This window comes from Duganella alba (genome assembly GCF_009674495.1).
Lineage (GTDB): Bacteria > Pseudomonadota > Gammaproteobacteria > Burkholderiales > Burkholderiaceae_D > Rugamonas > Rugamonas alba.
Window position 1 is genome coordinate 1 of record NZ_WKJN01000013.1, and the last position, 57671, is coordinate 57671.

47 protein-coding genes (1 of these 47 running past the window's edge) are annotated in these 57671 nt (G+C 63.7%); 32 read left to right on the forward strand and 15 right to left on the reverse strand.

Annotated features, from left to right (window positions below):
• Positions 1-83: 83 nt before the first annotated feature.
• A complete protein-coding gene (locus GJ695_RS14580) occupies positions 84-899 on the reverse strand; it encodes an outer membrane protein assembly factor BamD (RefSeq protein ID WP_154365897.1) in 816 nt (271 codons plus the stop codon).
• A 129-nt stretch (positions 900-1028) separates the two neighbouring features.
• Here GJ695_RS14580 and GJ695_RS14585 point away from each other — a divergent pair, with 129 nt between their 5' ends.
• Together GJ695_RS14585 and pgeF are read left to right on the forward strand one after the other, a co-directional pair.
• Positions 1029-2009, forward strand: coding sequence for an RluA family pseudouridine synthase (locus GJ695_RS14585; protein WP_154366095.1), 981 nt, complete (start codon positions 1029-1031; stop codon positions 2007-2009).
• Positions 2009-2797 carry a peptidoglycan editing factor PgeF gene (gene pgeF, locus GJ695_RS14590; RefSeq protein ID WP_154365899.1) on the forward strand — a complete coding sequence of 263 codons (789 nt, stop codon included), beginning with the start codon at positions 2009-2011 and terminating at the stop codon, positions 2795-2797. Before GJ695_RS14585 ends, pgeF begins: the two co-directional genes overlap by 1 nt.
• A gap of 2 nt (positions 2798-2799) precedes the next feature.
• Here the strand turns inward: pgeF and GJ695_RS14595 are convergent, their stop codons facing one another.
• Complete coding sequence (locus GJ695_RS14595; protein WP_154365900.1) at positions 2800-3018, reverse strand: hypothetical protein; 219 nt, start codon at positions 3016-3018, stop codon at positions 2800-2802.
• A 29-nt stretch (positions 3019-3047) separates the two neighbouring features.
• Between GJ695_RS14595 and phaC the strand changes: the two genes are divergently transcribed.
• The 8 genes from phaC to GJ695_RS14635 all read left to right on the forward strand — a co-directional run bounded on the left by phaC (position 3048) and on the right by GJ695_RS14635 (position 13787).
• Complete coding sequence (gene phaC / locus GJ695_RS14600) at positions 3048-4694, forward strand: class I poly(R)-hydroxyalkanoic acid synthase (protein ID WP_154365902.1); 1647 nt, start codon at positions 3048-3050, stop codon at positions 4692-4694.
• Positions 4695-4932: 238 nt separating this feature from the next.
• Entirely contained in the window at positions 4933-5487 is a 555-nt protein-coding gene (gene phaR, locus GJ695_RS14605; RefSeq protein WP_154356883.1) for a polyhydroxyalkanoate synthesis repressor PhaR, read from the forward strand.
• 180 nt (positions 5488-5667) lie between these two features.
• Entirely contained in the window at positions 5668-7032 is a 1365-nt protein-coding gene (locus GJ695_RS14610; protein ID WP_371866530.1) for a GH1 family beta-glucosidase, read from the forward strand.
• Positions 7033-7087: 55 nt separating this feature from the next.
• Positions 7088-8326 carry an ABC transporter substrate-binding protein gene (locus GJ695_RS14615; RefSeq protein WP_154365906.1) on the forward strand — a complete coding sequence of 413 codons (1239 nt, stop codon included), beginning with the start codon at positions 7088-7090 and terminating at the stop codon, positions 8324-8326.
• Between the two features lie 3 nt (positions 8327-8329).
• Positions 8330-9214, forward strand: a complete 885-nt coding sequence (locus GJ695_RS14620; RefSeq protein WP_154365908.1) for a carbohydrate ABC transporter permease — start codon at positions 8330-8332, stop codon at positions 9212-9214.
• Positions 9215-9297: 83 nt separating this feature from the next.
• The gene (locus GJ695_RS14625) at positions 9298-10176 is read left to right on the forward strand and encodes a carbohydrate ABC transporter permease (protein ID WP_154366097.1); all 879 of its coding nucleotides are present in this window, start codon (positions 9298-9300) and stop codon (positions 10174-10176) included.
• Between the two features lie 5 nt (positions 10177-10181).
• Complete coding sequence (locus tag GJ695_RS14630; RefSeq protein ID WP_154365910.1) at positions 10182-11267, forward strand: ABC transporter ATP-binding protein; 1086 nt, start codon at positions 10182-10184, stop codon at positions 11265-11267.
• 105 nt (positions 11268-11372) lie between these two features.
• Complete coding sequence (locus GJ695_RS14635; RefSeq protein ID WP_166455227.1) at positions 11373-13787, forward strand: TonB-dependent receptor; 2415 nt, start codon at positions 11373-11375, stop codon at positions 13785-13787.
• A 115-nt stretch (positions 13788-13902) separates the two neighbouring features.
• Here GJ695_RS14635 and GJ695_RS14640 read toward each other — a convergent pair whose 3' ends face one another.
• The gene (locus GJ695_RS14640) at positions 13903-14934 is read right to left on the reverse strand and encodes a LacI family DNA-binding transcriptional regulator (protein ID WP_166455228.1); all 1032 of its coding nucleotides are present in this window, start codon (positions 14932-14934) and stop codon (positions 13903-13905) included.
• A gap of 92 nt (positions 14935-15026) precedes the next feature.
• On the opposite strand from GJ695_RS14640, the gene rimO reads away from it, so the two are divergent.
• From rimO to GJ695_RS14675, 7 genes are all read left to right on the forward strand, one after another.
• Positions 15027-16418 carry a 30S ribosomal protein S12 methylthiotransferase RimO gene (gene rimO, locus GJ695_RS14645; protein ID WP_154356877.1) on the forward strand — a complete coding sequence of 464 codons (1392 nt, stop codon included), beginning with the start codon at positions 15027-15029 and terminating at the stop codon, positions 16416-16418.
• Positions 16419-16497: 79 nt separating this feature from the next.
• A complete protein-coding gene (locus tag GJ695_RS14650; RefSeq protein ID WP_154365914.1) occupies positions 16498-17346 on the forward strand; it encodes a creatininase family protein in 849 nt (282 codons plus the stop codon).
• Complete coding sequence (locus GJ695_RS14655; protein ID WP_154365917.1) at positions 17343-18578, forward strand: YncE family protein; 1236 nt, start codon at positions 17343-17345, stop codon at positions 18576-18578. Before GJ695_RS14650 ends, GJ695_RS14655 begins: the two co-directional genes overlap by 4 nt.
• A 2-nt stretch (positions 18579-18580) precedes the next feature.
• Positions 18581-19753: a cystathionine beta-lyase gene (locus GJ695_RS14660; RefSeq protein WP_154365919.1), complete on the forward strand. Its 1173-nt coding sequence runs from the start codon at positions 18581-18583 to the stop codon at positions 19751-19753.
• Positions 19746-20804: a histidinol-phosphate transaminase gene (gene hisC / locus GJ695_RS14665; protein ID WP_154365921.1), complete on the forward strand. Its 1059-nt coding sequence runs from the start codon at positions 19746-19748 to the stop codon at positions 20802-20804. The genes GJ695_RS14660 and hisC overlap by 8 nt, the downstream gene beginning before the upstream one ends.
• Positions 20805-20851: 47 nt before the next feature.
• Complete coding sequence (locus GJ695_RS14670; RefSeq protein WP_154365923.1) at positions 20852-22084, forward strand: putative DNA modification/repair radical SAM protein; 1233 nt, start codon at positions 20852-20854, stop codon at positions 22082-22084.
• Positions 22081-23508, forward strand: coding sequence for a UdgX family uracil-DNA binding protein (locus tag GJ695_RS14675; RefSeq protein ID WP_154366101.1), 1428 nt, complete (start codon positions 22081-22083; stop codon positions 23506-23508). Before GJ695_RS14670 ends, GJ695_RS14675 begins: the two co-directional genes overlap by 4 nt.
• Here GJ695_RS14675 and GJ695_RS14680 read toward each other — a convergent pair.
• Together GJ695_RS14680 and GJ695_RS14685 are read right to left on the reverse strand one after the other, a co-directional pair.
• Positions 23505-23867, reverse strand: a complete 363-nt coding sequence (locus GJ695_RS14680) for a DUF4870 family protein (protein ID WP_154365925.1) — start codon at positions 23865-23867, stop codon at positions 23505-23507. The genes GJ695_RS14675 and GJ695_RS14680 overlap by 4 nt on opposite strands.
• 92 nt (positions 23868-23959) lie before the next feature.
• Positions 23960-24838 (reverse strand): alpha/beta hydrolase family protein, encoded by an 879-nt coding sequence (locus tag GJ695_RS14685; protein WP_154365927.1) that lies wholly within the window; start codon positions 24836-24838, stop codon positions 23960-23962.
• Between the two features lie 64 nt (positions 24839-24902).
• On the opposite strand from GJ695_RS14685, the gene GJ695_RS14690 reads away from it, so the two are divergent.
• The 4 genes from GJ695_RS14690 to GJ695_RS14705 all read left to right on the forward strand — a co-directional run bounded on the left by GJ695_RS14690 (position 24903) and on the right by GJ695_RS14705 (position 27381).
• Entirely contained in the window at positions 24903-25400 is a 498-nt protein-coding gene (locus tag GJ695_RS14690) for a YfbM family protein (RefSeq protein WP_166455229.1), read from the forward strand.
• Positions 25401-25409: 9 nt separating this feature from the next.
• The gene (locus GJ695_RS14695) at positions 25410-25886 is read left to right on the forward strand and encodes a low molecular weight protein-tyrosine-phosphatase (RefSeq protein WP_154365931.1); all 477 of its coding nucleotides are present in this window, start codon (positions 25410-25412) and stop codon (positions 25884-25886) included.
• A gap of 148 nt (positions 25887-26034) precedes the next feature.
• Complete coding sequence (locus tag GJ695_RS14700; RefSeq protein WP_154365933.1) at positions 26035-26334, forward strand: hypothetical protein; 300 nt, start codon at positions 26035-26037, stop codon at positions 26332-26334.
• An 81-nt stretch (positions 26335-26415) separates the two neighbouring features.
• The gene (locus tag GJ695_RS14705) at positions 26416-27381 is read left to right on the forward strand and encodes a sensor domain-containing diguanylate cyclase (RefSeq protein WP_154365935.1); all 966 of its coding nucleotides are present in this window, start codon (positions 26416-26418) and stop codon (positions 27379-27381) included.
• A 4-nt stretch (positions 27382-27385) separates the two neighbouring features.
• Here GJ695_RS14705 and serB read toward each other — a convergent pair whose 3' ends face one another.
• The 3 genes from serB to GJ695_RS14720 all read right to left on the reverse strand — a co-directional run bounded on the left by serB (position 27386) and on the right by GJ695_RS14720 (position 32726).
• Positions 27386-28228, reverse strand: coding sequence for a phosphoserine phosphatase SerB (gene serB / locus GJ695_RS14710; RefSeq protein ID WP_154366103.1), 843 nt, complete (start codon positions 28226-28228; stop codon positions 27386-27388).
• Between the two features lie 57 nt (positions 28229-28285).
• Positions 28286-31738 (reverse strand): transcription-repair coupling factor, encoded by a 3453-nt coding sequence (gene mfd / locus GJ695_RS14715; protein ID WP_154365937.1) that lies wholly within the window; start codon positions 31736-31738, stop codon positions 28286-28288.
• 61 nt (positions 31739-31799) lie between these two features.
• Positions 31800-32726, reverse strand: a complete 927-nt coding sequence (locus GJ695_RS14720; RefSeq protein WP_154365939.1) for a 5'-nucleotidase — start codon at positions 32724-32726, stop codon at positions 31800-31802.
• 160 nt (positions 32727-32886) lie between these two features.
• On the opposite strand from GJ695_RS14720, the gene GJ695_RS14725 reads away from it, so the two are divergent.
• The 3 genes from GJ695_RS14725 to GJ695_RS14735 all read left to right on the forward strand — a co-directional run bounded on the left by GJ695_RS14725 (position 32887) and on the right by GJ695_RS14735 (position 36629).
• Positions 32887-33999: a GGDEF domain-containing protein gene (locus tag GJ695_RS14725; protein ID WP_154365941.1), complete on the forward strand. Its 1113-nt coding sequence runs from the start codon at positions 32887-32889 to the stop codon at positions 33997-33999.
• A gap of 126 nt (positions 34000-34125) precedes the next feature.
• Positions 34126-35892 (forward strand): methyl-accepting chemotaxis protein, encoded by a 1767-nt coding sequence (locus tag GJ695_RS14730; RefSeq protein ID WP_154365943.1) that lies wholly within the window; start codon positions 34126-34128, stop codon positions 35890-35892.
• Between the two features lie 146 nt (positions 35893-36038).
• Positions 36039-36629 (forward strand): hypothetical protein, encoded by a 591-nt coding sequence (locus tag GJ695_RS14735; RefSeq protein ID WP_154365945.1) that lies wholly within the window; start codon positions 36039-36041, stop codon positions 36627-36629.
• Here GJ695_RS14735 and GJ695_RS14740 read toward each other — a convergent pair whose 3' ends face one another.
• Positions 36630-37526 (reverse strand): lipase secretion chaperone, encoded by an 897-nt coding sequence (locus tag GJ695_RS14740; RefSeq protein ID WP_229260534.1) that lies wholly within the window; start codon positions 37524-37526, stop codon positions 36630-36632.
• Positions 37527-37534: 8 nt separating this feature from the next.
• A complete protein-coding gene (locus tag GJ695_RS14745) occupies positions 37535-38449 on the reverse strand; it encodes a lipase family alpha/beta hydrolase (protein ID WP_154365949.1) in 915 nt (304 codons plus the stop codon).
• A gap of 180 nt (positions 38450-38629) precedes the next feature.
• Here GJ695_RS14745 and GJ695_RS14750 point away from each other — a divergent pair, with 180 nt between their 5' ends.
• Positions 38630-39307 carry a TetR/AcrR family transcriptional regulator gene (locus GJ695_RS14750; protein WP_229260535.1) on the forward strand — a complete coding sequence of 226 codons (678 nt, stop codon included), beginning with the start codon at positions 38630-38632 and terminating at the stop codon, positions 39305-39307.
• 127 nt (positions 39308-39434) lie between these two features.
• Here the strand turns inward: GJ695_RS14750 and GJ695_RS14755 are convergent, their stop codons facing one another.
• Entirely contained in the window at positions 39435-41840 is a 2406-nt protein-coding gene (locus GJ695_RS14755; RefSeq protein ID WP_229260536.1) for a penicillin-binding protein 1A, read from the reverse strand.
• 105 nt (positions 41841-41945) lie between these two features.
• Between GJ695_RS14755 and glpD the strand changes: the two genes are divergently transcribed.
• On the forward strand, positions 41946-43478 hold the full coding sequence (glpD, locus tag GJ695_RS14760; protein ID WP_154365951.1) for a glycerol-3-phosphate dehydrogenase: 1533 nt from the start codon (positions 41946-41948) through the stop codon (positions 43476-43478).
• Between the two features lie 31 nt (positions 43479-43509).
• Here glpD and GJ695_RS14765 read toward each other — a convergent pair whose 3' ends face one another.
• On the reverse strand, positions 43510-45009 hold the full coding sequence (locus tag GJ695_RS14765; RefSeq protein ID WP_154365953.1) for a peptide MFS transporter: 1500 nt from the start codon (positions 45007-45009) through the stop codon (positions 43510-43512).
• Between the two features lie 234 nt (positions 45010-45243).
• Between GJ695_RS14765 and ppnN the strand changes: the two genes are divergently transcribed.
• From ppnN to GJ695_RS14780, 3 genes are all read left to right on the forward strand, one after another.
• Positions 45244-46614, forward strand: coding sequence for a nucleotide 5'-monophosphate nucleosidase PpnN (gene ppnN, locus GJ695_RS14770; protein WP_154365955.1), 1371 nt, complete (start codon positions 45244-45246; stop codon positions 46612-46614).
• A 140-nt stretch (positions 46615-46754) separates the two neighbouring features.
• A complete protein-coding gene (locus tag GJ695_RS30650) occupies positions 46755-49361 on the forward strand; it encodes a winged helix-turn-helix domain-containing protein (RefSeq protein ID WP_154365957.1) in 2607 nt (868 codons plus the stop codon).
• An 86-nt stretch (positions 49362-49447) separates the two neighbouring features.
• The gene (locus GJ695_RS14780) at positions 49448-50503 is read left to right on the forward strand and encodes a GGDEF domain-containing protein (protein ID WP_154365959.1); all 1056 of its coding nucleotides are present in this window, start codon (positions 49448-49450) and stop codon (positions 50501-50503) included.
• A gap of 53 nt (positions 50504-50556) precedes the next feature.
• On the opposite strand, the gene lysS is transcribed toward GJ695_RS14780, so the two are convergent.
• From lysS to prfB, 3 genes are all read right to left on the reverse strand, one after another.
• Positions 50557-52095, reverse strand: a complete 1539-nt coding sequence (gene lysS, locus GJ695_RS14785; protein WP_154365961.1) for a lysine--tRNA ligase — start codon at positions 52093-52095, stop codon at positions 50557-50559.
• 25 nt (positions 52096-52120) lie between these two features.
• Positions 52121-52789: an HAD family hydrolase gene (locus GJ695_RS14790; RefSeq protein ID WP_154365963.1), complete on the reverse strand. Its 669-nt coding sequence runs from the start codon at positions 52787-52789 to the stop codon at positions 52121-52123.
• A protein-coding gene (gene prfB / locus GJ695_RS14795) for a peptide chain release factor 2 (protein ID WP_154365965.1) occupies positions 52789-53893 on the reverse strand; the annotation gives its coding sequence in 2 pieces (ribosomal slippage) (positions 52789-53811 and positions 53813-53893; 1104 coding nt in all). Before prfB ends, GJ695_RS14790 begins: the two co-directional genes overlap by 1 nt.
• Before the next feature lie 185 nt (positions 53894-54078).
• Here prfB and GJ695_RS14800 point away from each other — a divergent pair.
• From GJ695_RS14800 to GJ695_RS14810, 3 genes are all read left to right on the forward strand, one after another.
• On the forward strand, positions 54079-56091 hold the full coding sequence (locus tag GJ695_RS14800; protein WP_229260537.1) for a bifunctional 2',3'-cyclic-nucleotide 2'-phosphodiesterase/3'-nucleotidase: 2013 nt from the start codon (positions 54079-54081) through the stop codon (positions 56089-56091).
• Positions 56088-56609 carry a tetratricopeptide repeat protein gene (locus GJ695_RS14805; protein WP_154365968.1) on the forward strand — a complete coding sequence of 174 codons (522 nt, stop codon included), beginning with the start codon at positions 56088-56090 and terminating at the stop codon, positions 56607-56609. The genes GJ695_RS14800 and GJ695_RS14805 overlap by 4 nt, the downstream gene beginning before the upstream one ends.
• Positions 56610-56772: 163 nt before the next feature.
• Positions 56773-57671, forward strand: the 5' portion of a protein-coding gene (locus GJ695_RS14810; RefSeq protein ID WP_154365970.1) for an ABC transporter substrate-binding protein. It continues 259 nt past the right edge of the window; the window shows 899 of its 1158 coding nt (coding positions 1-899); it begins with the start codon at positions 56773-56775; its stop codon lies off the right edge, out of view.

Here is a 57671-nt window from a genome sequence, read left to right on the forward strand (position 1 = left end):
GACATTCGGACACGAGCCCTGCCGTAGCGATCGCTACGGCAGGGCTCGTGTCCGAATGTCGGCACTGACCCCGGTTTTAAGGGTTACATGCTGGCGTTGGAACTCCAGAATTTCCACCAGTGGCGCTCGGCTTTTTTGCCCTGGTCGAGGAATTTCGAGTTCGGATAGTTGAGCTTGAACACGCGCTCGGTGTCGTTTTTCAGCTCGGTCATGCCCAGCTTGTCGTAGCTGCGGATCATGATGAACAGCGCTTCTTCGATCGCCGGCGTGTCGCGGAAGTCGCTCATGATGCCCATCGCGCGGTTCGCCGCGGCCAGGTAGGCGCCACGGCGGTAGTAGTAGCGCGCCACGTGGATCTCATACGACGCCATCGCGTTCAGCAGATAACGCATCCGGTCCAGCGAATCCGGCGTATACTTGCTGTTTGGGAACTTGGTGACGAGTTCCTTGAAAGCCGCGTAGGCTTCGCGCGTGGCTTTCGGGTCGCGTTCGGTGGCGTCCTGCTCGTAGATGAAGTTCAGGAAGCTGACCTGATCGTTGAAGTTGATCAGGCCGCGCAGATAGTACATATAATCCACGTTGGCGTGATTCGGGTGCAGCTTGATGAAGCGTTCGACGGCCGCCAGCGCCTGGGCCTGGTCCTGCGATTTGTAATAGGCATAGGCGATGTTCATCTGCGCCTGTTGGGCGTAGGTGCCGAATGGATAGCTCGATTCCAGCTTCTCAAACAACTGAATTGCACGTTCATAGTGCTGGCCATCCAGTTCTTCGCTCGCCTCCGAGTATAATTTCGATGCGCTCCAACCTTTTGTTTCGTCGATCTTTTCGGAGAAAAGGCCGCAACCCGACAAACCAAGCAGAACTACCGTTGCTGCGACTACCGCTAATTTTTTTTGCATATCTTTTGCAAGAAACTGTTTAACCAAAGTTTTACGAGGCTAATTATAGCCGATAGGATTACCGTGATATTAAACGCAAAGCCAAATTTGGCCGAATCTTCCTCCGCCCACGATGCCGACGCCGACCTGATGGTCACCGACAGCGATTTTGGCGAGGACGACGACGGCCTGGCTCCCATCGAACTCCAACTGGCTACTGAGCACTGCGGCCAGCGCCTGGACAAAGTCATCTCGGGCCTGGTACCGCAATTTTCCCGCGGCCGCCTGCAGACCTGGATCACCGATGGCTTCGTGACGGTCGACGGCAAAACCGCCAAAAGCACCAAGGACACCGTCTACGGCGACGAGAAGATCGTCATTCTGCCCCAACCGGAGCCGGAAGACGAGGCTTTTAAGCCGGAACCGATGGAACTTAACATTGTTTTTGAAGATGAGCACCTGATTGTCGTGAATAAACCGGCCGGTCTGGTGGTCCATCCGGGCAATGGCAACTGGTCCGGCACCTTGCTCAACGGCCTGCTGCACCATTATCCGCAACTGAGCGGCGTGCCGCGCGCCGGCATCGTGCACCGCCTGGACAAGGACACCAGCGGCCTGATGGTGGTCGGCAAGACCCTGGCCGCGCAGACCGACCTGGTGCGCCAGCTGGCGGCCCGCACCGTCAAGCGCGAGTACTTCGCAGTCGTGTGGGGCACGCCGCGGATTAGCGGTACTATCGATGCGGCGATGGGCCGCCACCCGCGCGACCGCGTCAAGATGGCGGTCTCGACCGGCATGGGCTCGAAGCCGGCGATCACCCACTACCAGCTGATTGCCAGCGGCAAGCTGGGCGAGGGTCGTCCGGTCAGCCTGGTGCAGTGCCGTCTGGAAACGGGCCGCACCCACCAGATCCGCGTGCACATGCAGTCGATCGGCTTCCCGCTGGTCGGCGACACGGTGTACGGCAAGCAGCACCTGGCCGACTATTTCCCGCGCCAGGCGCTGCAGGCGCGCCGCCTGGGGCTGGTACATCCGGCCACCGGCGAGCAGTGCGAGTGGATCGTGCCGCTGGCGAACGATTTTGCGGAATTGCTGGCGCGCGCCGGCATTGAGGAACCGGAACAGATTTGATGTCTACACAGCAGCAGTGGTTGTTCCCGAACTGGCCGGGCCTGCCAGGCACGGTCGGCGTGCTGTCGACCACGCGGCGCGGCGGCGTCAGTCCGGCGCCGTATGACGATGGCATGGGCCGTGGCGGCCTGAATCTGGGCACCCACGTTGGCGACCAGCCGCACAATGTGGCGCGCAACCGCGCCATCCTGCGCGAGATGCTGCCCGGCGATCCGGCCTGGCTGTCGCAGGTGCACGGCACGGCGGTGGCCAATCTGGCCGACGTCGGGCCGCAGCAGGTGCCGGACGCGGACGCGTCCGTCTCCACCATTCCCGGCAAGGTATGCGTGATCATGACGGCCGACTGCCTGCCGGTGCTGTTCTGCGACAGGGAAGGCAAGACCGTGGCGGCCGCCCATGCGGGCTGGCGCGGGCTGGCCTCCGGCGTGCTGGAAAAAACCGTGGCCGCCATGCGCGAAGCGGGCGCCGGCGAAGTCATGGCGTGGATGGGGCCGGCCATCGGCGCCTACCAGTTCGAAGTCGGCCCCGACGTCAGGCAGGCCTTCCTGGATGGCGCCATCGACGAATCCGGCGTGCGCCATGTCGAGGCCGCCTTCAGCCTCATCGAAGGCAAGCCGGGCAAGTATTTGTGCGATATCTACGGCCTGGCGCGCTATCTGCTGCACCGTACCGGCGTCAAGGAAGTGCATGGCGGCGAGTTCTGCACCGTCTCCAATTCCGGCCGGTTCTACTCCTACCGCCGCGACGGCGTCACCGGTCGCCAGGCGACGTTGATCTGGATCAAATGAACTTACTGCGGGATCGCCGGGTCTTTCTGGGCAGCGTCCCGCGCCGCCTGCTCTGCGGCGCGGCGGCGCGCCTTGCGCTTGCCGGTGCCGGCGATGTACATCAAGGTCCCGAGCGGCAGCACGCAATAGAACAAAAACGTTACAATTCCCGCAACGACGGAAGTTTCCGTCAATGCCATCAGGCCGACGACGTAAATCCAAGCAATAGCAACAATCAGCATTGTGTTTAACTCACTTTAGGGAACCGCACATGAATTTGCCCGATCCACAAGCTTTCAACGCCTGGATGCAGTCCAATCCGATGGCCGCCATGATGCAGGATGTCGGCGCCCACATCAAGCCGGAGGCGATGGCGGAGCTGAAGAACGCCTACTTGAAGGATTTCGGCGAGCTGTGGCAGGATCTGTTGACCGGTAAAACGCCGCCCGTGAGCGACCGCCGCTTCAGCTCGGCAGCGTGGCAGGGCAACCCGATGACGGCCTTCAACGCCGCCGCCTACCTGCTGAACGCGAAATTCCTCAACGCCATGGTGGAAACGGTGGAAGCCACGCCGCAGCAAAAGCAGAAGATCCGCTTCGGCGTGCAGCAGATTATCGACGCCATGTCGCCGGCCAACTTCCTTGCCACCAATCCGGAAGCGCAGCAGAAGCTGATCGAAACCAAGGGCGAGAGCCTGACGCGCGGACTGGCCAATATGCTGGGCGACATGAACAAGGGCCACATCTCGCTGTCGGACGAATCGGCGTTCGAGGTCGGCCGCAACCTGGCGATCACCGAAGGCACGGTGGTGTACGAAAATCCGCTGTTCCAGCTGATCCAGTACACGCCGAAAACCGCGACCGTCAGCCAGACGCCGCTGCTGATGGTGCCGCCGTGCATCAACAAATTCTACATCCTCGACCTGCAGCCGGAAAACTCGCTGGTGCGCTATGCGGTGGAGCAGGGCAACACCGTGTTCCTGGTCTCGTGGAGCAATCCGGACAAGTCGCTGGCGCACACCACCTGGGATGATTACGTGGAAAAGGGCGTGATCGAAGCGATCCGCGTGGTGCAGGACATCAGCGGCGTGCAGAAGCTGAACATGTTCGGTTTCTGCGTCGGCGGCACCATCGTGTCGACCGCGCTGGCGGTGCTGGCGGCGCGCGGCGAGCAGGCCGCCAACAGCCTGACGCTGCTGACCACCTTCCTCGATTTCAGCGACACCGGCGTGCTCGATGTGTTCGTCGACGAAACGCAGGTGTCCATCCGCGAACAGCAGCTCAAGGACGGCGGCCTGATGCCGGGCCGCGACCTGGCCAGCACCTTCTCCAGCTTGCGTCCGAACGACCTGGTGTGGAACTACGTGCAGTCCAACTACCTGAAGGGCAACGAACCGGCCGCCTTCGACCTGTTGTACTGGAACTCGGACAGCACCAATCTGCCGGGCCCGATGTTCTGCTGGTATCTGCGCAATACCTACCTCGAAAACAAGCTCAAGACCGGCGAACTGGTGGTGGCGGGCGAAAAGGTCGACCTGGCCAGCATCGACGCGCCGGCGTTTGTCTACGGCTCGCGCGACGACCACATTGTGCCCTGGCCATCGGCCTTCGATTCGCTCAACATCCTGTCCGGCAAGACGCGCTTCGTGTTGGGCGCCTCCGGCCACATTGCCGGCGTGATCAACTCGCCGGCCAAGAACAAGCGCAACTACTGGACCAACGACAGTGGCAAAGCCAAAACGTCCGAGGCCTGGTTCAAGGGCGCGACCGAAGTGCCGGGCAGCTGGTGGCCCGAATGGGCCAAATTCCTGAGCGACAACGGGGGTAAAAAAGTCAAGCCGAAGGCCAAGCCCGGCAACGTCAGGTACCAGCCGATCGAAGCCGCGCCTGGCCGTTACGTCAAAGTCAAAGCCGATTAGCACCGCAGGCAGACGGGGTCTGTCCCCGCACGGGGACAGACCCCAGGGTCCGCGCCGTGCGGGGTAAGGCAAAACTTAGCTGCGTTGCAATAAAATCCAAAACTTATATCAGATTGTGCAAGAATTATGTGTTCGCCTCTATAATAAGTAAAAGTAGGCACGCGGGAAGGGGACCAACAGTCCGCTTTCTATCCGATATTGAGAGACATGCGCTGCGGCGCAATAAAACGGACCTGTGATGAGTAGTGCGAAAAAAAATGCTGACCGCCTGATCAAGAAATATCCGAATCGTCGTCTGTACGACACGCAGACCAGTTCCTACATCACGTTGACCGACGTGAAGCAGCTGGTGCTGGATAACGAAGAATTCACCGTTGTCGATGCCAAGACCAATGAAGACCTGAGCCGCAGCATCCTGCTGCAGATCATCCTGGAAGAGGAGGCCAGCGGCGCGCCGATGTTCTCCAGCGATGTGCTGGCCCAGATCATCCGCTTCTACGGCCACGCCATGCAGGGCATGATGGGCTCTTACCTGGAAAAGAACGTCCAGGCCTTCACCGACATCCAGCGCAAGTTCACCACCGGCACCGCCGTGGGCGGCCAGCCGTTCAGCCCGGAAATGTGGACCCAGTTCATGAATGTCCAGGGCCCGATGATGCAGGGCATGATGAACAACTACATCGACCAGAGCAAGAGCCTGTTCGTGCAGATGCAGGAGCAGATGCAGAACCAGAGCAAGAACCTGTTCGGCACCTTCCCCTTTGTCCCGGTTCCGCCGACCGACAAAAAGTAATTTCGCTACGTAGCTTGGTAGTGGCCCAGCGGCACAGCACACCACGGTGGCTGTGCCGTTTTTGTAACTTGATTACAAAATTCCGATAATTCCGTTGACACCTCAATTTCTTCAGTATTACTATTGACAACATCTTGTGGAAGCGCTTCCACTCAATGTTTCAGCGAAGGAGTTTTTGTGGTGTCAGTTGCAAATGATGAGACGTTTACGCCGCCGGCCGACTCGGTCCTGTGGAACAAAGATTTCCTGATCGGCGCGGCCACCGCCGCCTATCAGATCGAAGGCGCGATCCATGAGGATGGCCGCCTGCCGTCGATCTGGGACATCTTCTCGGCCACGCCGGGCAAGACCCTGGCCGGCGACACCGGCGAATTCGCCTGCGACCACTACCACCGCTGGCCGGAGGATGTGGAGCTGCTGGCCAGCCTGAACGTCGGCGCCTACCGCCTGTCGATCTCCTGGCCGCGCGTGATGACCATCGACGGCCAGCCGAACGAGCAGGGCATCGCCTTCTACCGCAAGCTGCTGACGGCGCTGCGCGCCAAGGGTCTGAAGACCTACGTCACGCTGTACCACTGGGATTTGCCGCAGCACCTGGAAGACAAGGGCGGCTGGGTCAACCGCGACACCGCCTACCGCTTCGCCGAATACGCCGACATGATCAGCAGGAAGCTGGCCGGCCTGGTCGACGCCTGGGCCACGCTGAACGAGCCATGGTGTTCGGCCATGCACGGCTACGGCACCGGCCATCACGCGCCGGGCAAGAAGGACGTGGTGTTCGCCACGCAGGCGATGCACCATCTGCTGCTGGGCCACGGCCTGGCGGTGCGGCACCTGCGCGCCAACGATCCGCAGGCGCAGGTCGGCATCGTCGCCAACGTCGGCCGCGGCACCAGCACCGACAGCAGCGCGGCCGGCCAGCGCGCCGCCTGGCTGTTCGAGCTGCAGCACAATAACTGGATCCTCGATCCGCTGCTGAAGAAGTCCTATCCATCGGCGCTGTGGGAGCTGTGGCCTGGCGCCGAGCCGACCATCCTGGCCGGTGACATGGACATCATTGGCACGCCGCTGGACTTCTTGGGCATCAATTACTACTTCCGCACCAACGTGGTCAGCGATGGCAAGCATGGCTACACCGAAGTCGATCTGGAAGGCGTGGAGCGCACGCAGATGGGCTGGGAAGTGTATCCGGAAGGCCTGCGCCACCTGCTGGTCGGCTTCCACCGCGACTATCCGAACCTGCCGCCGATCTACATCACGGAAAACGGCATGGCCACCGACGATGCGGTGGTGGACGGCGAAGTGAACGACCAGCAGCGCATCTCCTTCCTGAACCGCCACCTGGCGGCGGTGGATGCGGCGGTGAAGGCAGGCGTCGACGTGCGCGGCTACTTTATCTGGTCGCTGATGGACAATTTCGAATGGGCCTTTGGTTATGAGCGCCGTTTCGGTATCATTCATGTCGATTACGCCACACAAAAGCGTACGCTGAAACGCAGCGCCAAACTGGTGACGGAATTTTTAGCGCAGAGGGCCGCGCAGTAAGACACCAGTAAGCTATCCGAATAAAATGGGCGCTCGACGCCCAATGGGAGACAGAATGTTTAAGGCCACACAAGTGGGCAGCGCGATCGCGCTAGCTCTGGCAGTGAGCGGCGCGCAGGCGCAAGCGCCGTTGAAGGCAACCGTGATTCACTGGTGGACATCGGGCGGCGAGTCCGCCGCCGTCAAGCAGTTCGCCGAAGCGTACAACAAGGCCGGTGGCCAGTGGGTCGACCAGGCCATCGCCGGCGCCGACCAGTCGCGCGCCACCACCATCAACCGCATCGTCGGCGGCAATGCGCCGACCGCCGCGCAGTTCAACACTTCCAAGCAGTTCCGCGATTTCGTGGAGCAGGGCTTGCTGAACAACGTGGATGACGTGGCCATCGCCGGCAAGTGGGACCAGATCATGCCGCCGTCGATCCTCCAGGCGATCAAGATCAACGGCCACTTCTACGCCGCGCCGGTGGACATCCACATGCCGGCATGGTTCTTCTATTCGAAGGCCGCGTATAAAAAAGCCGGCATCACCAACGAGCCGCAGACCTGGGAAGAATTCCTGGCGCAGCTGGGCAAACTGAAAGCCGCCGGCGTGGTGCCGCTGGCCTTCGGCGGCCAGGTGTGGCAGGAGAAGATCACCTTCGACGCCATCTTCGCCATGGTGGGCGGCTCGGACCTGTACCTGAAGGTGTACCGCGACCGCGACCAGAAGGCCGTGATGTCGCCCGCCTTCAAGCAGGTGCTGGTCGAATTCAAGAAGCTGAAGGGCTTTGTGGACGCCGGCTCGCCGGGCCGCAACTGGAATGACGCCACCGCCATGGTCGTGCAGGGCAAGGCCGGCGTGCAGATCATGGGCGACTGGGCCAAGGGCGAATTCGCCGCCGCCAAGCAGGTGGCGGGCAAGGACTTTGGCTGCTATCCGGGCTTCGGTCCGAAGTCGCCGTACATCGTCGCCGGCGACGCTTTCGTGTTCCCGAAAACGAACGACGCCAATGCCATCAAGGCGCAAAAACTTTTGGCCAATGTGGTAACGTCTCCAGCCGCGCAAGTGGCCTTCGCCTCGCGCAAGGGCGCGATTCCGATTCGCGGCGACGTCGATGAATCGCAGCTCGATATCTGCGCGCGCCAGGGCCTGGCCATCATGAAAGACAAGTCGCGCCAGTTGCCGAACACCGAGATGTTGGCCAGTCCCGACACCACCGGTGCGCTGCAGGATGTGCTGACCAGCTACTGGAACAAGAACCAGTCGCCGGATGACGCGCAAAAAGCGTTCGCCCGCGCCATTAAAGGCGAATAAGCCATGGTCAAGAAACGCCAGAACGTTTCATTCGCGGCCTACGTCGCCATCATCCCGATGGCGCTGACGGTGTTGCTGGCCTACCTCGGCACCATGCTGTGGACGGCCCGCGTATCGGTCAGCAGCTCGCGCACCTTCCCGGCCAACGACTTTGTCGGCGCTTCGCAGTACATCCGCCTGTTCAACAACGAGCGCTGGCTGCTTTCGCTGCAGAACGTGGCGGTGTACGGCGTGCTGTTTATCGCCGCCTGCCTGGTGATCGGCTTTCTGCTGGCGGTGTTCATCGACCAGAAGGTGATGGCGGAAGGCGCGCTGCGCACCGTGTTCCTGTATCCGTATGCGATGTCGTTTGTCGCCACGGGCCTGATCTGGCAGTGGATACTCAATCCGGAGCTGGGCATCCAGGAAGTGCTGCACAAGCTGGGATGGGCCGACGCCAAGTTCGACTGGATCGTGGACCAGGACATGGCGATCTACACCATCGTCATCGCCACCGTGTGGCAGGCCTCCGGCCTGGTGATGGCGCTGATGCTGTCCGGCCTGCGCGGCGTGGATGAGGAAATCTGGAAGGCTGCGCGCATCGACGGCATCCCGCGCTGGCGCGTCTACAGCAGCATCGTGCTGCCGATGTTGGGATCGTCGGTATCGACCGCCTTCGTGCTGCTGTTTGTGATGGTGGTGAAGGTGTTCGACGCCGTGGTCGCGATGACCCAGGGTGGTCCGGGCACGGCCAGCGAAGTGCCGGCCAAGTTCATCATGGATTACCTGTTCGGCCGCGCCAATATCGGCCTGGCTTCCGCTGCTTCGATCGTGCTGCTGCTGACAGTGCTGGCCATCGTCGCGCCGCTGTACTTTGTGCGCAACCGCCGCGCTGCATTGGGGGCATGATGGGACAAGTTGTGAAACTCGATAAAACCACGGGCCTGACGGCCACCACGCCGCCGCCCTTGACCGCAGCGAATGACGCCAGCATGCCGACCCCGCGTCCGCGCCGCACCCCGGCATGGACGCCGGCGCGCCTCGGCGTGTACGGCTTCCTGATCGTGGCGGCGCTGTTCTTCCTGCTGCCGCTGTACGTGATGCTGGTGACGTCGGTCAAGCCGATGGAAGAGATCCGCCTCGGCACGCTGTTCGCGCTGCCGCAGCACATGACGCTGGAACCTTGGGTGCAAGCCTGGTCCACAGCCTGTACCGGCCTGGAATGCGGCGGTATCCGCAGCGGTTTCTGGAACTCGGTGGCGATTGTCGTGCCGAGCACCATCCTGTCGATCGCCATCGGCGCGGTGAACGGTTATGCGCTGTCGTTCTGGCGTCCGCGCGGCGCCGGCGTGCTGTTCGCCATCCTGATGATGGGCGCCTTCATTCCGGTGCAGGTGATGATCTATCCGCTGGTGCGCGTGCTGGCGTCGGTGAATCTGTTCAGCTCTCTGCCGGGCATCATCATCATCCACACCATCTTCGGCATGCCGGTGATGACGCTGCTGTTCCGTAACTACTACGCGGCGCTGCCGGTGGAACTGTTCAAGGCGGCGCGCATCGACGGCGGCGGTTTCTGGCGCATCTTCCTGCAGCTGATGCTGCCGATGTCGACGCCGGTGATCGTGGTCGCGGTCATCATGCAGGTGACGGGCATCTGGAATGACTTCCTGCTTGGCCTGGTGTTTGCGGGTTCCGAACACCTGCCGATGACGGTCCAGCTGAACAACATCATCAACACCACCACCGGCGAGCGCCTGTACAACGTGAACATGGCGGCGACCATTCTGACTTCGGTCGTGCCGCTGGCGCTCTACTTCATTTCTGGCCGCTGGTTCGTGCGCGGTATCGCTTCTGGCGCGGTTAAAGGGTAAATACAATGTCTAACGTAGCTATTCGTAATTTGCAGATTCAGCTTGGCGGCAACAAGGTCATCGAGTCGCTCAACCTGGATGTGAAAGCAGGGGAGTTCGTGGTGCTGCTCGGCCCATCGGGCTGCGGCAAGTCGACGCTGCTGCACAGTATCGCGGGCCTGATCGACACCAGCTCCGGCCAGATCGAAATCGGCGGCAAGGACATGACCTGGGCCGATCCGAAGGACCGCGGCATCGCGCTGGTGTTCCAGTCGTATGCGCTGTACCCGACCATGAACGTGGAAGCGAATATGTCCTTCGGCCTGCGCATCAACGGCACGCCGAAGGCGGAAATCGCCCGCCGCGTCAACCGCGCTTCGGACATGCTGCAACTGGGGCCGCTGCTGAAGCGCAAGCCGGCCAACCTGTCGGGCGGCCAGCGTCAGCGCGTGGCGATCGGCCGCGCCATCGTGCGCGAGGCGGACGTGATGCTGTTCGACGAGCCGCTGTCCAACCTGGACGCCAAGCTGCGCACGGAGCTGCGCCGCGAACTGAAGCAGCTGCACAAGCAGTTGGGCGCCACCATGATCTACGTCACCCACGACCAGGTCGAGGCGATGACGCTGGCGCAGCGCATGGCGGTGATGAAGGGCGGCGTGGTGCAGCAGTTCGACACGCCGGACGTCATCTACAACACGCCGGCCAATCTGTTCGTCGCCACCTTCCTCGGTTCGCCGGGCATGAACCTGTTCAAGGGCGCGCTGGAGCAGCGGGGCGATAAAACCATCTTCAGCAACGAACACCTGTCGGTCGACGTGACCGGCTATCCATTCAAGCAGCCGCTCACCGGCAAGCACGATTGCGTGCTGGGTGTGCGGCCGGAGGATATCGACGTCGGGCACAGTGACGGCGTCGGTCAGGCAGTGCGCGCATCGGTCTCGCTGGTCGAGGCCATGGGGGCGCACCGCGTAGTGTGGCTGGACTTCCACGGCACGCAGGTCGCGGGCATCGTGCAGGACCAGCAGCAGATTGAAACCGAGAAGGGCATCAGCTTCTCGATCCGCAGCAATCGTATTTCCCTGTTTGACGGAGCCAGCGAACAGCGGCTCTAAAGAATCGTAGTTGCTAAATCACCGGGTCTGCCATGGTATGGCCCGACGCACCCGTGCGTCTTGTGGTGGAACCGGTTCCACATGGAAGAAGCGAGGAGACATCAAATGAAAAAAACGATTTTAGCTTTGAGCATCGCACAGATAGCATTGAACGGCGGCGCGGCCTACGCCCAGCAGGCAAGCGATGCCCCGGCGGCGTCCAACGACAATATGGAGAAGATCATCGTCACGGCCACGCGCCGCGACACGCTGGTGCAGGACACGCCGCTGGCGATCACCGCCTACACGCAGGACACGCTGGCCAACAACCAGGTCAAGGATCTGGCGACCATGACGGCGATGGTGCCCAGCCTGGTGGTGGAACCGCACAGCGACTCGGGCGGCGTGCACGTGTACATGCGCGGCGTCGGCTCGGCCAATCACACGGAGCTGGGCGATCCGGCGGTGGCCTTCTACGTGGACGGCATCTACGTGCCGCGTCCGCAGGGCGCCACGGCGCTGATGTATGACCTGAACCACGTCGAGGTGGCGCGCGGCCCGCAAGGTACGCTGAACGGCCGTAACTCCACCGCCGGCGCGGTCAACCTGGTGTCCGGCGCGCCAAGCACCGCCAAGGTGTTCGGCTCGGCCAGCGTCATCATCGGCGACTACCATCACGTGCAGACGCAGGCCATGATCAACATCCCGCTCAGCGAAGACATCGCGCTGCGCATCGCCGCCATCAAGGATCAGCATGACGGCTATGTCGACTTCCTGAAAGGCTCCAACGTCATGCCGGGCGCGCAGAAATACGGCGCCGGCAACCAGACCGGCGCGCGCGCCTCGCTGCTGTGGAAGTTCACGCCTGACCTGAAGGCCACCTTCATCGCCGACTACTATAGCGACACCGGCGCCGGCAACATCTACCTGTCGGCCGAACCAAAGCCAGGCCAGAACCTGCGCTCCGCGCTGATCGACACGCCGGGTAACCTGGACCAGTCCATCATCACCGCCAAGACCAAGGTCGAGTGGCGCCCGATGGACGGCATCGCCACCCAGTACCTGGGCGCGTGGAGCCGCCTGAAGCGGACCAACGCCAGCGATGCGGACGCCGGCTTCTATCCAGGCTTCAAGGCGGAGAACCGCACCGAATGGTCGCAGTTCGACAGCGTCTCCAACGAGGTGCAAGTGCGTTCGGAATATGAGTCGCCGCTGCAGTGGGTGGGCGGCCTGTTCTTCTTCCGCGAGAAGAACAAGGTGCGCTTCGACATCGACCGCAGCCAGATTTCGGAAGCCATGCTGGCGCAGGATATCGCCAACGGCAGCGTGATCTTCGTGCAGCCGACCGTTGGCCAGTACGCATCGGCCATGTCCTTCATCCAGGGTGACCGCGAACTGCATTCCAAGGCCGCCTTTGCGCAGGCCAGCTACGACCTCGATCCGGTCTGGAAGCTGACCGCCGGCGCGCGTTACACCAAGGACCACAAGTTCGACATCGGCGGCCAGAACTGGGCCTGCCCGAACTGGCCGGACAACGCGCCGCGCGGCGCCACCCTGACGCCGAGCCAGATCGCGCAGCTGGTCACGCCGGGCGTGGGCACTATCAACACCCACAACATCGGACCGGGCGGCGTGGTCAATCAGGCCACTTGCGGCAATACCTACGGCGACAACACGGCCGACCTGGCATACGGCCAGGCGACCTGGCTGGGCCGCGTGGAGTACAAGCTGGCGCCGGACATCCTGACCTTCGCCTCGGTGACCACCGGCTTCCACTCGCCGGCCATCGGCGACGGCGGCGCCACCACCAAGCCTGAAAAACTGACCAGCTATGAACTCGGCTTCAAGTCGGACCTGCTGAACAAGCAGCTGTCGCTGAACATCGACGCGTTCTGGATGAAGTACAAGGACAAGCTGGAATCGCAGGTGGTCAACAACACGCTGCAGAACTTCAACGCGGCCGGCGCTTCGGTCAAGGGCGTGGAAGCGGAGTGGATGTGGCGTCCGACCAGCGTGGACCGCTTCAGCGGCAATGCGACATGGCTGAAGGCGCGTTATGACGACTTCCTGTCCTGCGACGTGGACGCCGCCCGTGCCAACGGCCAGGTGTGCGGCACCACCGCACCGACCGTCAATGTTGGCGGCACCGTGCTGAAACACGCGCCGACGTTTGCGACCACCCTGATGTACGAGCGCGACTTCGACGTCAGCAAGGGCCGCATCACGCCGCGCATTTCGGCGCACTACGAGACCAAGTCCTTCGTCGGTTCGGGCGCGTTTGCCAACGACGTGCCGGGCCATCCAGGCGTGAAGATGCAGGATTCGTACACCACGCTGGACCTGAGCCTGCGCTTCGAACCGCGCAACAAGGCATACACGGCCGAGCTGTTCGTCAACAACGCGACCGACAAGGAAGTGAAATATGACGCCATCGAAGTGTGCACGCAGGTTGGCGCGCCATGCCAGCCGACGCAGCAGATCTGGGCGGCGTACTACAACAACCCACGCACCTTCGGCGCGCGCGTCTCGATGAAGTTCTGATGTAGTAGTAAGGGGTAGTAGTCTTTGAGGATGGCGACTCCCCCGCCATCCTTTTTTTTTGCATGCTTGCACCCCCAAGCGAGGCGCATAGGCAGGGGTCTGACCCCGTACGGGGTCAGAGCCCGCGTGGCCCTGCGGGGTTCGCGCGAGAGGCTACGGAACCGCGCACCGTCACCGTGACAGGAAACTCCCGCGAAATCTCATGCTGCGTGCCGTAGCAGAGATTGAGCAGCCACCGCACCGCATTCTGCGTCAGCTGCTGCATCGGAATATGCACCGACGTCAGCCCCGGCGACGAAAACTCAGCCGAATAATCATCGTCATACCCAACGATGGACACATCATCCGGCACGCGCACGCCGGCACGGTGGAAACACGACATCGCACCCACGGCCATCTCGTCATTCGCACAAAACAGCCCGGTGAACTTGCCGCCCTCATTAATCAGCTGCTGCGTCGCCCCAAAGCCGCCTTCACGCGAAAAGTCCGATGCGATCAAGCGCACCTCGTCGCGGGCGATGCCATGCCGCGCCAGTTCATCAAAGAAGCCATGCAAGCGCTCCTCATTGTCCGACGTCCCGGCCGGACCGGAAATCACCGCCAACTGCCGATGTCCCGCGTCAAGCAGCGTGCGCGCCGCCAACTCACCGCCGTGATAGTGATCAGGGCAGAACGACGACGATTCCAGCGCCGGGCTGCGGCGGTTAAGAAACGCCATCTTCGGATGCATCTTGTGCAGCATCCGCATGTCTTCATCCAGCAGATCATGGCCCAGCACCACGATGCCGTCGCAATCCCGCCCAATCAGGAACTTGACAGCCTCAATCGCTTCCTCGCGCGGCGTGCCGTCGCCGCAGCCGGTGGCCACCACCACGTGGCGGCGCATGGCGCGCAGTTCGATGTCGGTTTGCTTGAGGATGGTGCCGTAATAGGCGCCGAAGAAGGAGGGCGCGAAAATGCCGATCATGCCCAGCGACTGCGCCGACAGCGAGCGGCCGATGGAGGAAGGGCGGAAGTTGAGTTGTTCGATGGCGGCTTGTACTTTTTTCATCGCCTCGGCCGACACGGGGCCGGCGCCTGAAATGGCGCGCGATGCTGTCGACATGCCCACACCGGCAAGCAATGCGACGTCTTTCAGTGTTGCCACACAATCTCCTCTAGCGATGGGCGTTAAGCCACTATCGTAACATGGTATAATCGTCGATTGCTCGTAATTATTGTGAAGCTTTAAGCAACCATATGCAATCGCAACCACTCTCCCGTCTTCCCAAGCCAGCCGCCGGCGCGCCAGCACCGAAAGTCGGCTTCGTCTCGCTCGGCTGCCCTAAAGCGCTGGTCGACTCCGAACAGATCCTGACCCAGCTGCGCGCTGAAGGTTACGAGACCGCCAAGTCCTACGACGGCGCGGATCTGGTGATCGTCAACACCTGCGGCTTCATCGACGCCGCCGTGCAGGAATCGCTGGACGCCATCGGCGAAGCGCTGGCCGAAAACGGCAAAGTGATTGTGACCGGCTGCCTCGGCGCCAAGAAGGACACCGACGGTTCGGACCTGATCACCAAGATCCACCCGAAAGTGCTGGCCGTGACCGGCCCGCACGCGCTGGGCGAGGTGATGGACTCGGTCCACCTGCACCTGCCGAAACCGCACGAGCCGTTCATCGACCTGATTCCGCCGCAAGGCATCAAGCTGACGCCGAAGCACTACGCCTACCTGAAAATCTCGGAAGGCTGCAACCACCGCTGCTCGTTCTGCATCATCCCGTCGATGCGCGGCGACCTGGTGTCGCGTCCTATCGGCGAACTGCTGCTGGAAGCGGAGAACCTGTTCAAGTCGGGCGTCAAGGAACTGCTGGTGATTTCGCAGGACACCTCGGCCTACGGCGTGGACGTCAAGTTCCGCACCGGCTTCTGGAATGGTCGTCCGATCAAGACCCACATGACGCAGCTGATGGAAGCGCTGGGCGAGCTGGCCAAGTCCTACGGCGCCTGGGTGCGCATGCACTACGTCTACCCGTATCCGCACGTCGACCAGGTGATCCCGTTGATGGGCGAGCACGTACTGCCATACCTGGACATCCCGATGCAGCACGCGCATCCGGATGTGCTGAAGCGCATGAAGCGTCCGGCCAGCGGCGAAAAAAACCTGGACCGCATCCTGGCCTGGCGCAAGATGAATCCGGACCTGACCATCCGCTCGACCTTCATCGCCGGCTTCCCTGGCGAGACCGAAGCGGAATTCGAATACCTGCTGGACTTCCTGAAGGAAGCGCAGATCGACCGCCTGGGTTGCTTCGCCTATTCGCCAGTCGAAGGCGCCACCGCCAACGAACTGGCCAATCCGGTGCCGGAAGAAGTGCGCGAAGAGCGCCGCGGCCGCGTCATGCTGCTGCAGGAAGAGATCTCGAAAGCGCGCCTGAAAGCCAAGGTCGGCAAGACCGTGCGCGTGCTGATCGATGAAGTCAACCGCACCGGCGGCGTCGGCCGCTCGGCTGCCGACGCGCCGGAAATCGACGGCGTGGTCTACGTCAAACCGCCGTATGAACCGCACAAGAAACTGGTGGTCGGCCAGTTCGTCGATGTGAAAATCACCACGTCCGACGCGCACGATTTGTGGGGTGAAGCGCTTTAAGGCGTTTTTCGTGGCACATCCACTATAATAAAGGCGGACCGGCGTTATCGCGGTCCGCCTTTTTTTGTTAGTGAGCCTTATGCGTGACTTGAAACTCCCGGCGGCGCTTGCCGCCTGCCTGCTGGTCGGCCTGCTGGCGCGGCCTGTAATGGCTGCCGACACACCTGTCATGCTGGAAGAGATGACCAGCACCGAGCTGCGCACCCGCATCGACGCCGGCGCCACCACCGCCATCATCCCGATCGGCGGCACCGAACAAAGCGGCCCCTATATCGCGCTCGGCAAGCACAATGTGCGCGCCGCCGTGCTGGCGCGGATGATCGCGCAAAAGCTCGGCAACGCCGTGGTCGCACCGGTGGTCGCTTACGTCCCGGAAGGCAGCATCACGCCGCCGGCCGGCCACATGAAGTTTGCCGGCACCTTGTCGATACCCGAATCCACTTTTGAAGACCTGCTGTTCGCCACCGCGCAAAGCCTGCGCCAGCACGGCTTTCGCCACATCGTCTTCATCGGCGACCATGGCGGCTATCAAAAAAGCGAAACGCGCGTGGCGCAGAAACTGAACAAGGCCTGGGCCAAGGACGGCGCTGCGGCCGCGCTGGCCCTGCTGGCCTACTACGACGTCACACAGGAACCGTTTATCGCCGACCTTGAAAAGCGCGGCTACAGCAAGGCCGAAATCGGCCTGCACGCCGGCCTGGCCGACGCCGCGCTGATGCTGGCGACCGACAAATCCCTGGTACGCACCGAGGCCATGGCGCATGGTCCTTCGCCGACCGTGGCGCAGGGCGTGCGCGGCGACGCGCGCCGCGCCACCGCCGAATTGGGCAAGCTTGGCGTGCAGCGCATCGTCGACGCCTCGGTGGCGGCCATTTCCGATTTTGCGGCGCATGGCGCGCCGTCCACTTCTAGTAAAGCATCCAAATGAAAACTAATCGACTCATTTTTGCGGCGCTGGCCGCCGCTGGTTTGATCGGTGCTGGCGGTTTGCTGGCTGTTACCAATACCGAGGCCGCGCAGGCCGTGCCGCCTGCCGCTTCGGCCGCCGCCGCGCCGGTCAACGTCTACGCCGGCATCGGCCCGGCCAACCTGAGTCCAGCGCTGCGCGACCATTTGCCGCGCGTGTACGTGCCCAACCTGCGCTCCAACGACGTTTACGTGATCGATCCGGAAAGCATGAAGGTGGTCGACAAGTTCAAGGTCGGCGTCGGCCCGCAGCACGTGGTGCCGGGCTACGACCTGCAAACACTGTGGGTGGCGAATAACGCCGAGCGCACCAACAAGGGCAGCCTGACGCCGATCGATCCGCGCACCGGCAAGCCGGGCACGCAGATTCCGGTGGACGATCCCTACAATATGTACTTCTCGCCGGATGGCAAATCCGCCATCGTGGTGGCGGAGGCCTTGCACCGCCTGGACTTCCGCGATCCGAAAACCATGGCCATGCAGTACGCCATCGACGTGCCGCAATGCGGCGGCATCAACCACGCCGACTTCTCGCCGGACGGCCGCTACGCCATGTTTACCTGCGAATTCGACGGCGCCGTGGCGCGCATCGACCTGGCCGCGCGCAAGGTGGACGGCTACCTGAAGCTGTCGATGCCGACCACGCGCTTCTCGGAAAAAGATCCGATCGACCAGCTGCTGGCCAATGAAGTGTGCAGCAAGAAGAAGGGCATGCCGCAGGATATCCGCGTTTCGCCGGACGGCAAGCGTTACTACATCGCCGACATGGATGCCGACGGCGTCCACATCGTCGATGCGGCCACCTTCACCAAGGTCGGCTTCATTCCCACCGGCGTCGGCGCGCACGGCCTCTATCCAAGCCGCGACGGCACCAAGCTGTATGTGGCCAATCGCGGCACGCATAACATCCACGGCAAGCGCAAAGGCAAGGGCCGCGTGACGGTGATCGACTTCGCCACCGAAAAAGTGGTGTCGCAATGGCCGATTCCTGGCGGCGGCAGTCCGGACATGGGCAATGTCAGCGCCGACGGCAAGTACCTGTGGCTGTCCGGCCGCTTCGACGACGTGGTGTACCGCATCGACACAGCCAACGGCGACGTCAAGCAGGTCAAGGTCGGTCAGGAACCGCACGGCCTGACCGTGTGGCCGCAACCGGGCCGCTACTCGCTGGGCCACACCGGCAATATGCGCTGATCATGACGATGAAAAAATCTCCGCAGACGGCGCTGATCCACACGGACTACAAGGCGCCGGAAGGCTTCGAGGCTTTCCCGGTCGGTATCCACCACGCTTCCACGGTGCTGTTCAAGAACGTGGCGGCCATGCGGTCGGGCGACTGGAAAGAGAAGAACGCCTATACCTACGGGCTGCATGGCACGCCGACCACCTTCACGCTGGAGGCGCGGCTGGCCGAGATCGAGGGCGGCAACTACTGCCTGCTGGCGCCGAGCGGACTGGCTGCCATCGCCATGGTGGATTTCGCGATCCTGAAGACAGGCGACGACGTGCTGTTGCCGGATAATGTCTACAACCCGAACCGTGAGCTGGGACGCTGGCTGTCGGCCGATTTTGGCATCACCGCGCGCTACTACGATCCGCTGATCGGGGCGGGCATCGCGGCGCTGATTCAGCCGAACACAAAGCTGATCTGGACCGAGGCGCCGGGTTCGGTGTCGATGGAAGTGCCGGACCTGCCGGCCATCTGCAAGGCGGCGCACGAGCGCGGCGTGCTGGTGGCGCTGGACAATACCTGGGCTGCCGGCCTGGCGCTGCGCGGCTTCGACCTGGGCGTGGACATCATCATGCAGGCGCTGACCAAGTATCAGTCCGGCGGTTCGGATGTGCTGATGGGTGCCGTGATCACGCGCGACCGCGAGCTGCACGACCGTGTCAGCCAGGCGCATATGCGGCTCGGCATGGGCGTCGGCGCGGACGATGCCTATCTGGTGTCGCGCGGCCTGCCGACCATGCGTCTGCGCTTCGACGCGCACGATGCGGCGGCGCGCAAGCTGGCGGCATGGCTGCAATCGCGTCCTGAAATCACGCGCGTGCTGCATCCGGCGTTCCCGGAATGTCCCGGCCACGAAGTCTGGAAGCGCGACTTCAGCGGCGCCGGCGGCCTGTTCTCGGTGATCTTCGACGAGCGCTATACCGAAGCGCAGACCGACCGCTTTGTCGACGCGCTCAAGCTGTTCAAGATCGGCTATAGCTGGGGCGGCGCCAACAGCCTGGTCATGCCATATCGCATCCAGCACATGCGCCAGAACTGGCCGGACAAGGGTACGCTGGTGCGCTTCAACGTCGGCCTGGAAGACGTGCAGGATCTGATCGGCGACATCGAGCGGGCATTGGGGGAAATGAATGAGTAAGTTCTGGAGCAAGGTGGTACACGGCCTGACGCCCTACACGCCGGGCGAGCAGGTGCAGATGCCAGGCCTGGTCAAGCTGAACACCAACGAAAATCCCTATGGCCCGTCGCCGAAGGCCATCGCGGCGATGCAGGAAGCGGCCGGCGACAGCCTGCGCAAGTATTCCGATCCCTCGAATACGGTGCTGAAGGACGCGGTGGCGCGCCGTTTCGGCCTCACGCGCGAGCAGGTCTTTGTCGGCAACAGCTCGGACGAGGTGCTGGCGCATACCTTCCACGCGCTGCTCAAGCATGACCTGCCGCTGCTGACGCCGGACATCAGCTACAGCTTCTATCCGACCTATTGCAGCCTGTATGGCATCGACGCGGTTTATGTGCCGCTCAACGAACGCTTCGAGATCGATGTCGCGGATTATGCGCAGCCATGCGGCGCCATCATCCTCGCCAATCCGAACGCGCCAACCGGCATCGCCTTGCCGCTGGCGCAGATCGAAGCGCTGCTGGTGGCACATCCGGATCAGGTGGTGGTGATCGACGAAGCCTATGTGGACTTCGGCGCGCAAAGCGCCGCCGCGCTGCTGGGCCGCTACGACAATCTGCTGGTGATCCAGACGCTGTCCAAATCCCGCTCGCTGGCCGGCCTGCGCGTCGGCTTTGCGCTGGGCCACCCGGACCTGATCGCGGGTTTGGAGCGCGTCAAGAACAGCTTCAATTGCTATCCACTGGGCCAGGTGCAGCAGGCCGGCGCGGTGGCGGCGCTGGACGATGTGGCTTACATGGAGCAGACCTCGCAAGCCATCATCGCCAGCCGCGCGTGGCTGACGGCGCAGATGCAGGCGCTGGGCTTCGACGTACTGCCGTCGCAGGCCAACTTCATCTTCACCCGCCATCCGCGGCATGACGGCGCACAGTTGGCGGCGGCGCTACGGGAGCGCGCCATCCTGGTCCGCCACTTCAAGGCCGCGCGCATCGACCAGTTCCTGCGCGTTACCATCGGCACGGACGAGGAGTGCGCCAAGCTGGTCGACGCACTGAAAGCCATTCTGTCCTGAACAAGTTCTGATATACTGTATGAAAACACAGTATATCGGGGCGCGCGATGGAGTTAAATGACAAGCTGGAAATCCTGGCGGATGCGGCAAAATATGACGCATCCTGCGCCAGCAGCGGCGCACCGAAGCGCAACTCCATCGGCAAGGACGGTTTCGGCGCCACTACCGGCATGGGCATCTGCCACAGCTACACGCCGGATGGTCGCTGCGTCTCGTTGCTCAAGGTCCTGCTGACCAATTACTGTCTGTACGACTGCCAGTATTGCGTGAACCGGCGCACCTCGAATGTGCCGCGTGCGCGCTTTTCGGTGGCCGAGGTGGTCAAGCTGACCACCGATTTCTATCTCCGCAATTACATTGATGGCCTGTTCCTCAGCTCCGGCATCATCCAGTCGGCCGATTACACGATGGAGCAGCTGGTGCAGGTGGCGCGCGAGCTGCGCGAGGTGCATCAGTTTCGCGGCTATATTCACCTGAAGACGATACCGGACGCCGATCCCGCGCTGATTGCGGCGGCGGGCAAATACGCGGACCGGCTCAGCGTGAATATCGAGCTGCCGACGCAGGACAGCGTGCAGAAGCTGGCGCCGGAGAAGAGCGTCCACACGATCAAGCTGGCGATGGGCTCCATCCGCCGCAAGCTGGATGAAAAGGCGGAGGAGCCGAAGTCGCCGCGCTTCGCGCCGGCCGGACAGAGCACGCAGATGATCGTCGGCGCCGACGCCAGCGACGACCAGCAGATCCTGTCGACGGCGGAAACGCTGTACGGCAGCTATAAGCTCAAGCGCGTGTATTACTCGGCCTTCAGTCCGATCCCGCAAAGTCCGAAGAGCGTGCCGCTGGCGCCGCCGCCGATGCTGCGCGAGCACCGCCTGTACCAGGCCGACTTCCTGCTGCGCAGCTACGGCTTCCAGGCGAACGAACTGCTGCCGGCCAGCGGCGGCAATCTGGCCTTGGATATCGATCCCAAGCTGGCGTGGGCGCTGGAGCACCGCGAGCATTTTCCGCTGGACCTGAACCGCGCCGAGCCGTATATGATCGCGCGCGTGCCGGGCATTGGCTTGCGCAACGCGCAGCGCATCGTTGAGTTGCGGCGCTTGCGGCAGGTGCGGTATGCGGACTTGTCGCGCCTTCGTTGCAGCATGAAGAAGATTTCGCCGTTCATCATCACGGCTGATTACTTCCCGGCGCGCGACGCCAGCCCCTCGGAGCATCTGCGTCGCGCGATGGCCGACGCGCCGCAACAGATGAATTTGTGGCCGGAGTTGCAGGCGGCATGATGCGGCAGGTGGTGCAATCGTTTGATGCGTGGCGGGCGGCGGCGCGGGAGCTGATCGCGCGCCGCGTTCCGCCGGAATCCGTAGAATGGGCGTCGAGCGAGGCCGATGGCGATCTGTTCTCGGCGGCCGGAGGCGGGCCATCGGCCGCGTTGCCGGCCATCGCACCCGCTGGTCCGGAACTGCGTTTGCCGCGCGAGTTGATGGAGATGCTCGCCAGCGCGGCGTGCTTCAGCGCTGCGGATCGCTGGGCTTTTCTGTACAAGGTGATCTGGCGCTGGCATCTGGGCGAGCGCGATGTGATGTCGGCGGCGGACCGGGACGGCGCGCGCCTGTATGGCATGGTCAAGGCCGTCCACCGCGAGGAGCACGACATGCATGCATATGTACGTTTTCGCGAACGCAAGGAAGAGGATGGGGCGCCGCGTTTCGTCGCCTGGTTCGAGCCGACGCACGAGGTGCTGCCGCAGGTGGCACGGCATTTCGCCCGGCGCATGGGCGGCACGACGTGGATGATCGCCACGCCCACCGCCACCGTGCTGTGGGACGGCGAGCATCTGCACGATGCGCCGGCGCTGATGCGCAGCGCGGCCGATATCGACGACGCCGGCGAGGCGCTGTGGCTCACCTATTACCGCAGCATCTTCAATCCGGCGCGGCTGAATGCGGATCTGCTGCGCAGCCATATTCCATCGCGCTTCTGGAAGAATCTGCCGGAAGGCGCGATTGTGCCATCCATGGTCAGCGCGGCTGCCAATGGCGAGCGCCGCACCGGCCAGACCATGACGGTCGGCCAGCGCCGGGGCGCCACCACCATCGACATCACGCCGGAACGCGCGCAGCCGCAGCGCGAGCAGCCCGATTCGCTGGACCAGTGCCGCCGCTGCGATTTGTGGCGCAACGCCACGCAGGCCGTGTCTGGCGTCGGGCCGAAGAAGGCGCGCATCATGCTGGTCGGCGAGCAGCCGGGCGATCAGGAGGATTTGCAGGGACTGCCGTTTGTCGGCCCGGCCGGCGCGGTGCTGGATCGGGCGCTGGCGGAAGCGGGCGTGGAGCGCGGCGCGGTGTATCTGACCAACGCCGTCAAGCATTTCAAGTGGGAGCTGCGCGGCAAACGCCGTCTGCACAAGACGCCGGCGCAGCGCGAGGTGTCGGCCTGCCACGTCTGGCTGGAGCAGGAGCTGGCAAAGGTCAAGCCGGATGTCGTTGTAGCGCTGGGCGCCACCGCGTTGAAGTCGGTGTTGCAGGACAGCGGCGCGACCATGAGCGCGGTGATGGATGCGCCGTTCCAGCATGAAGGCCGATGGGTGATCGCGGTCTACCACCCGTCGTTTGTGCTGCGTGCGCGCGATGAGGACAGCCGGCGGCAGGCCTACGAAGTGATCGTCGCCGGCCTGCGCGAAGCCTTGCGGCTGCTGGGCGATTAAACCGGCGCCGCCTCGTTGCGGTTGATGCGGCTAATGCCGACGATCAGGCGGTACGCCTTCCACAGCCAGGCGCAGACCCAGATCAGCCACGCCACCGGGATGCCGATGAAGGTCATGAAGAACACGGCGCCGACGACGATCCACACCACATACCACCAGAACGATCGGATCATCCAGGTGTGATGGCTGTGGACGAACGTGCCCTCGGTGCCCGGCCGTTGCAGGTAGTTGAGGATCAGCGGAATAATCGAAAACGCACCCAGCGAGAACACAAAGCTGACCCCGTGGATAACGTACAGCCACCACGCCGTGGTCTTGGCCGAGTCCAGGCGATTGTCTAATATCAATTCTTGGGACATGACGGTTCCTTTATGAGCAGCGATTAATCAGAGTATAACCACGCCGTTTTCCAACCTCCGTACGAGAGTGAACATAACGGCCAAAGACGCGGTCAAAGCGTCCGTTTGAGGAAGGCGGTGACGTCGGCGAAAAACTCGGGCTGGATGGTTTCTCGGTCGAAGCCTTCCGGGTCTTGCGAGGGCTTGAAGTTGGGGCGCGTCATCTCGGGCGGGAACTTGCTCATGAAGGCGAAGTGGCCGGCGCCGGGGATGTCCTTGTGCTCGATCAGCGACGGGTCGCCCACGCCTTCGATGATCTTGTGGGCGTGCTCGATCGGCGTGATCTCATCCTTTTCGCCGGTGCGCATCAGGATCGGCAGGTTGACCGGCCGCAGCGAGCCGGCGATGAACCAGAACGTTGCGGGATTCAGCAGCACCAGCGTGCGGATGCGTGGATCGGGCGTAACCGGCACCGGCTCCGGTCCGGCATGTTCGCTCTTGCGCTCATACGGTCCGCTCCAGGCGATGCCGCCGGCTGCCGCCAGCGCCGTATAGCCGCCGATCGAATGGCCGATGACGGCGACGCCATGGCGTGTCACGTGCGGCGCCAGCACGGCGTCGGCCAGTACCGCGTCGATGCTCAACGTGATGTGGCGCGGACGGTTGGCCAGGTTGGCGGCGGTGCCGGCCAGCGAGTTGTCGGTGCGCGTGTTGCCAGTGTGGGCGGGCAGGGCGACCACAAAGCCGGCCAGCGCCAGGTGCTTGGCCAGCTGGCGATACGCCCACGGCGTGCCGGAGTGGCCGTGCGAGATGACCACCAGCGGATAGACGCCGGCGGCCGGCGCGGCGTCCTTCGCCACGTCCAGCGAATAGGGGCCGAAATGTTCGGTGTGCTCCGCGCCATGTGCGGGATACAGCACGGCCAGCGGAATCTCCGCGTCCTGCACGGCGTCGTGCACATTGCTCAAGCGGCATCCGCAACTGAGATTCATACGTCTCCCTTTTTCGCATAAAATGCAATAGTGGCGATTATATAAGGAGCTGGCTGAGATGGGTATGTGTGCATATTTTGTGCCGGTGACCGGCGAACAGATCGCGCTCTTCACGGAAGAGCCGGAAGAGCCGGATGAGCTGATAGCCTTCCTCTTTCCGAACGACCTGGACCAGGAACCGGAAGGCCGGATCGACGCCGACAAGGCCTGGCACGCGATTCACTTCCTGCTCAACGGTTCCGCCATGCCGGAGGAAACCGATCCCGCACCGGCGATCTTCGGCGGCGAGCCGATCGGCGAGGAGCTGGACTACGGCCCGGCGCGCGTGCTCCAGCCGGCCGAGGTCCAGGCGCTGGCGGCGACGCTGGCCGGCATCGATGCGGCCCAGCTGCGGGCCCGCTACGTGCCGGAACAACTGACCGAAGCCGACATCTATCCGAGCATGTGGGACCGTAACGATGACACCGACCTGGACTACGTCATCGAAAACTACCTGCGCATGGCGGCCTTCTACAGCGGCGCGGCAGAGCGCGGCGACGGCGTGCTGCTGTACATCGCTTGAGGGGCTGGCATGGCTAAACCGGTATCGGTGCTGTTTGTCTGCATGGGCAATATCTGCCGTTCGCCGACGGCGGAGGGCGTGTTCCGCCAGCGCGTGGAAGCGGCGGGGCTGGCGCACAGCTTCGTCATCGACTCGGCCGGCACGCACGGCTACCACGTGGGCGAGCCGCCCGACGCGCGCTCGATGGAGTATGCGCTGAAGCGCGGCTACGACCTGTCGGCGCAGCGCTCGCGCAAGGTCGCGGCGCAGGACTTCGAAGACTTCGATTATCTGCTGGCGATGGACCACGACAACCTCAAGCTGCTGCAGGCCGCGTGCCCGCCGCAGCACCGCCACAAGCTGGGCCTGATGATGTCGCACGCCACCCGCAGCGGCGCCGATGCGGTGCCTGATCCGTACTACGGCGGCGGGCGCGGCTTCGACGTGGTGCTGGATTATCTGGAAGACGCTGCCGACGGCCTGCTGGCCCACCTGAAAGCGAAATAAGCGCCATTCGCCCCCGCCAAACGCGCATTCATGCCCACCTGCCGGCGATTGGTCAGATGGCGCGTGTGGCGCATGATGTTTTTGTCTACAGTTGGTGAATCGCCATCCATTGTGAGAGATGGCGATACCACTGAAACGGGGACATATCATGCGTCATTTTATTCTGGCCTGGCTGCTGGGCTGTTGCGTGGCGGGCGCCGCCAATGCGGCCGATAGCGACGATCTGCAGGCAATGAAGGGAAGTTACGCGCTGGCCGACGGCCGCGTGCTGTACGTCAGCTGCCATCAGCGCACGCTGTACGCGCAGATCGACGCCGGGCCGGAAGTGGCGCTGAAAGCGGCCGGCGGCGCCGTGTGGCAGTCCGCAAAAGGTGATCTGCGCATCACGTTCCAGCAGCACGGCAATGGCGTGGTCAGCGGCGTGCAGCTGGTGGCGCGCCGCGAATAACCGCGCACTTTTCATTTTGCCAATGCCGGGCCACGGTAGTATGATAAGGTCATCCACGCCGTCACAAGCACAGGAGATCACTTGGAACAGCCCGGCATTCCCCATAACGAATCCATCCGGCTTGCAGCCCTCAAGTCGCTCAATGTGCTCGATACGCCGCCCGAGGAGCGCTTCGACCGCCTCACGCGCATGGCGCGGCGGCTGTTCGGCGTGCAGACCGCCCTGGTCAGCATCGTCGACGAGGACCGCCAGTGGTTCAAGTCGCGCGAAGGGCTGGACGCCACGGAAACGCCGCGCAACATCTCCTTTTGTGGCCACGCCATCCTCGGCGACGAGATTTTCCTGATCCGCGACGCCCGCAACGACCAGCGCTTTGCCGACAATCCGCTGGTGACCGGTGCGCCGAACATCCGCTTCTACGCCGGCTGCCCGCTGCGCGCCAATAGTGGCCTGAAGATGGGCACCTTGTGCATTCTCGACAGCCAGCCGCGCGACTTCACCGACGAGGATGCTCTGGCGCTGCGCGACCTGGCCTCGATGGTGGAGGACGAGCTGTCCGCCTTCCACACCTCGACCACCGACGAACTGACGCGCATCTCCAACCGGCGCGGCTTCCTGCAACTGGCGCGCTACGGCCTGAATTTCTGCGTGCGGCATCACCAGCCGGCGGCGCTGGCTTTCATCGACCTGGATCGCTTCAAGCCGATCAACGACCAGTACGGCCATGCGGAAGGCGACCGCGCGCTGGCGGCGTTTGCGGATGTGATGCGCAGCAGTTTCCGCAGTACCGATCTGTGCGCGCGTCTGGGCGGGGATGAGTTTGTGGTGCTGCTGACCGGCGCCACCAAGGCCGAGGCGGAAACGGTGATCCGCAAGTTCTGCAGCCAGCTGCACGACTACAACGTCAGCGCCAACCGCGGTTATGCGCTGGACTTTTCATACGGGCTGGAAGAATTTTTGCCGAACGATCCGCGCGATGTGGAATCGCTGCTGGCCGCCGGCGACGCGCAGATGTACGCGATCAAGGCGGCCAAGCGCAGGCATTAAGTCATTAAGTCAGCAGCGGCAGGATGCCATCGAGGCCGACGAAGTTGAGCGCCACATTGGCCTGCTCGCGCACCACCGGCTTGGCGCGGAACGCCACCGACATGCCGGAAATGCCCATCATCTTCAGATCATTGGCGCCGTCGCCCATGACGATGGCTTGCGATGGCGAGATGCCCAGCTCCTTGCACACGCGCTCCACCGTGCGCTTCTTCTCTTCGGCGTCGACGATGCCGCCGATCACCTTGCCGGTCAGTTTGCCGTCGACGATTTCCAGCTGGTTGGCGTGGGTGTAGTCCAGGCCCAGGCGCGCTTTCAGGCGTTCGGTGAAGTAGGTGAAGCCGCCCGACACCAGCAACGTTTTCAGGCCGGCCTTCTGCACCGCCTTCAGCATGGTCTCGGCACCCGGCGACAGTTGCAGGCGTTCTTCGTACACGCGCTCCAGCGCCGAAGCGTCCAGGCCTTCGAGCAGCGCCACGCGGCGCGTCAGGCTGGCGGCGAAATCGAGCTCGCCGCGCATTGCCGCTTCGGTGATCTCCGAGACTTCCTTCTTCAGGCCCTGCATGTCGGCGATTTCGTCGATGCATTCGATGGTGATCAGCGTCGAATCCATGTCCATGGCCACCAGCTTGAACTCGCTCATCTTGTGGAAGCCGATCGAGTAGGTGGTGTCCAGCTGCGCGGCCTGGGCCGCGACTTCGATGGTCTGGCGCAGCGCCGGCGAGAAGGTGATGCCTTCGCAGCGCAAGGCCTGGTCGCTCAGCCAGGTAAGGCTGGTGGGCGCGGTAAGGGCGCTGATGCGCTCCAGCCGGGCCTTGCAATCGCCTAAGCCTTGCAGCACGAGGTTCATGGCGGTTTTTGCGTTAGTCATGTGCGTCGATAGTAGTGAGTATGCTTGATAGTATGCTTACGGAGTCAGCTGCTTGATGGCGGCCTTTATCTGCGTCACCCGCGCCGCCAGGTCCGGCATGGCGGCGGTGATCTTCAGTTTATCCTGTCCATTCAGCTTGATCTGGCGGTTCTTCTGTATCAGCTCGATGATGCGCATCGGATCGATCGGCGGCTTGGCCATGAATTGCAGGCTGGCGGCCTCGGTATGCGCGTCGATCTTGATGATGCCCACCGTCTTGGCGGCGATGCGCAGGCGGTGCGTTTCGATCAGCGCCTTCACCGGGTCCGGCAGCTTGCCGAAGCGGTCGATCAGCTCTTCCTGCAAGTCGTCGATCTTGCCTTGCGATGCGCAATTCGCCATGCGCTTGTAAATCGATAGCCGCTCGTGGACATCGCCGCAGAAATCAGCCGGCAGCAGCGCCGGCACGTGCAGATTGATCTCGGTGGTGGTGGCCAGCGGCGCCGCCAGATCCGGCTCCTTGCCGGCCTTGAGCGAGCGCACCGCTTCGTTCAGCATGTCCGAGTATAGCTGGAATCCGATCTCGGTCATCTCGCCGGACTGGTTGTCGCCGAGGACTTCGCCGGCGCCGCGGATTTCCAGGTCGTGCATGGCCAGGTAGAAGCCGCTGCCCAGTTCCTCCATCTGCTGGATGGCGTCCAGGCGGCGCTGCGCCTGCTTGGTCAGCGACTGCACGTCGTGCACCAGCAGGTAGGCATAGGCCTGGTGGTGCGAACGGCCGACGCGGCCGCGCAGCTGGTGCAGCTGCGCCAGGCCGAACTTGTCGGCGCGGTGCATGATGATGGTGTTCGCGGTCGGCACGTCGATACCGGTTTCGATAATTGTCGTGCACAGCAGGATGTTGTAGCGCTGGGCGACGAAATCGCGCATCACTTTTTCCAGGTCGCGTTCGTGCATCTGGCCGTGGGCCACGGCGATGCGCGCTTCCGGCAGCAGCTCGGTCAGCATCGCCATGCGGTTCTGGATGGTCTCGACCTCGTTGTGCAGGAAGTAGACCTGGCCGCCGCGTTTCAGTTCACGCAGGCAGGCCTCGCGGATGATCGATTCGCCCTCGCTGCGCACGAAGGTCTTGATCGCCAACCGTTTTTGCGGCGCGGTGGCGATGACCGAGAAATCGCGCAGGCCTTCCAGCGCCATGCCCAGCGTGCGCGGGATCGGCGTGGCGGTCAGCGTCAGCACGTCGACTTCGGCGCGCAGCGATTTCAAGGCTTCCTTCTGGCGCACGCCGAAACGGTGCTCCTCGTCGATGATGACCAGGCCGAGACGGGTGAACTTGACGTCGTCCGACAGCAGCTTGTGGGTGCCGATGATGATGTCCAGCGTGCCGTCGGCCATGCCCTTGATCGCCTGCGCGATCTCCTTGCCGGTGCGGAAGCGCGACATCTCTGCGATGCGCACCGGCCAGTCGGCGAAGCGGTCGGCGAAGGTTTGCGCATGCTGTTCGGCCAGCAGCGTGGTCGGCGCCAGGATGGCCACCTGCTTGCCGCCCATGACGGCGATGAAGGCGGCGCGCAGCGCCACCTCGGTCTTGCCGAAACCGACGTCGCCGCACACCAGGCGGTCCATCGGTTTGCCCGAGGTCATATCCTTGATGACGTTGTTGATGGCTTCCTGCTGGTCCGGCGTTTCGTCGAAGCCGAAGCTGTCGGCGAAGCGCTCGTAGTCGTGCGCCGAGTATTCGAACGAGTGACCCTGGCGCAGCGCGCGGCGGGCGTAGAGGTTCAGCAGCTCGGCGGCGGTGTCGCGCACCTGTTCGGCGGCCTTGCGCTTGGCTTTCTCCCACTGGCCGGAACCGAGCGTGTGCAGCGGCGCGTCGTCCGGCGAGGCGCCGGAGTAGCGCGAGATCACGTGCAGCTGCGAGACCGGCACATACAGCTTGGTCTCCTTGGCGTATTCCAGGTGCAGGAATTCGGCGTCGCCTTCGCCCAGGTCCATGGTGGTCAGGCCCATGTAGCGGCCGATGCCGTGGTTGATGTGCACCACCGGATCGCCGATCTTCAGCTCCGACAAGTCGCGCACCATCGATTCGACCTGCGTGACGGCTTCCTGCTTCTTCTTGCCGACGCGGCGGCCGGAGCCGGCATACAGCTCGGTCTCCGTGATGAAGATCAGATTCGCCTTCGGCAGCGACAGCTCGAAGCCGGCGTGCAGCGGCGCCACGCCCAGCGCCAGCTTGGCGTCCGAGGCGATAAAGCCGTCGAAGCCTTCGACCGGCGCCAGTTCCAGGTTGTATTCGTTGAAGTACTGCTGCAGCGTTTCGCGGCGGCCGTTGGATTCGGCGCAGATCATCACGCGGCTGCCGGACTGCATCAGGTAGGCGCGCAGATTGGTCAGCGGGTCTTCCAGATGGCGGTTGACGGCGATGTTGGGCACCGGCGCCGACAGCTCGGAAGCGCCGGCGTCCGGATTGTTGCGGATGGCGATCTGCGGATACGGCTTGGCCAGCACGAAGAACTGTTCATCGGACAGGAACAGCTCTTCCGGCGCCATCAGCGGACGTTCGCGGTCGGCCTTCAGGAAGCGGTAGCGCGAATTGGTGTCGGTCCAGAAGCGCTTGATGGCCGCTTCGATGTCGCCGACGGTGGCGACCACCGCGCCTTGCGGCAGATATTCGAACAGCGTGGCGGTCTGGTCGAAGAACAGCGGCAGGTAGTATTCGATACCGGCGGAGGCGATGCCGCTGCTGATGTCCTTGTAGATCACCGCGCGCGACGGATCGCCTTCGAAGTGTTCGCGCCAGCGGCTGCGGAAGGCGGTGCGCGAGGCTTCGTCCATCGGGAACTCGCGGCCCGGCAGCAGGCGCACCTGCTTGACCGGGTACAGCGAGCGCTGGGTGTCGGCGTCGAAGGTGCGGATGGTTTCGATGGTGTCGCCGAACAGGTCGAGGCGGTAGGGCAGGGCGGAACCCATCGGGAACAGGTCGATCAGACCGCCGCGCACCGAGTATTCGCCGGGCGACATCACCTGCGTCACGTGGGTGTAGCCGGCCAGCGACAACTGCGATTTCAGGCGCGCCTCGTCCAGCGATTCGCCCTGCTGGAAGAAGAAGGTGTAGGCGGCCAGGAACGACGGCGGCGCCATGCGCACCAGCGCGGTGGTGGCCGGCACCAGCATGACGTCGCACTGGCCGCTGGAGATTTCATGCAGCGTGGCCAGGCGCTCGGACACCAGGTCCTGGTGCGGCGAGAAGGCGTCGTAGGGCAGCGTTTCCCAGTCCGGCAGCAGGTGGCAGCGCAGCTGCGCGCCGCCGAACCACGGGATTTCGTCGAGCAGGCGCTGGGCGTCGCTGGCGTTGGCCACGACCACCGCCAGCATCTGGCCACGGGATTTGAGTTCGAGCGCGAGTTGCGCGAGGGCGTAAGCGTCCGCCGAGCCGTGCAGCGCGGGCAGGGCAAAACGGTTGCCGGGTTTGGGAATGGATTTAGTTAAGGCTGACGACACAACACACATTCAACGGTTATCCCGGCATCGCCGGGTGGCAATGCCGCTGCCGACATTATAGACGAAGCCCCTAGCGGTTGGCGACGCCGAACGGGATATGCACCATCGGGATGTTGCCGGCCGGGGATTGCAGGTGGCTCAGTTGGTCGTCGAAGAACATGTGCGGCTTGAAGATGCTCAGCACGCGCGCCTTTTCCATGCCGCCCAAAAAGAAGGTTTCGTTGGCCGACACGCCCCAGCTTTTCAGCGTCGTCACCACCCGCTCGTGCGACGGCGCGCTGCGCGCCGTGATGATGGCGATGCGCAGGATTTTTTTGTACGATGGATCGTCGCGCTGCGCGTCTTCCTCCAGCTGCTGCATGGCCGACAGCTTGCGGAACAGGTCGGCCAGCGGTCCCGGCTGGTGCGGGATGGCGACGCGCGCGCTTTCGTGGGCGTGGAATTCGCCGACGTCGTTGTTGCGCTTGAATATAGTTTCAGATTCGTCGTCGGCGATCACGCCGTCGAAGTCAAAGGCGATGCGCAGTTCGCCGTCGGCGTCGTCGTCCTCGGTGCGCGACGGCAGCACCAGGCCGGCCGGATGGTGCGCGGCCAAGGCGTTGCGCACGTCTTCCTCGTTGGCGCTGAGGAACAGCGAGGTGTTGAAGGCCGGCAGGTAGGTGTACGGCGACTGCCCGGTCAGGAAGCAGGCGCGCGAGATGTCCAGGCCGTAGTGGGCGATCGAATTCATCACGCGCAGGCCGGTCTCCGGCGAATTGCGCGAAAACAGCACCACCTCCACCGGCGAGCTTTGCGGATGGTGCTTGTTGATGCTGAGGAAGCGGCGGATGAAGGGAAAGGCCACGCCCTTGTCGAGCACGGTGGCGATCTGTTCTTCCTGATACTTGCGGTAGGCTTCCGGACCATGCTCCAGGTACACCTGGTGCGAGGCGGTCAGGTCAAACAGGGCGCTGGAGGCGATGCCGATCACCAGCTTGTGCTCGATAGGATAGGGCATGGGGCTGCGGTCAGTGGACGATGAGCGCTACTGTAACCGATTCGGCGCCCGTCCTGTTTTGATTTCTTTTCTGCAATTTAGGCATTGCCTCCCGGCAGTCACTGCGCTACATTGACAGTTCATTACCATGGATGCTGTTGTGCTGAATCTCGATACCCTTTTGCTGGTCCAAATCTGCGTGACGGTGCTGACCACGGCCTTGCTGGTGGCCGCCGCCTGTTATACCGAAAGCCCGCCCGAACAACGCTGGTGGGCCGGCGGCAACGTGGTGACCTGCGTCGGCCTGGCGCTGAGCAGCATGGTCACGCTGCCGGTGCTGATCCATGGCGTGCTGGGCTACGGCGTCATCGCGCTGGGCCTGGGCCTGGTGCTGCGCGGCCTGCGCGTGCACTGTTCGGCGACCTTGTCGTGGACCTTTATCGCGGCCCTGGTCGGCATCGCGCTGCTGATACCCGCCTACTTCACGCTGGTGGCGCCCAGCCTGCGCGCGCGGCTGTGCTTCAGCGGTTTTTACTTTGCCATCCTGAACTGGATGTGCGCGGTGGTGGTGGCGCGGCATGGCGTGTGGCGCGTCAGCGGCATCAGCCTGGCCGGTTTCATTTTGCTTGGTCTGGCGCTGTTCCTGCGCGGCGTGCACATGCTGCTGCATACCGATCCGGCCGACACCACCAGCTCGCTGGTGATGGGACTGAGCACGCTGGCGATTCCGCTGGCGCAGATCTGCATCGCCTTCGGCCTGATCCAGATGGTGATGTGGCGCTACGCCGAGCGCTTGCGGCGGCTGTCGACGCTCGATGCGCTGACCGGGGCGCTGAACCGCGCCGGCCTGGAGATCCAGGGCAAGCGCGTCGGCCTGCGCGCGCTGCGCGCGGCGCGCAGCCTGGCGGTGATCATGATCGACGTCGACAACTTCAAGGTCATCAACGATACCCACGGCCATCCGGTGGGCGACGAGGTGCTGCGCCATCTGGCCAGGCTGGTCAAGCTGGAACTGCGGCCGCACGATTTGCTGGCGCGCTTCGGCGGCGAGGAGTTCGTGCTGGTGCTCGACGGCGTCAATCTGGCGGCGGCGCTGAACGTGGCCGAACGCCTGCGCGCGCGCATCGAATCGGAGGTTGTCGAATTGGACAACTTGTCGGTTCGCTACACCGCCAGCATGGGCGTGGTCTGCTCGGACGAGCACAGCTACGACCTGATCCGCCTGATTTCCGCCGGCGACGCCGCCATGTACGACGCCAAACGCGCCGGCCGCAACAAGGTCATCGCCGTGTGAGATTGTGCGTGGCGCGCCACACCCGCGACGAATGTGATTGACGCACACATTGTCGGGGCCGCATATTAGTTGGACAGAATCAATATTCACCAATTCTAACTAACGGCCACTGGCGGGAGTGCGGGGATGTTCAGGAATTTACTCATCAAGTGGAAGTTGGCGACGCTGGTGGCGATCATGATGGTGGCGCTGCTGGTGGTGGGCGCGGCCGGGTATCGCGGCATCGTCAAGGTGGGCGGGGCGGTCAATGAAATCGGCGTGGTGCGGCTGCCGTCGATCCAGGGCCTGCTGGTGATGAGCGAAGGCCAGACCGCGGTGTCGGCCGCCACGCTGTACGTGGGCACCTGGTCGCACGAATACCAATCGCAGGACAAGTTCGCCGAGGCGATCGAAATGCGCAAGAAGGCCTGGGCGAATATCGACCGCGGCTGGAAGCGCTACGAGCCGCTGCCGCAGACGGCCGAGGAATCGGTGCTGTGGAAGCAGTTCACCGGCGAATGGGCGGAATGGAAGGCGGCCGACGACAAGCTCGGCGCCATCATCGCCAAGCTGGCGGCCAACAAGGACGAGCAGACGCAGAACGCCTTGTTCGGCGAGTTCTACCAGGTGTTCAATCCGTCGCGCGCGCTGTTCCGCAAGGCCGAGGCCACGCTGATGAAGATCGAGCGCCTGAACGAAGGCGTGTCCGACGCCAGCGTGCAGGAAGGCATGGCGGCGATCAGCAGCGCCGAGTGGGCGATGCTGATTGCGGCGGTGATCGCGGCGGCGGTGGCGATCGGTTGCGCGGTGTATATCGCCGGCGCCATCACCAATCCGATCAACGAGGCGGTGCGCGTGGCGCAGACCGTCGCGTCGGGCGACCTGACCAGTCGCATCGAGGTGGCGACCAGGGAAGAAACCGGTCAGTTGCTGGGCGCGCTGAAGGAGATGAACGATAGCCTGATCCGCATCGTCGGCCAGGTGCGCAGCGGTACGGACACGATCGCCACGGCGTCGGCCGAAATCGCCAGCGGCAATCTGGACCTGTCGTCGCGCACCGAGGAGCAGGCCAGCTCGCTGGAGGAGACCGCGTCGTCGATGGAGGAGTTGACCTCGACCGTGCGGCAGAATGCGGACAATGCGCGCCAGGCCAACACGCTGGCGGCGTCGGCGTCCGGTGTGGCGCAGCGCGGCGGCGATGTGGTGGCGCGCGTGGTCGAGACCATGGATTCGATCAATGCGTCGTCGTCCAAGATTGTGGATATTATCGCGGTCATTGATGGCATCGCGTTCCAGACCAACATCCTGGCGCTGAATGCGGCGGTGGAGGCGGCGCGCGCCGGCGAGCAGGGACGCGGCTTTGCCGTGGTGGCGGGCGAGGTGCGCACGCTGGCCCATCGTTCGGCGGCGGCGGCCAAGGAGATCAAGGAACTGATCGGCGACTCGGTGGAGAAGGTCGGCGCCGGCAGCAAACTGGTGGAAGAGGCTGGCGCGACCATGGGCGAGATCGTCACCAGCGTGCAGCGCGTGACCGACATCATGGGCGAGATCAGCATGGCCACGCAGGAGCAGAGCACCGGCATCGACCAGATCAACATGGCGGTGGGGCAGATGGACACGGTGACGCAGCAGAACGCGGCGCTGGTGGAGCAGGCGGCTGCTGCGGCGGCCTCGCTGCAGGAGCAGGCGGCGGGATTGGCGGAGGTGGTCAGCGTGTTCCGTATGGAAGAGTCGCAGGCGCCGCGCAAGCCGGTGATGGCGGTGCGCCGCACGCCGGTCGCCGCCACCGCGCCGCGCGCCGCAGCGGTATCGGCGCCACGCCCGGCGCTGAAATCGACAGCCGCCAAGGCCGCCGCCAAGCCGCCCGCCAAGCAAATGGCGACGGCCTCGGCCGACGATTGGGAAGAGTTCTAACCAATAATAAAGCAAGCCACTATCTGGCACAGCAGCACCCTGAAGCAGCCCTCGCGGCTGCTTTTTTTCGTTTGATGCAGCTCAACTTGGTGGCGGGCGCGGATGTTAGTTTGGTAGTTCACCGATAGCGTCCTCAAGGAGCTTTCATGCCAAACACCAATGAAAACGAGCGCGTTGAAAATGCCGCCCGCAGCGCCTATGATGCGGTGATCGAAAAGCGCATCGCGGCAGTGGAGACAGACGTGGCCGTCATACGAAACAGCTTTGCCACCAAAGAGGATGCGCAGCGCATCCTGACGCTGCTGTACGATCAAAAACTGGAGTTCAAGACAGCAGAGGGAGCGCTGCGGGAAGATTTTCACGCGGCCTTCGCCAGACACCGAGAGGAATGGAGTGCCGCGCTGGCGAAACAGCGGGAAGAGTTCAATGCGGCTTTGGCCAAGCAGAAAGAAGAGTTTAATGGCGCTTTGGCCAAGCAAAAAGAAGAGCTTAATGCCGCTTTGGCCAAGCAGAGAGAAGAATTTAATGCCGCGTTAGCGAAGCAGCGCGACGAATTTAACGTCGCACTAGCCAAGCAGCGGGAGTATATCGATGCCGCGCTGGCGCAGCTTCGCGTTGACATCCTCGCCGGGCAACTGGATATGCAGAAGACGATGATGAACCATATGTGGAAACTCTACGGCTTCGCCTCGCTGGTGGTGGGCGGCGTCTATTACATCGCCCGCTACGTGCACTGATCACTCATAGGCTGGCAGGCGTTTCTGTTCGTCGGCGCTGAAGGCGGCGTCGCGCAGTTGTTGGAGGGCGGCTTCGTCGGTGGTGGCTCGGCGCTGGGCCTGGTAGGTGGCGATGCGGCGCTGCCAGTCGGCTTCCTCGCGGTCGACCTCGGCCAGGCGCGCGGCGGCGGCGGGAGAGAGGGCGGCCGCGCGCATGCGGTAGATTTCGTTATCGTCGGCGCCTTTCGCGCGGGCCTGGCTGACGGCTTCCTCCAGCCGGATCACGCGTGTCGGCGCCTCTTTTTCTTCCCTGGCTTTTTGCGGCAGGCGCGCGTCGAGCGCGGCCAGTTGCTGCTTGCGCTGCGCTTCGCTCAAGCCGGCATCGCTGTTGATTTCCAGCCGCGCGATGGCGTCCAGGTCGTAGGCGTCGCTGGCGCTGAACAGGCCGGCGATTTCCTCGCTGCTGAAGTAGACCGTGCGCAGTTGCTGCATCGCCGTCAGCCGTGCGCGGGCGCGCTGGGCGGGATCGGCCTGCGCCGGCAGCCCGCGCTCGACGTCCACCAGCGCGCGCTTGTACGCCAGGTAGGCATCCAGCAGGCGGCGCGCTTCGGCGGCGGGCGCGGGACGCAGGCGGCGCTCCAGCTCGCGGATGATCTCGCTGCGGATGTCGTCCAGCGACCGCTCGCCGAGACCGGCCAGGTAGTAATCGAACAGATAGGCCAGCTCCGCGTTGACTTCCAGCTGGTCGTCCGCATTGGCGCGCACCGCGCCGTCCGGCTGCGTGCCGGCGGCCGAGCGCACAAAGGCGAAGTAGTCCGCGTCGGCAGCGGCAACCGGCGCCGCCGGCGCCTCATGGCGCGCGACCAGCAGCCAGCCGACGCCGGCCGCGACCGCGACCAGCGCGGCAACGCGCAGCATGGCCCGCATCAGAGTCCCAGCCCCTGCAGGCGGTTGGCCTGCTGGCGATACAGCGTCACCGGATTGGTCTCGAACAGATTGGTGATGCCGATCAGCTGGTTGACCTCGTCCAGGTGGTTCAGCGCATAGTCGTCGCGGATCACCCGGCCCAGGTGGCTGGAGCAGCTGCTGACCAGGCCGTCGTTCTTGGCGCCGTTGAAGGCCAGCGCGGTCAGCGCCAGCACCGGATCGCTGGCGTCCAGCACATTGGTGTAGGGCTGCGCGCCGCTCCACGAGAAGTAGTAGACGCCGCGCACCTGGTACTCGCCCTCGCCGCAGGCCGAGGTCGGCACGCCGGCCGGATGGCGCGTGTTGAATGCGGCCGTGCCGGCGGTGCTCAGCGAGGTCGCCGCCGCCCGCGCATTCTGCGGCAGGGTCGGGCTGCCGGACAGGAAGCTGATCAGCCCCGAGACCGCATTGGCCACGCTGTAGGTCACGTCCGGCACCGCGCCAATCAGCACATCGGCCACGCGCGAGCCCTTGTTGACGCCGCCCACGCTGGTGACCGACGCCACCAGGTCCGGCCGCACCGACGCCACATAGCGCGCGGTCGGCGCGCCGTGGCTATGGCCGATCAGGTTGACCTTGCTGGCGCCGGTGGCGGCCAGGATCTGCTTGACCTGCAACAGCAGCTGTTCGCCGCGCACCTCGGTGCTGTTGGCGGCCGATACCGAGGTCACGTAGACGTCGGCGCCGCCGCTGCGCAGCGCCGGGGCGATGCCGTAGAAATAATCCACCGGACCGACGCTGTCGAAGCCGAACAGGCCGTGCACCAGCACGATCGGATACTTGGTCTGCGTGTAGCCGGCCGCCCACGACGGCGCCGGCAAGGCGGTGAACAGGATCAGGAACAGGGCCAGGCACTGCATGATGCGTTGTCTCATGGTGGTCTCCGATGGTGGTATTGTTGTAGTGTCCGGGCGCGGCCCGGTTACAAAATGTAGCACCGGCGATCAGGCCTTGCAGTCCGCACGCACGGCCCCGGGAGCCAATTTGCTGGCCTCGTGAGCATGCGCAAATGCCTGCGCTATAATCATAATCAAAAATAAACCATCGAGACAACCTTGCCGGCCCACTTCGACTTCCAACAATTCCAGGCCATGACGCCGCTTGACGGCGTCAATATCTGGGCGTATATGCTCGACCGCCATGCCGACCGCATCACGGTCAAGCGCCGCAAGCCGGCGCTGGAGAACCTGGAGAAAATCTTCAACGCCACCTTCAAGCTGGCCAACGAGGTCGGCTTCCGCGCCATGAACCTGCGCGACCTGTGCGGCGAGACCGGGCTGTCGATGGGCGGCCTGTACGGCTACATCAGCAGCAAGGACCAGCTGGCGGAGATGATCGAGGACGTGGTGCGCCACGCCACGCACGAGGTGCCGAAGATGTTCGCCGACATCGCCGATCCGCTCGACCGCATCGAGGCGCTGATGCGCGCGTCGATCTATGTGTCGGAGATTTTGCAGCCGTGGTTTTACTTCGTCTTCATGGATTCGCGCGTGCTGCAGGCGGAGCAGCGCGGCACGGCAAAGGAGTCGGAGCTGTATGTGCAGTCGCTGTTTGCCGACGCCATCGCGCAGATTCCGACGCCGCGCGGCGGTCCGGACCTGGTGGCCGCGCACATCCTGGCCATGTTCCAGGACTGGTACGTCAAGCGCTGGAAGTACCGCGCCGCCGACGTCGACCCCGACCGCTTCGCCGACAGCGCCGTGCGCATGATGCGCGGTTACCTGGCGGCGTGAACCCCAGAGAATGGGGTCTGACCCCGTACGGGGTCAGACCCCTGCCTGCGGTGTGCGGGTTTAGCGATTCCCGCACACGCCGCGGAAAACCAGCCCCTTGACCCGCTGTTGACCCTGGGGTGCCGTTTTAGCGTTTCGGACCGGTCGGCACCGGCTGGATATTCTCGGCGTTCGGCGTCACAGCCGGCGCCGGCGCCGCTGGAGCGACCGGCGCGCCCGGCGTCAACGGCTCGCCCGGCGTGACGTTCTCCGCGCCCGGCGGCACATCATCCATATCCAGCGTATGACGCGCGGCGTCGCCGGTGAACTCGTCGTACAGCCATTCGCCATCCACCTGCGTCAGCCCAGCCGGCAGCGGACGTTCCTGCGGCGGACGGTTCTGCATCGCCACCTTCATGTAGTCGATCCAGATCGGCAGCGCCGCCGTGGCGCCGAATTCCTTGCCGCCCAGCGAGCGCGAGTCGTCAAAGCCCATCCACGACACGGCCACGATGCCGCCGCCGTAGCCGGCGAACCAGCCGTCGACCGCGTCGCTCGACGTACCGGTCTTGCCGGCCAGGTCAGGGCGGCCCAGGCGCGCCACGGCGCCGCCGGTGCCGGTGCGGGTCACCTGGCGCAGCATCGAGTCGGTGACGTAGGCGTTGCGCGGGTCGATCACGCGGGCATCGTCCGGCAGCGTTTCGCGCGGCTTGGCTTCCGAGATGACCTTGCCGTCGCCGTCGACGATCCTGGCGATCAAATACGGCTCAACCGAATAGCCGCCGTTGGCGAACACCGAGTAGGCGCCGGCCAGCTGCGCCGGCGTCACCGAGCCGGTGCCCAGCGCCATGGTCAGGTTCTTCGGATGCTTGGCCAGGTCGAAGCCGAACTTGCCCAGGTAGCTGTGCGCATACGGCACGGTGATGGCGCGCAGGATGCGCACCGACACCACGTTCTTCGATTCCGACAGCGCCGTGCGCATGCTGATCGGGCCATCGAACTTGCCGTCGTCGTTCTTCGGCGACCAGGCTTCGTTGCCGGTTTCGGCGCCGGTCAGGTTCAGCGGCGCATCGTTGATGATGGTGGCCGGCGAGAAGCCGCGCTCCAGCGCCGCCGAGTACACGAACGGCTTGATCGAGGAGCCGGGCTGGCGCCAGGCCTGCGTCACGTGGTTGAACTTCTGCAGGTTGAAGTCGAAGCCGCCCACCATCGCGTGGTAGCCGCCGGTGACCGAGTCGATCGAGACGAAGGCCGCCGACACCTGCGGCACCTGGGTGATGGCCCAGCCGCCCTTATCGCCCTGCATGATGCGCACCACGGCGCCGGGACGCAGGCGCACCGTGTCCTTGGCCTTGTCGCTCAGCGCGCCGGCGACCAGGCGCAGGCCGTCGCCGCTGATGGTGATTTCCTCGCCCGATGGATTCTGCACCTTGACCGCTTTCGGGCCGGCGTCCAGCACCACGGCCGGAATCAGGCCGTCGCTGCTCGGGCGCTTCTGCAGCGCTTCTTCGATGGCGTCGTCGCGTTCGTCCTCGTTGGTCGGCAGCGTGATCACCGCTTCCGGGCCGCGGTAGCCGTGGCGTTGGTCGTAGTTCAGCACATTGCGGCGCATCGATTCGTAGGCGGCCTTCTGGTCGGCCTTCAGGATCGTGGTGTAGACGCTGATGCCCCTGGTGTACGACTCTTCCTTGAACTGGGCGTAGACGGTCTGGCGCGCCAGTTCGGCCACGTATTCGGCGTGGACGTCGAAGTCCTGGCCCTTGCGGCTGATGTGCAGCGTTTCGTGCATCGCCTTCTGGTACTGCGCGTCGGTGATGTAATCGAGGTCGCGCATGGCTTTCAGCACGACTTGCTGGCGTTGCTTGGCGCGTTTCGGATTGACGGCCGGGTTGTGGCGCGCGGGATTTTGCGGCAGGCCGGCCAGCATCGCCGTTTCCGCCACGTCCAGGTCTTTCAGCGGCTTGCCGAAATAGGTCTGGGCGGCGCTGCCGAAGCCGAACGAGCGCTGACCCAGGTAGATCTGGTTCATGTACAGCTCGAGGATCTGGTCCTTGTTGAGCGCCGCCTCGATTTTCATCGCCAGCATCACTTCGGTCAGCTTGCGGCTGAAGAATTTGTCGCGCGTCAGGAAGAAGTTGCGCGCCACCTGCATGGTGATGGTGGAGCCGCCCTGGCGCAGCGCGCCGCCCAGGTTGGCCTTGGCCGCGCCCATGGCGCGCACCCAGTCGATGCCGTGGTGTTCGTAGAAGCGCTTGTCCTCGATCGCCAGCAGCGATTTTTTCATCAGCTCCGGCATGTCCTTGATCGGGATGAAGTCGCGGTGCTCTTCGCCGAATTCGCCGATCAGGGCGTTGTCGGCGGTGTAGACGCGCAGTGGGATCTTCGGCCGGTAGTCGGTGATGGTGTCGAGCGACGGCAGGTTCGGCGCCACGTACAGCAGCAGGTAGGCCAGCAGCAGGCCGCCGCCCACCAGGACGGCCAGGCCGGCGGCGACGGCGGCGCGGATCAGGTTACGGCGGGTCAGCCACTGGGACAGGGTGCTAGTCGTTGTCAAAACATTATCCGTTGAATGCAGAAGTATGGGCGATTATAGATCAAGCCTATTGTTACTTGGCGTCACTTGACGTAACGTACAGGTATAGTGATCCAAAGGGACCATATGGCGGAACCCCAGCACATACTCGATTGCGATGTCCTGATCATCGGCGGCGGCATCAACGGCGCCGGCATTGCCCGTGATGCGGCGGGACGCGGGCTGTCGGTCGTCTTGTGCGAGAAGGACGATCTGGCGGCGCATACGTCGTCGGCGTCCACCAAGTTGATCCACGGCGGCCTGCGCTACCTGGAGTATTACGAATTCAGCCTGGTGCGCAAGGCGCTGATCGAGCGCGAGGTGCTGCTGCGCGCCGCGCCGCACATCATGTGGCCGCTGCGCTTCGTGATGCCGCATGCGCCGGGCCAGCGGCCGGCGTGGATGATACGCGCCGGGCTGTTTTTGTATGACCAGCTGGCGCGGCGCGAGCTGCTGCCGGCGTCGGCCGGTATCAACCTGCGCCGTCATGCGGCCGGCAAGCCGCTGAAGCCGGAATTCGAGCGCGGTTTCATTTATTCCGACGGCTGGGTCGACGATGCGCGGCTGGTGGTGCTGAACGCCATCGACGCCAGCGAGAAGGGCGCCACCATCCTGACCCAGGCCGTGTGCACCAAGCTGGAACGCAAGGCGGCCGACTGGGAGGCCACGCTGTTCAAGCCCAGTTGCGGCCAGATCCGCGTCAACGCGCGCTACGTGGTCAACGCGGCCGGGCCGTGGACCGCCGACCTGCTGCACGCGACGTTGCCGAAGGAGGGCGGCGGGCATCTGCGGCTGATCAAGGGCAGCCACATCATCGTCAAGCGCATCTTCGAGCATGACAACGCCTACATCTTCCAGCACCAGGACGGGCGCATCGTGTTTGCCATTCCGTACGAGGGCGAGTTCACGCTGATCGGCACCACCGACCTGGATTACCACGGCGACGCCAACCAGGTCGCGATTGGCGACGACGAGATCGCGTATCTGTGCCAGCTGGCCAGCCAGTACTTCGCCAAGCCGATTGTGCCGGCCGACGTGGTGTGGACCTATTCGGGCGTGCGGCCGCTGGTGGAGGATGGCGCCGACGCCAAGGCCGTCACGCGCGATTACCGGCTGGAGATCGACAGCCACGGGCCGCCGATCCTGAGCGTCTTCGGCGGCAAGATCACCACTTTCCGCAAGCTGGCGGAGGAAGCGGTGGACCACATCGCCAGGGCGCTGGACAAGCACCAGGGCGGCTGGACCCACAACGCCTGCCTGCCCGGCGGCGACCTGTTCGGCGCCGAGCCGTGCAACCGGTCGGTGCTGGACTTCGACAGCTGGTCGCGCGCACAGCAGGCGCGCTACAGCTGGCTGCCGCCGCAGCTGGTGGCGCGCTACTGCCGCACCTACGGCACCCGCCTGCACACGCTGCTGGCCGGGCGCGCCGACCTGGCCGCCATGGGCGAGGAAATCGCTCCCGGCCTCTATGAAGCCGAAGTGGAATACCAGCGCCGCTACGAATGGGCCCGCAGCGCCCAGGACATCCTCTGGCGCCGCACCAAGCTCGGCCTGCACCTGCCGCCCGAGACCGCCGACCGCCTGCAAGACTGGCTGAACGCCCATCCGCTGACCAGATAAATAAAAACGGCGCCCTCGGGCGCCGTTGGTTTTACTTCACACCGTGCATCAGCTTCTGGATCAGCGGGGCGATCAGGAACAGCAGCACGCCGCCGGCCATCAGCGACCAGAAGCCGAAGGTGTAGCCGTGCAGCGCCGAGGGCACCGACATGCCGCCTTCGCCCGACACCGCCGAGGCGAAGATGCCCGACAGGTTGTTGCCGATGCCGGTCGACAGGAACCAGCCGCCCATGCCCAGGCCCACCAGGCGCGTCGGCGCCAGCTTGGTCACCATCGACAGGCCGATCGGCGACAGGCACAGCTCGCCGATCGATTGCAGCACGTAGACCATGAACAGGGTCCAGAACGGGATCTTGTTGTTCATGTCCACCAGGCTCGACAGCGCGAACATCAGCAGCGCGAAGGCGGTGCCGTTGAAAATCAGGCCCAGGCCGAATTTACGCGGAATCGATGGGTTGGCGCGGCCCATGGCGACCCAGACGAAGGCCACCACCGGCGCGAAGGCGATGATTGCCAGCGAGTTGACGGTCTGGAACCAGGCCACCGGGAAGGTCCAGTTGAACATGTCGCGGTCGACGATTTTCTCGGCCAGGAAGGTGAACGAGCTACCGGCCTGCTCGAAGAAGCACCAGAACATGATGTTGAAGAAGAAGATCACCAGCATGGCGATGACCTTGTCGCGCGCCACTTTGCCGTTCTTGATGCCCTCGACCAGCAGCATCACCGACAGCAGCACGAACAGCACCGACAGCACCAGTTGCAGGTTCTTGGCGCCGGCCGCCAGCAGCGAGTACACCACCGGAATCACGCACAGCGAGCCGATCACCACGTACAGCAGGCGTTTCGGATCGGCGTTCTGCGCATCCGGCGCGCCGATGCCTTTCAGCTTGGCGCGGCCGATGTAGAACCATACCAGGCTGATCAGCATGCCGACGCCGGCCGACATGAACACCACTTTATACGCCGGCATGCCGCCGGTGCCGAACACGGTCGCCGCCAGCCACTCGGTCAGCACCGGTGCGACCAGCGCGCCGGAGTTGATGCCCATGTAAAAAATGGTAAAGCCGGAATCGCGGCGGGTGTCGGCGGTGCTGTACAGCTTGCCGACCATGGTCGAGATGTTCGGCTTGAACATGCCGTTGCCGACGATGATGGTCGCCAGACCGAACTGGAACACCGTCTCGTTGGGGAAGGCGATCATGAACAGGCCGGCCGCCATGAAGGCGGCGCCGACCAGGATCGAGCGCTGGTAGCCCAGCACGCGGTCGGCCACATAGCCGCCGAACAGCGCGGCCGCGTACACCAGCGCCAGGTAGGAGCCGTACACCAGGTTGGCCGAGGATTCGCCGGCCGCGTCGCCGTGGTAGAACTGGGCGACCACGTAGAGCACCAGGGCCCAGCGTATGCCGTAGAACGCGAAGCGTTCCCAGAATTCGGTCATGAACAACATCCACAGCGGAGCAGGGTGGCCCATGATCTGCTTGAATTCGGGAATAACAGCTTCCGTGTTGCTGGTGGTAGCACCGCTCATGCGGCTCCTCCTAATAATTATGGTCAAAAAGGACTGACTTCCCTTGTGAGGCAGCCAAATTGGGCGCCATTTTAATCTACAACGCGGCAGCCGATGCACTTTTCGATGCTGCGCCTGCAAACTTGTGTCATTTGTGTTAATAAATTGCCAGTTTCATTTGCCAACCCATGAACGGCCGAGTTGTCGTATATTGGTGGCGCAACACCCATAGAAACTGAATAGGATTTACGCATCATGGAACATGACGTTGTCGATACCCAGATTTCCCCCGAAGGCCAGCTGGAGATTCTTTCCAAAGCTGAAGTAAATAAACTGCTCGACACCAGCCAGGGTGGCTTGTACAACGTATTCCGCAAGTGCGCCCTGGCGGTGCTCAACAGCGGCAGCACCATCGACGACGGCAAGGAGCTGCTGGAACGCTACGCCTCGTTCGACATCAGCATCGTGCAGCGGGAGCGCGGCATCAAGCTGGACATCAAGGGCGCGCCGGCGATCGCTTTCGTCGACGGCAAAATGATCAAGGGTATCCACGAGCACCTGTTCTCGGTGCTGCGCGATATCGTCTTCGTCAGCGACGAAATCACCGGCAATCCCAAGTTCGCGCTGGACAAGACCGAAGGCATCACCGACGCCGTATTCCACATCCTGCGCAACGCCGGCGTGCTCAAGCCGATGCTGAACCCGAACCTGGTGGTGTGCTGGGGCGGTCACTCGATCAACCGTTCGGAGTACAACTACTCGAAGGAAGTCGGCTACGCCATGGGCTTGCGCGACCTGGACATCTGCACCGGCTGCGGCCCTGGCGCGATGAAGGGGCCGATGAAGGGCGCCACCATCGGCCACGCCAAGCAGCGCCTGCACCGCGGCCGCTACCTGGGCATCACCGAGCCAGGCATTATCGCGGCCGAATCGCCGAACCCGATCGTCAATGAACTGGTCATCATGCCGGACATCGAGAAGCGCCTGGAAGCCTTTGTGCGCACCGGCCACGGCATCGTCGTGTTCCCTGGCGGCGCCGGCACCGCAGAAGAGATCCTGTACATCCTCGGCATCCTGCTGCATCCGGATAACGCCGAGCTGCCATTCCCGCTGATCTTCACCGGCCCGGAAACCTCGCGCGAGTATTTCGTGCAGATCAACCAGTTCATTCACGACACGCTGGGAGCGGCGGCGCAGCAGCGCTACAAGATCATCATCGACGATCCGGAGATGGTGGCGCGCGAAATGCAGGCCGGGATCAAGCAGGTGCGCGAGTTCCGCAAGGCGCGCAGCGACGCCTATTATTACAATTGGGGCCTGAAGATCGACAGCGAGTTCCAGCGTCCGTTCCCGCCGACGCACGAGAACATGCGCAACCTGAGCCTGCACAAGAACCAGCCGGTGCACCTGCTGGCCGCCAACCTGCGTCGCGCCTTTTCGGGCGTTGTGGCCGGCAATGTGAAGGAAGAGGGCATCCGCGCCATCGAGAAATACGGCCACTTCGAAATCCACGGCGACAAGGACATCATGGGACCGATGGACGCGCTGCTGGCCTCCTTCGTCGCCCAGTCGCGCATGAAGCTGGCCGGCAAGCCTTACACGCCTTGCTACCGCGTTATTCAATAAGCAACCGCACACCCGGTCATTTGCGGCCGGGTGTGTTGCGTTTCAGAAATTGACATTTCCGCCATTCTAAAGAATGGTGACGGTTTACCATCCCGGATGTAAGCTGAAATTGGTTTAGTGATCCTGGAGTACTGGTAATCGTGCTTGATTTCGTTGCGCAAAAATTAACGCCGCCCGCGATCGCCGGATCGCTGATGGCGCGTCCCGACGTGCTGTCCCGGCTGGCTGAAGGCGGCGCATATCGTATCGTGCTGTTGCGGGCCCCGGCCGGCTTTGGCAAAACCTCCGTGCTGCGCCTGCTGCACGCCCGTGTCGAGACCGAGGCGGCGCCGGTGGCCTGGCTGACGCTGGACCAGGCCGACCGCGATCCGGCCCGTTTGCTGCTGAGCCTGCGCGCGGCGCTGCTGGGCGAGTCGGGCGAGAGCGACGCACCGCTGCATACCCTGAACACCACGGTCGTCCGCCATTTCTTCCTCGATGACGTCGAGCACCTGGACGAGCTCACGATCCGCCTGTTGTTGTCGGTGATTGCGGAAGTGCTGCCGTCCGGCCTGCGGGTGTACCTGGCCAGCCGCAGCCTGCACCAGGTCAGCGTGGCCAATCTGAAGGCCAAGCAGATCCTGCTGGAACTGAGCATGGAAAGCCTGCGCTTCGTGCCGGCCGAAACCGAGCACTACCTGCATCAGGCCAATCTGTTCCTGTCCGACGACCACTTGCGCTGGCTGCACCACGCCACCGAAGGCTGGCCGGCGGCGGTGGAACTGCTGGTGCTGGCGTGGAAGCGCATCCAGGGCAATGTCGACAACTGCCTGCCCGATCTGCACGGCATGAATGACCTGAGCGACTATCTGGCGGAAGAAGTGCTGCGCTCCCAGCCGGACGACATTCAGGCGTTTTTGATTGCCACCGCGCCGCTGCACTCGTTTTGCGTGGAGCTGGCCGACTGCGTGCGCGCCAGCGACGACAGCCTGGAACTGATTGCCCGCATCCGGCTGTCCGGCCTGCCGATCCAGCCGATAGGCGAACGCTGGTTCCGCTACCACCCGCTGTTTGCCGGCCACATCGTGCGTCTGCGCGGGGCGGCCGGCGCCGCCCGTGCCGCCGTGTACGCGCGCGCCGCCGCCTGGCTGGCACGACACGACCGTGAACTGGAAGCTTTCGACTGCTATATCAAGGCCGGCGATCTGGAAACGGCGGCCGATGTGCTGGAGCCGCTGGCGGAAACGCTGCGTGTACGGGCCCAGTTCCCCTGCCTACTGCACTGCTGTAGTCAGCTGCCGGAAGCGCTGCTGAGGCGCCGTCCACGCATCAGCCGTTGCCTGCTGGTCGGACTGACGTATTCTCCGTGCCGCGCCGACGCGCGCCGCTGGATGGAATACTTCCGTACCCAGTCGATGCTGCCGGACAGCGATCCGGCCTATGGCGAAAGCCTGCGCGCCTTCGAACCATTAATGGGTTTCCTGGAAGGCGACGTTGACTCCCACATGGTGCTGGCGGAAAGCTACTGGCCGCTGCAGCAGCACGCCCACCCGTACGAACGCGGCGTGCTGGCCACCGGCATCGCCGCCGCGCGGCTGGCCTGCGGGCAGTTGCCGCAGGCGGTGCAGATGCTGGTTCAGGCGCGCCGCATCTGCGCCGATTCCGGCGCCGTCACGGTGATGTCGGTGGTGATTTTCCTGCAAGCGTATCTGGATGCCATGCAGGGCCGCCTTGACGCTGCGCTGGCGCAGATGGCGCAGATCGAAATACTGCAGCAGCAACACAGCGCCACCATCCCGCCGGCATTTTTATACTCTTATGGCGGCGGCCTGCTGCTGATGGTGCTGTACGAAATGAATCGCATCGACGAGGTGGCGGCGCGCTTGAAGTTCGCGCGCGGCATGGCAGGCATCTCGCTGCCATGGGGGACCGTGGTCGGCGTGCAGAGCACCCAGTCCAAGCTGATGGCGCTGCAGGATGGGCCGGCAGCGGCCAGACGCTGGCTCGAATGCAGTAGCATGAAGCTGCGCAAGCACGCGCCGCCACCACTGCTGATGGCGCTGGAGGCCGAGCTATCGCGACTGGTGGTGCTGGGCGGGAACCGCGCCAGCATCAGCGGTTATGCGGCCTTGCTGGGTGAGCCGGCCGCGTCCGGCGACGAGCTGCCGCACTGGATATTCACCAGCGACGAAATCGATGGCGCCGGCATTCCGCAGGCCCGGCTGGCCATCGCCAACGGTCAGGCCGGCGCGGCCCGCAGCAGCTTGCTGCGCCTGATCGGCCATGCCGAACGCAGCGGCCGCCTGTGGCGCGCGGTCAAGCTGAAGGTGCTGCTGGCGCTGGCCGTCGAAGCCGACGGCGATCCGGTCGAAGCGCTGGCGCATATGGCGCAGGCACTGGAGCAGGGCGCCCAATTCGGCATGGTGCGCTCTTTCCTTGACGAGGGCGACGGCGTGTTGCGCCTGCTTGATCGGTTACAGGCTGGCGCCGGCACGCCGCTGTCGGCCGTGGCCGCCGCGCATCTGCGTACCTTGCTCAACTGTGTGGCCGACACCGCCAGCCAGATGGTCTTGCCGGTGCTGACGCAGGCCGAACGCAGCCTGCTGGAGCTGGTGGCGCAGGGCCAGAGCAACCGCGAGGTGGCGGAGAATCTGGGCCTGTCCATCAACACGGTGAAGTGGCATATGGCGCAGATCTTCAGCAAATTCAATGTGGCCAACCGCGTGCAGGCGGTGAATCTGGCGCGCCAGGCGGGCTTGCTGCGCTGACGTTCGCATCCCCCATGCTTTGGAATGGTGACATGGCTGGACCGGGGCGGCATTATCGGCGGACTATTCTTGCTGGAGATTTTGTAATGCCAACCGAACGAGCGGTGTCGCCTTTGCCCGGCACGTTAAAGAAGCTGGGCGTGATCACTGCCATACGGGACACGCAACTGGTCGAACAAAGTCTGTTGCGCACGCTGGCGCCGATACTGGGTGTACTGGAGACATCGCTGTACCGCATCAACGGCCAGCAGCAGGTGACGCACATCCTGCACCACTCGCGCACCGGCACGCGCGACAGCGATGGCGCCGAACGCATCTCCGAGCGGATCGACGCGATTCGCAACGAAACCAATCTGCCCGAGCATATTTATATGCTGATCGATAATGTGCGCCTGCTGGGCCAGGCGTGCCACCGCTCGGGACCGAACGGCCTGATATTCTGCTATCCGCTGCGCAGCGGCGAGCTGCAGAGCGGCTATCTGGTGTTCGAACGTGGCGGCAAGTTGACCGAGGTCGAAGATGCGGTGGTGACTGGCGTGTTGCAGGTTTATTCCAACTATTACGCGCTGCTCGATTCCAGCCAGCGCGACCGCCTGACCGGCCTGCATAACCGCTACGCCATGGAAGTCGGGCTGGACCGGCTGTGGGAAGAGCTGTCGATGCAGCCATCGACGGCACAGACGCAGGCGCGGCGCGACTGCTACTGGCTTGGCGTGCTGGACATCGACCACTTCAAGCAGATCAACGACCAGTTTGGCCATGTGATCGGCGACGAAATCCTGCTGCTGGTCTCGCGCGTGATGGGCAAGACGATGCGCCGCACCGACCTGCTGTTCCGCTACGGCGGCGAGGAATTCATCGCCATCGTCGAAGCGCGCGACCTGGAAAAAGCGGTGCAGTTATTCGAACGCCTGCGCAAGGCGGTGGAAACCTACCGTTACCCGCAAGTGGGCAAAGTGACGCTGAGCGGCGGCTTCAGCATGGTCACTCCCACGGTGCTGCCCAAGTCGGTGCTGGAACGCGCCGACCGCGCCATGTACGAAGCCAAAAAGGCCGGCCGCAACCGCGTCTTTCACTACCACACGCTGCTGGAGCAGGGCGTGCTGCAGGAACTGGAGACGGGCAGCATCACCCTGTTTTGAACGCCGCAAAAAAAAGCCGCTCGATGGAGCGGCTTTTTTGATGGCGTCGAGGATTACTCTTCGCGGCGCAGGTGCGGGAACAGCAGCACGTCGCGGATGTTCGGCGAGTCGGTGATGATCATCATCAGACGGTCGATGCCGATGCCGCAACCGCCGGCCGGCGGCATGCCGTATTCCAGCGCGCGGATGTAGTCGGCGTCGTAGAACATCGCCTCTTCATCGCCGGCGTCCTTGGCGGCCACCTGGGCCAGGAAGCGCGCCGACTGGTCTTCCGCATCGTTCAGCTCCGAGAAGCCGTTGGCGATCTCGCGGCCGACCATGAACAGCTCGAAGCGCTCGGTGATGCCTTCGCGCGAGTCCGACGCACGGGCCAGCGGCGATACTTCGACCGGGTAGTCGATGATGTAGGTCGGTTCCCACAGCTGCGCCTCGGCGGTTTCCTCGAACAGCGCCAGTTGCAGCGCGCCCAGGCCGGCGGTGGCGAACGGCTTGACGCCGAACTTCAGCAGTTCCTTCTTGATGAACTCCGCATCGCCCAGCTGCTCGGCGGTGTACGACGGCGCGTACTTGTTGATCGCCTCAACAATGGTCAGACGGTGGAATGGCTTCGACAGATCCAGCTCGCGGCCGCCGTAGGTCAGCTTGGCGGTGCCGTGCGCGTCGATCGCGGCCTGGCGGATGACGGCTTCGGTGAAGTCCATCAGCCATTTGTAGTCGGTGTAGGCCGCATAGAATTCCATCATCGTGAATTCCGGGTTGTGACGGATCGACACGCCTTCGTTGCGGAAGTTGCGGTTGATCTCGAACACGCGGTCAAAGCCGCCGACCACCAGGCGCTTCAGGTACAGCTCCGGCGCGATACGCAGGAACATCTGCATGTCCAGCGCATTGTGGTGGGTGATGAACGGCTTGGCCGCCGCGCCACCCGGAATGGTGTGCAGCATCGGCGTTTCCACTTCCATGAACTCGTTCTTTTCCATGAAGCGGCGGATCGACGAAATCGCGGCGGTACGCGCCTTGAAGGTGCGGCGCGTCTCTTCGTTCATGATCAGGTCCACGTAGCGCTGGCGGTACTTGGTTTCTTGGTCGGCCAGGCCGTGGAACTTGTCCGGCAGCGGGCGCAGCGACTTGGTGATCAGACGCAGTTCGGTGACCTTGATGGTCAGCTCGTCGGTCTTGGTCTTGAACAGCGTGCCGACCACGCCCAGGATGTCGCCCAGGTCATAGTGGTGCAGCGCGGCCATGGCGGCTTCGCCGGTCAGGTCCAGCGTGGCGTAGATCTGGATGCGGCCATCGGCCTTCGGACCGGAGGCGTCCTGCAGCGTGGCGAAAGCGGCCTTCTTGCCGGCTTCGCGCTTGAGCATCATGCGGCCGGCCAGCTTGACGGTCACCGGCGCGGCTTCCAGCTCCTCGCGCGACTTCTCGCCGTATTGCGCGTGCAGGTCGGCGGCCTTGTGTTCAGGCTTGAAGTCGTTCGGGAAGGCGACGCCCTGTTCGCGGATGGCGGCCAGCTTGGCGCGGCGTTCCGCGATGATCTTGTTTTCGTCCGGCGGAGTGGCCGATCCTGCTTGGTCTTGAAGATCCGTAGTCATGGTGTATTTCTGTTTGAAGTGATGATTAGTTGGTGGCGGAGGCGAACAGCTCGTCCACATCCAGCGCGCTGAAATCGCTGACGACAGCGATCACATTGTCGAATTCCGCAAACGCTTCGGCCGGCAGGGTGGTGGTCAGCACCACCGCGCGCATGCCGGCGCGGCGCGCCGCTTCCACGCCCAGCGGCGCGTCTTCGAACACGATGCTGTCGGCCGGCAGCGCGCCCGCGCGTTCGGCCGCCAGCAGGAACACGTCCGGATTCGGCTTGCCGCGCGCCACGTCGGCGGCGCCGGCGATGGCGTGGAATTCCTTGCGCAGATCGAGGCCGTCGAGCGTGAAGTCGATGTTCTCGTTCGGCGCGGCGGTGGCCACGGCCAGCTTGATGCCGGCCTCCTTGGCGCGTTCGATGAAGTCGACGAAGCCGGTGGTCGGCGCCAGATGCGGCGCGTACATCTCGCGGTACAGCTCTTCCTTCTCGAAATCGAGGGCCGCGCTTTCTTCCTTGCTCAGGTGCGCGCCCATGTAGGTGCTCATGATTTCATGGCCCTGGCGGCCGGCCGTGTTGCGGAAGAATTCGTCCGCATCGACCGTGTGGCCACGGCGCTGGAAGAACTCCAGCCACGATTTCACGTGGAAGGACATATTGTCGACGATGGTGCCGTCCATGTCGAAGATGAATGCACGTTGGGTCATTACACGCCTTGTTTGAGCGAAGCCGAAATGAAATCGTCCAGGTCACCGTCCAGCACACCCTTGGTGTTGCCGGTTTCGAAGTTGGTACGCAAATCCTTGATGCGCGACTGGTCCAGCACATACGAGCGGATCTGATGGCCCCAGCCGACGTCGGTCTTGGAGTCTTCCAGTTTCTGCTGCTCGCTCATGCGCTTGCGCAGTTCCAGTTCGTACAGCTTCGCCTTCAGCATTTCCATCGCCTCGGCCTTGTTGCGGTGCTGCGAACGGTCGTTCTGGCACTGCACGACGATGCCGGACGGGCCGTGGGTCAGACGCACCGCGGAGTCGGTTTTGTTAATGTGCTGACCACCGGCGCCGGACGCGCGGTAGGTATCGATGCGCAGGTCGGCCGGATTGATCTCGATGTCGATCGAATCATCCACCTCCGGGTACACGAACAGCGACACGAACGAGGTGTGGCGGCCGCCGGCCGAGTCGAACGGCGACTTGCGCACCAGACGGTGCACGCCGGTCTCGGTGCGCAGGAAGCCGTAGGCGTATTCGCCTTCCACTTTCAGCGTGGCGGTCTTGATGCCGGCCACCTCGCCGTCGGACTGCTCCATGATTTCGACCTTGAAGCCTTTGCGTTCGGCATAGCGCAGGTACTGGCGCAGCAGCATCGAGGCCCAGTCCTGTGCCTCGGTGCCGCCGGCGCCGGACTGGATGTCGACGAAGCAGTTGTTCGGGTCCATCGGATTGTTGAACATCCGGCGGAATTCCATGCCTTCGATGACCTTGCGGACTTCTTCCGCATCGACGATCAGCGCTTCCAGCGTCTCGTCGTCGCCTTCCTCCTTGGCCATGGCGATCAGGTCGGCCATGTCTTTCAGGTCGGCGTCAGCCTTGGTCAGCGAGAAGACGATGGCTTCCAGCGATTTTTTCTCTTTGCCCAGTTCCTGGGCTTTTTTCGGGTCGTTCCAGACGGCCGGATCTTCCAGCTCGCCGTTTACCTGTTCCAGTTTCTCCGACTTGCGATCGAAGTCAAAGATACCTCCGAAGTTCGGCTTCGCGCGTGGTCAGATCGGCGAGCAGGGAGGTGAGGGCGTTGATGCGTTCGGCTTCCATGGTATTCTTCTTTTCTCAGGCTGAAATCAAACCTTGGATTATACCGTAAGCGGCCACGCTCTCCCAGCGCGAATCGGCGCCAGCCCGGCCAGCCGCGCCATCGGCGTGAAATGCTGACATTTTAGCCACAAAACCGGCGCAAAACCGGATAGAATGTCGCAGCCTGTAACTTCGACATGCCATCCATGCGCCTTGCCTATTTCGCTCTGCCGTCCCTGCTGATCGCCTGTTCCAGCCTGCCGCACGATGGCGCAGGCAGCGCGCCGCCGGCCGGCGCCGAGGCCACGCTGGGTTTGCTGGAAACCACCGACCTGCACGCCAACGTCCTCAGTTACGACTATTACAAGCTGCAAGCCGATCCCGCCATGGGCCTGGAACGCACCGCCACGCTGATCAAGCAGGCGCGCGCCGAGTATCCGAACAACCTGCTGCTCGACAACGGCGACGCCCTGCAAGGCACGGCGCTGGCCGACTACCAGGCGCTGGTCAAGCCGGTGGCCTGCGGCGACACGCTGGCGATTTATAAAGCCATGAACCAGCTGGGCGTGGACGCGGCGGGCATCGGCAACCATGAATTCAACTACGGCCTGCCGTACCTGAACCAGGTCACCGCCAGCCACTTCGACGTCGATGGTGTGCCGGCCGACGCGCCGCGCTGCGCCGGCCCGAACTTCCCCATCGTGCTGGCCAACATCTACAGCGTGAAGACCAAGCAGCCGCTGTTCGCCCCATACCGCATCCTGACGCGCCAGATCCAAGCCACCGGCCCGGATGGCAAGCCGCTGACCGCCACCATCAAGGTCGGGGTGATCGGCTTCACGCCGCCGGGCGTGCTGTCGTGGGACAAGCACTGGCTGGAAGGGAAGGTCTACGCCGAGGGCGTGCGCGAAACAGCGCAGAAATACATTCCGCGGATGCGCGCCGAGGGCGCCGACCTGGTGGTGGCCGTGTCGCACGGCGGCATCGACGGCGATCCGTACACGCCGCAGATGGAAAACGCCAACTACTACCTGGCGCAGGTGCCGGGCGTGGACGCCATGCTGATCGGCCACGCGCACCTGCCGTTCCCGAATCCCGCCAGCACGCTGCCGGCGTTCAACCTGCCAGGCGTCGACAAGACCAGGGGCACGGTGTACGGCGTGCCGGCCGTGATGGCCAACCTGTGGGGCAAGCACCTGGGCGTGATCGGCCTGCACCTGAAGTTCGACGGCCAGCATTGGGTGATCGACAAAACGCGCACCACGGTCGAGGCGCGCAGCATCCAGAATCCGGACCGCAGCTTTGTCGCCGCCGATCCGGCCATCGCGCCGCTGGTGGCGGACGAACACGCGGCCACCATTCAATACGTCAAAACGCCGGTCGGCACCAGCGACTTCCGCATGACCAGCTACTTTGCCGACGTCGGCGACATCAGCGCCATCGAGCTAGTGAACCAGGCGCAGACCGCCTACGTGCAGGACTACGTCAAGGCCAACCTGCCGCAATACGCGGCGCTGCCGGTGCTGTCGATGGCGTCGCCGTTCAAGACCGGCGCCGCCGGCGTGGCCGACTACACCGACGTCAAGCCGGGCGCCCTGGCGCTCAACAACGCCGCCGACCTGTATCTGTACCCGAACGCGCTGCACGCGGTGAAACTGAACGGCGCGCAGCTGAAAGCCTGGCTGGAAAAGTCGGCCGAACGCTTCAACCGCATCGACCCGGCCAGCAGCGCGCAGCAGGAACTGGTCAACACCGGTTTCGCCGGCTTCAACTTCGACATGCTTACCAGCGCCGACGTCAGCTACCGGATCGACGTCACGCAGCCGCTTGGCCAGCGCATCGTCGCCTTGCACTACAAAGGTGCGCCGCTGTCGCCGACGCAGGAATTCCTGGTCGCCACCAACAACTACCGCGCCAGCGGTGGCGGCGGCTTTCCCGGCCTGGACGGCAGCCGGACCATCCTTGCCGCGCCGGACTCCAGCCGCGACGTGCTGATCGCCTACATCCAGAAAGCCAGGCAGCTGACGCGCGCCCGCAACGGCGCCGACCGCAGCTGGCGTTTCGCGCCGGTCGCCACCAGCGGCGCCGTGGTGTTCCATTCCGCGCCCGGCATGCTGGACCTGGCGCGCGACGCCGGCCTGAGCGCCGTCAGCCAGCTGAAGGCCGACGACGGCGCCGGCAAAGGCTTCGCCCTCTACGCCATCGACTTGAGCAAATGAAGATCCCGCGCCGCGCTCTCGCCATTCTTGCCGCCAGCCTCGCGCTGGGCGGCGTGGCGTCGGCCGGACCGGTGGAAGAAGGGCGTTTGTGCCTGCGCGGCTCCGAGCGCGTGCAGGTGGATTTGCCGCGCGCCTTCCAGCTGTTCAGCGGCGCCGCGCAGAAGGGCGATCCGCAAGCGGCCTACTATCTGGGCCTGATGTACCAGAACGGCATGGCGGTCGCGCGCAACATGAAGGCCGCCGCCCACTGGCTGCAACGCGCCGCCGACCACCAGAACCCGGCCGCCATGTACGCCCTGGCCAAGCTCTACCTTGCCGGCGACGGCGTCAAGCGCGACGAGCTGGCCGCCCGCCGCTGGATCGAAAAAGCCGCCGACCTCGAATATCCGGACGCCGTCATGGCCATGGCCATCGGTCTGCGCGACGGCTCCATGGGCTTCGAGCGCAACGAAGCGCTGGCCGAAACCCAGATGCGCTTCGCCAACCGCGCCCTCAAGCTGGCCGTCCCCGGCCTGTAAATCCTTACGCCATGCTTACAACGCAAGCGCGTGCCGCGCTTGCTGCGATGCCGCACATCTATCTGTTGCTGATGAACTTCTACTAACCTACAATGGTTTTCGATGGGGCGATTTTCCAGCGTACGACTACTATAAAAAACGTTGTATAAACAGGAGATGACACATGAACTTCAAGTTGAACATGCTTGTTGCAGGTCTGGCTTTAGCTTTCTCGGCATCCTCCCAGGCGGCCGATCCCATCAAGATCGGCGTCGCCGGTCCGTTCACCGGCGGCTCGGCGCCGATGGGCGTGTCGATGCGCGACGGCGTCAAGCTGGCCGTGGCCGACATCAACGCCAAGGGCGGCGTGCTGGGCCGGCAGATCGTGCTGGTCGAACGCGACGACGAAGCCAAGCCGGAACGCGGCGTGCAGATCGCCCAGGAACTCATCAATAAGGAAAAAGTCGTCGCCACCGTCGGCTACATCAACACCGGCGTGGCGCTGGCCTCGCAGCGCTTCTACCAGGACGCCAAGATCCCGGTCATGAACAACGTCGCCACCGGCTCCATCATCACCAAGCAGTTTGCCGACCAGCCTGAAAACTACGTCTTCCGCAACTCCGCCAACGACCAGATCCAGTCGCAGATGATCATCAAGGAAGCGGTCGACAATCGCAAGTTCAAAAAGGTCGCCATCCTGGCCGACTCCACCAACTACGGCCAGCTGGGCCGCGAAGACCTGGAGAAGGTGCTCACCAGCCGCGGCATGAAGCCGGTCGCGGTCGAGAAGTACAACATCAAGGACGTCGACATGACGGCCCAGCTGCTCAAGGCCAAGCAGGCCGGCGCCGAAGTGGTGCTCACCTACGGCATCGGCCCCGAGCTGGCGCAGATCGCCAACGGCATGGAAAAGCTGAACTGGAAAGTGCCGCTGATCGGCAGCTGGACCCTGTCGATGGCCAACTTCATCGACAACGCCGGCAAGAACGGCAACGGCACCCGCATGCCGCAGACCTTCATCCAGGACCCGAACACGCCGAAACGCAAGGCCTTCATCGACGCCTACATCAAGGCCTACAACCC

Excerpts from the sequence above, each read along its gene's own strand:
- GJ695_RS14580 (WP_154365897.1), bottom strand. The coding sequence starts at position 899 with ATGCAAAAAAAATTAGCGGTAGTCGCAGCAACGGTAGTTCTGCTTGGT.
- GJ695_RS14585 (WP_154366095.1), top strand. The coding sequence starts at position 1,029 with ATGGTCACCGACAGCGATTTTGGCGAGGACGACGACGGCCTGGCTCCC.
- pgeF (WP_154365899.1), top strand. The coding sequence starts at position 2,009 with ATGTCTACACAGCAGCAGTGGTTGTTCCCGAACTGGCCGGGCCTGCCA.
- GJ695_RS14595 (WP_154365900.1), bottom strand. The coding sequence starts at position 3,018 with ATGCTGATTGTTGCTATTGCTTGGATTTACGTCGTCGGCCTGATGGCA.
- phaC (WP_154365902.1), top strand. The coding sequence starts at position 3,048 with ATGAATTTGCCCGATCCACAAGCTTTCAACGCCTGGATGCAGTCCAAT.
- phaR (WP_154356883.1), top strand. The coding sequence starts at position 4,933 with ATGAGTAGTGCGAAAAAAAATGCTGACCGCCTGATCAAGAAATATCCG.
- GJ695_RS14615 (WP_154365906.1), top strand. The coding sequence starts at position 7,088 with ATGTTTAAGGCCACACAAGTGGGCAGCGCGATCGCGCTAGCTCTGGCA.
- GJ695_RS14620 (WP_154365908.1), top strand. The coding sequence starts at position 8,330 with ATGGTCAAGAAACGCCAGAACGTTTCATTCGCGGCCTACGTCGCCATC.
- GJ695_RS14625 (WP_154366097.1), top strand. The coding sequence starts at position 9,298 with ATGCCGACCCCGCGTCCGCGCCGCACCCCGGCATGGACGCCGGCGCGC.
- GJ695_RS14630 (WP_154365910.1), top strand. The coding sequence starts at position 10,182 with ATGTCTAACGTAGCTATTCGTAATTTGCAGATTCAGCTTGGCGGCAAC.
- GJ695_RS14635 (WP_166455227.1), top strand. The coding sequence starts at position 11,373 with ATGAAAAAAACGATTTTAGCTTTGAGCATCGCACAGATAGCATTGAAC.
- rimO (WP_154356877.1), top strand. The coding sequence starts at position 15,027 with ATGCAATCGCAACCACTCTCCCGTCTTCCCAAGCCAGCCGCCGGCGCG.
- GJ695_RS14650 (WP_154365914.1), top strand. The coding sequence starts at position 16,498 with ATGCGTGACTTGAAACTCCCGGCGGCGCTTGCCGCCTGCCTGCTGGTC.
- GJ695_RS14655 (WP_154365917.1), top strand. The coding sequence starts at position 17,343 with ATGAAAACTAATCGACTCATTTTTGCGGCGCTGGCCGCCGCTGGTTTG.
- GJ695_RS14660 (WP_154365919.1), top strand. The coding sequence starts at position 18,581 with ATGACGATGAAAAAATCTCCGCAGACGGCGCTGATCCACACGGACTAC.
- hisC (WP_154365921.1), top strand. The coding sequence starts at position 19,746 with ATGAGTAAGTTCTGGAGCAAGGTGGTACACGGCCTGACGCCCTACACG.
- GJ695_RS14670 (WP_154365923.1), top strand. The coding sequence starts at position 20,852 with ATGGAGTTAAATGACAAGCTGGAAATCCTGGCGGATGCGGCAAAATAT.
- GJ695_RS14675 (WP_154366101.1), top strand. The coding sequence starts at position 22,081 with ATGATGCGGCAGGTGGTGCAATCGTTTGATGCGTGGCGGGCGGCGGCG.
- GJ695_RS14680 (WP_154365925.1), bottom strand. The coding sequence starts at position 23,867 with ATGTCCCAAGAATTGATATTAGACAATCGCCTGGACTCGGCCAAGACC.
- GJ695_RS14685 (WP_154365927.1), bottom strand. The coding sequence starts at position 24,838 with ATGAATCTCAGTTGCGGATGCCGCTTGAGCAATGTGCACGACGCCGTG.
- GJ695_RS14690 (WP_166455229.1), top strand. The coding sequence starts at position 24,903 with ATGTGTGCATATTTTGTGCCGGTGACCGGCGAACAGATCGCGCTCTTC.
- GJ695_RS14695 (WP_154365931.1), top strand. The coding sequence starts at position 25,410 with ATGGCTAAACCGGTATCGGTGCTGTTTGTCTGCATGGGCAATATCTGC.
- GJ695_RS14700 (WP_154365933.1), top strand. The coding sequence starts at position 26,035 with ATGCGTCATTTTATTCTGGCCTGGCTGCTGGGCTGTTGCGTGGCGGGC.
- serB (WP_154366103.1), bottom strand. The coding sequence starts at position 28,228 with ATGAACCTCGTGCTGCAAGGCTTAGGCGATTGCAAGGCCCGGCTGGAG.
- mfd (WP_154365937.1), bottom strand. The coding sequence starts at position 31,738 with ATGTGTGTTGTGTCGTCAGCCTTAACTAAATCCATTCCCAAACCCGGC.
- GJ695_RS14720 (WP_154365939.1), bottom strand. The coding sequence starts at position 32,726 with ATGCCCTATCCTATCGAGCACAAGCTGGTGATCGGCATCGCCTCCAGC.
- GJ695_RS14730 (WP_154365943.1), top strand. The coding sequence starts at position 34,126 with ATGTTCAGGAATTTACTCATCAAGTGGAAGTTGGCGACGCTGGTGGCG.
- GJ695_RS14735 (WP_154365945.1), top strand. The coding sequence starts at position 36,039 with ATGCCAAACACCAATGAAAACGAGCGCGTTGAAAATGCCGCCCGCAGC.
- GJ695_RS14740 (WP_229260534.1), bottom strand. The coding sequence starts at position 37,526 with ATGCTGCGCGTTGCCGCGCTGGTCGCGGTCGCGGCCGGCGTCGGCTGG.
- GJ695_RS14745 (WP_154365949.1), bottom strand. The coding sequence starts at position 38,449 with ATGAGACAACGCATCATGCAGTGCCTGGCCCTGTTCCTGATCCTGTTC.
- glpD (WP_154365951.1), top strand. The coding sequence starts at position 41,946 with ATGGCGGAACCCCAGCACATACTCGATTGCGATGTCCTGATCATCGGC.
- GJ695_RS14765 (WP_154365953.1), bottom strand. The coding sequence starts at position 45,009 with ATGAGCGGTGCTACCACCAGCAACACGGAAGCTGTTATTCCCGAATTC.
- ppnN (WP_154365955.1), top strand. The coding sequence starts at position 45,244 with ATGGAACATGACGTTGTCGATACCCAGATTTCCCCCGAAGGCCAGCTG.
- GJ695_RS14780 (WP_154365959.1), top strand. The coding sequence starts at position 49,448 with ATGCCAACCGAACGAGCGGTGTCGCCTTTGCCCGGCACGTTAAAGAAG.
- lysS (WP_154365961.1), bottom strand. The coding sequence starts at position 52,095 with ATGACTACGGATCTTCAAGACCAAGCAGGATCGGCCACTCCGCCGGAC.
- GJ695_RS14790 (WP_154365963.1), bottom strand. The coding sequence starts at position 52,789 with ATGACCCAACGTGCATTCATCTTCGACATGGACGGCACCATCGTCGAC.
- GJ695_RS14800 (WP_229260537.1), top strand. The coding sequence starts at position 54,079 with ATGCGCCTTGCCTATTTCGCTCTGCCGTCCCTGCTGATCGCCTGTTCC.
- GJ695_RS14805 (WP_154365968.1), top strand. The coding sequence starts at position 56,088 with ATGAAGATCCCGCGCCGCGCTCTCGCCATTCTTGCCGCCAGCCTCGCG.